This is a genomic window from Candidatus Melainabacteria bacterium (assembly GCA_003963305.1).
Taxonomy (GTDB): Bacteria; Cyanobacteriota; Vampirovibrionia; order Obscuribacterales; family Obscuribacteraceae; genus PALSA-1081.
The window spans coordinates 1-57,671 of record RXJR01000008.1; the positions used below are offsets into that span (position 1 = coordinate 1).

General features: G+C 54.5%; 42 protein-coding genes. 22 read left to right on the plus strand and 20 right to left on the minus strand.

The features are described 5' to 3' along the window. Positions 1-251: 251 nt before the first annotated feature. From EKK48_09105 to EKK48_09115, 3 genes are all read right to left on the minus strand, one after another. Complete coding sequence (locus EKK48_09105; protein ID RTL43050.1) at positions 252-830, minus strand: hypothetical protein; 579 nt, start codon at positions 828-830, stop codon at positions 252-254. A gap of 600 nt (positions 831-1,430) precedes the next feature. Further along, positions 1,431-2,195, minus strand: coding sequence for an N-acetylmuramoyl-L-alanine amidase (locus EKK48_09110; GenBank protein RTL43051.1), 765 nt, complete (start codon positions 2,193-2,195; stop codon positions 1,431-1,433). Between the two features lie 347 nt (positions 2,196-2,542). Further along, positions 2,543-3,184, minus strand: a complete 642-nt coding sequence (locus EKK48_09115) for a hypothetical protein (protein RTL43052.1) — start codon at positions 3,182-3,184, stop codon at positions 2,543-2,545. 264 nt (positions 3,185-3,448) lie between these two features. On the opposite strand from EKK48_09115, the gene EKK48_09120 reads away from it, so the two are divergent. Then, positions 3,449-3,685 carry an XRE family transcriptional regulator gene (locus EKK48_09120; protein RTL43053.1) on the plus strand — a complete coding sequence of 79 codons (237 nt, stop codon included), beginning with the start codon at positions 3,449-3,451 and terminating at the stop codon, positions 3,683-3,685. Between the two features lie 59 nt (positions 3,686-3,744). Continuing rightward, positions 3,745-4,200 carry a hypothetical protein gene (locus EKK48_09125; protein ID RTL43054.1) on the plus strand — a complete coding sequence of 152 codons (456 nt, stop codon included), beginning with the start codon at positions 3,745-3,747 and terminating at the stop codon, positions 4,198-4,200. Positions 4,201-4,215: 15 nt separating this feature from the next. Here EKK48_09125 and EKK48_09130 read toward each other — a convergent pair whose 3' ends face one another. Next, positions 4,216-4,740 (minus strand): hypothetical protein, encoded by a 525-nt coding sequence (locus EKK48_09130; GenBank protein RTL43055.1) that lies wholly within the window; start codon positions 4,738-4,740, stop codon positions 4,216-4,218. 359 nt (positions 4,741-5,099) lie between these two features. On the opposite strand from EKK48_09130, the gene EKK48_09135 reads away from it, so the two are divergent. Next, complete coding sequence (locus tag EKK48_09135) at positions 5,100-7,373, plus strand: amylo-alpha-1,6-glucosidase (GenBank protein ID RTL43056.1); 2,274 nt, start codon at positions 5,100-5,102, stop codon at positions 7,371-7,373. A gap of 125 nt (positions 7,374-7,498) precedes the next feature. Here the strand turns inward: EKK48_09135 and EKK48_09140 are convergent, their stop codons facing one another. From EKK48_09140 to EKK48_09180, 9 genes are all read right to left on the minus strand, one after another. Next, entirely contained in the window at positions 7,499-7,723 is a 225-nt protein-coding gene (locus tag EKK48_09140; GenBank protein RTL43057.1) for a hypothetical protein, read from the minus strand. 161 nt (positions 7,724-7,884) lie between these two features. After that, positions 7,885-8,415, minus strand: coding sequence for a hypothetical protein (locus EKK48_09145; protein RTL43058.1), 531 nt, complete (start codon positions 8,413-8,415; stop codon positions 7,885-7,887). Between the two features lie 106 nt (positions 8,416-8,521). Next, positions 8,522-9,544 carry a hypothetical protein gene (locus EKK48_09150; protein RTL43059.1) on the minus strand — a complete coding sequence of 341 codons (1,023 nt, stop codon included), beginning with the start codon at positions 9,542-9,544 and terminating at the stop codon, positions 8,522-8,524. 17 nt (positions 9,545-9,561) lie between these two features. Continuing rightward, positions 9,562-10,326 (minus strand): hypothetical protein, encoded by a 765-nt coding sequence (locus tag EKK48_09155; GenBank protein ID RTL43234.1) that lies wholly within the window; start codon positions 10,324-10,326, stop codon positions 9,562-9,564. Positions 10,327-10,690: 364 nt separating this feature from the next. After that, entirely contained in the window at positions 10,691-12,877 is a 2,187-nt protein-coding gene (locus EKK48_09160; GenBank protein ID RTL43060.1) for an ABC transporter ATP-binding protein/permease, read from the minus strand. 182 nt (positions 12,878-13,059) lie between these two features. After that, entirely contained in the window at positions 13,060-13,719 is a 660-nt protein-coding gene (locus EKK48_09165) for a hypothetical protein (protein ID RTL43061.1), read from the minus strand. A 166-nt stretch (positions 13,720-13,885) separates the two neighbouring features. Continuing rightward, positions 13,886-15,826 (minus strand): hypothetical protein, encoded by a 1,941-nt coding sequence (locus EKK48_09170; GenBank protein ID RTL43062.1) that lies wholly within the window; start codon positions 15,824-15,826, stop codon positions 13,886-13,888. A gap of 993 nt (positions 15,827-16,819) precedes the next feature. Then, entirely contained in the window at positions 16,820-18,322 is a 1,503-nt protein-coding gene (locus tag EKK48_09175) for a PLP-dependent aminotransferase family protein (GenBank protein ID RTL43063.1), read from the minus strand. A gap of 585 nt (positions 18,323-18,907) precedes the next feature. Beyond that, positions 18,908-20,836, minus strand: a complete 1,929-nt coding sequence (locus tag EKK48_09180) for a long-chain fatty acid--CoA ligase (protein ID RTL43064.1) — start codon at positions 20,834-20,836, stop codon at positions 18,908-18,910. Between the two features lie 991 nt (positions 20,837-21,827). Between EKK48_09180 and EKK48_09185 the strand changes: the two genes are divergently transcribed. The 4 genes from EKK48_09185 to EKK48_09200 all read left to right on the plus strand — a co-directional run bounded on the left by EKK48_09185 (position 21,828) and on the right by EKK48_09200 (position 26,964). Further along, the gene (locus tag EKK48_09185; protein ID RTL43065.1) at positions 21,828-22,889 is read left to right on the plus strand and encodes a hypothetical protein; all 1,062 of its coding nucleotides are present in this window, start codon (positions 21,828-21,830) and stop codon (positions 22,887-22,889) included. A 238-nt stretch (positions 22,890-23,127) separates the two neighbouring features. After that, the gene (locus EKK48_09190; GenBank protein RTL43066.1) at positions 23,128-24,348 is read left to right on the plus strand and encodes a thiolase family protein; all 1,221 of its coding nucleotides are present in this window, start codon (positions 23,128-23,130) and stop codon (positions 24,346-24,348) included. A 59-nt stretch (positions 24,349-24,407) separates the two neighbouring features. Then, on the plus strand, positions 24,408-26,582 hold the full coding sequence (locus EKK48_09195) for a hypothetical protein (protein ID RTL43067.1): 2,175 nt from the start codon (positions 24,408-24,410) through the stop codon (positions 26,580-26,582). A 112-nt stretch (positions 26,583-26,694) separates the two neighbouring features. Beyond that, on the plus strand, positions 26,695-26,964 hold the full coding sequence (locus EKK48_09200; GenBank protein ID RTL43068.1) for a hypothetical protein: 270 nt from the start codon (positions 26,695-26,697) through the stop codon (positions 26,962-26,964). 270 nt (positions 26,965-27,234) lie between these two features. Here the strand turns inward: EKK48_09200 and EKK48_09205 are convergent, their stop codons facing one another. Further along, positions 27,235-27,918, minus strand: a complete 684-nt coding sequence (locus tag EKK48_09205; protein RTL43069.1) for a hypothetical protein — start codon at positions 27,916-27,918, stop codon at positions 27,235-27,237. Positions 27,919-28,421: 503 nt separating this feature from the next. Continuing rightward, positions 28,422-29,084, minus strand: coding sequence for a hypothetical protein (locus tag EKK48_09210; GenBank protein RTL43070.1), 663 nt, complete (start codon positions 29,082-29,084; stop codon positions 28,422-28,424). A gap of 462 nt (positions 29,085-29,546) precedes the next feature. Here EKK48_09210 and EKK48_09215 point away from each other — a divergent pair, with 462 nt between their 5' ends. From EKK48_09215 to EKK48_09225, 3 genes are all read left to right on the plus strand, one after another. Next, positions 29,547-30,020: a hypothetical protein gene (locus EKK48_09215; GenBank protein ID RTL43071.1), complete on the plus strand. Its 474-nt coding sequence runs from the start codon at positions 29,547-29,549 to the stop codon at positions 30,018-30,020. Positions 30,021-30,360: 340 nt separating this feature from the next. Beyond that, positions 30,361-32,853 carry a hypothetical protein gene (locus EKK48_09220; protein RTL43072.1) on the plus strand — a complete coding sequence of 831 codons (2,493 nt, stop codon included), beginning with the start codon at positions 30,361-30,363 and terminating at the stop codon, positions 32,851-32,853. Between the two features lie 344 nt (positions 32,854-33,197). After that, entirely contained in the window at positions 33,198-34,790 is a 1,593-nt protein-coding gene (locus EKK48_09225) for a hypothetical protein (protein ID RTL43073.1), read from the plus strand. On the opposite strand, the gene EKK48_09230 is transcribed toward EKK48_09225, so the two are convergent. Next, on the minus strand, positions 34,787-35,359 hold the full coding sequence (locus tag EKK48_09230; GenBank protein ID RTL43074.1) for a hypothetical protein: 573 nt from the start codon (positions 35,357-35,359) through the stop codon (positions 34,787-34,789). The two genes, EKK48_09225 and EKK48_09230, sit on opposite strands and share 4 nt — an antisense overlap. A gap of 488 nt (positions 35,360-35,847) precedes the next feature. Between EKK48_09230 and EKK48_09235 the strand changes: the two genes are divergently transcribed. The 5 genes from EKK48_09235 (at position 35,848) to EKK48_09255 (ending at position 44,783) form a co-directional block, all read left to right on the plus strand. Continuing rightward, entirely contained in the window at positions 35,848-36,714 is an 867-nt protein-coding gene (locus EKK48_09235; GenBank protein ID RTL43075.1) for a WD40 repeat domain-containing protein, read from the plus strand. Positions 36,715-37,246: 532 nt separating this feature from the next. Continuing rightward, a complete protein-coding gene (pepF, locus tag EKK48_09240) occupies positions 37,247-39,061 on the plus strand; it encodes an oligoendopeptidase F (protein RTL43076.1) in 1,815 nt (604 codons plus the stop codon). 94 nt (positions 39,062-39,155) lie between these two features. Beyond that, positions 39,156-40,973: an oligoendopeptidase F gene (gene pepF / locus EKK48_09245; protein RTL43077.1), complete on the plus strand. Its 1,818-nt coding sequence runs from the start codon at positions 39,156-39,158 to the stop codon at positions 40,971-40,973. 646 nt (positions 40,974-41,619) lie between these two features. Beyond that, complete coding sequence (locus tag EKK48_09250) at positions 41,620-43,722, plus strand: S9 family peptidase (protein RTL43078.1); 2,103 nt, start codon at positions 41,620-41,622, stop codon at positions 43,720-43,722. 584 nt (positions 43,723-44,306) lie between these two features. Then, positions 44,307-44,783: a hypothetical protein gene (locus EKK48_09255; protein RTL43079.1), complete on the plus strand. Its 477-nt coding sequence runs from the start codon at positions 44,307-44,309 to the stop codon at positions 44,781-44,783. A gap of 124 nt (positions 44,784-44,907) precedes the next feature. On the opposite strand, the gene EKK48_09260 is transcribed toward EKK48_09255, so the two are convergent. Next, on the minus strand, positions 44,908-45,663 hold the full coding sequence (locus EKK48_09260; GenBank protein ID RTL43080.1) for a hypothetical protein: 756 nt from the start codon (positions 45,661-45,663) through the stop codon (positions 44,908-44,910). A gap of 203 nt (positions 45,664-45,866) precedes the next feature. On the opposite strand from EKK48_09260, the gene EKK48_09265 reads away from it, so the two are divergent. The 3 genes from EKK48_09265 to EKK48_09275 all read left to right on the plus strand — a co-directional run bounded on the left by EKK48_09265 (position 45,867) and on the right by EKK48_09275 (position 47,930). Next, positions 45,867-46,451 carry a hypothetical protein gene (locus EKK48_09265; GenBank protein RTL43081.1) on the plus strand — a complete coding sequence of 195 codons (585 nt, stop codon included), beginning with the start codon at positions 45,867-45,869 and terminating at the stop codon, positions 46,449-46,451. A gap of 513 nt (positions 46,452-46,964) precedes the next feature. Continuing rightward, a complete protein-coding gene (locus EKK48_09270; protein ID RTL43082.1) occupies positions 46,965-47,432 on the plus strand; it encodes a hypothetical protein in 468 nt (155 codons plus the stop codon). Between the two features lie 102 nt (positions 47,433-47,534). Further along, positions 47,535-47,930, plus strand: coding sequence for a hypothetical protein (locus tag EKK48_09275; GenBank protein ID RTL43083.1), 396 nt, complete (start codon positions 47,535-47,537; stop codon positions 47,928-47,930). 125 nt (positions 47,931-48,055) lie between these two features. Here EKK48_09275 and EKK48_09280 read toward each other — a convergent pair whose 3' ends face one another. Next, positions 48,056-50,449 (minus strand): PBP1A family penicillin-binding protein, encoded by a 2,394-nt coding sequence (locus EKK48_09280; GenBank protein RTL43084.1) that lies wholly within the window; start codon positions 50,447-50,449, stop codon positions 48,056-48,058. Between the two features lie 331 nt (positions 50,450-50,780). On the opposite strand from EKK48_09280, the gene EKK48_09285 reads away from it, so the two are divergent. After that, positions 50,781-51,035, plus strand: a complete 255-nt coding sequence (locus tag EKK48_09285; protein ID RTL43085.1) for an XRE family transcriptional regulator — start codon at positions 50,781-50,783, stop codon at positions 51,033-51,035. A 29-nt stretch (positions 51,036-51,064) separates the two neighbouring features. Here the strand turns inward: EKK48_09285 and EKK48_09290 are convergent, their stop codons facing one another. Then, positions 51,065-52,456 carry a DUF2029 domain-containing protein gene (locus EKK48_09290; protein RTL43086.1) on the minus strand — a complete coding sequence of 464 codons (1,392 nt, stop codon included), beginning with the start codon at positions 52,454-52,456 and terminating at the stop codon, positions 51,065-51,067. Next, positions 52,383-53,381, minus strand: a complete 999-nt coding sequence (locus EKK48_09295) for a transaldolase (GenBank protein RTL43235.1) — start codon at positions 53,379-53,381, stop codon at positions 52,383-52,385. The genes EKK48_09290 and EKK48_09295 overlap by 74 nt, the downstream gene beginning before the upstream one ends. A gap of 925 nt (positions 53,382-54,306) precedes the next feature. On the opposite strand from EKK48_09295, the gene EKK48_09300 reads away from it, so the two are divergent. The 3 genes from EKK48_09300 (at position 54,307) to EKK48_09310 (ending at position 57,494) form a co-directional block, all read left to right on the plus strand. Beyond that, a complete protein-coding gene (locus EKK48_09300) occupies positions 54,307-55,566 on the plus strand; it encodes a hypothetical protein (protein ID RTL43087.1) in 1,260 nt (419 codons plus the stop codon). Positions 55,567-55,685: 119 nt separating this feature from the next. Next, entirely contained in the window at positions 55,686-57,002 is a 1,317-nt protein-coding gene (locus EKK48_09305) for a hypothetical protein (protein RTL43088.1), read from the plus strand. A gap of 111 nt (positions 57,003-57,113) precedes the next feature. Continuing rightward, positions 57,114-57,494, plus strand: a complete 381-nt coding sequence (locus EKK48_09310; GenBank protein ID RTL43089.1) for a hypothetical protein — start codon at positions 57,114-57,116, stop codon at positions 57,492-57,494. The last annotated feature ends 177 nt before the right edge of the window (positions 57,495-57,671 follow it).

The following is a 57,671-nucleotide window of genomic DNA, read 5'->3' on the forward strand; positions in this document are numbered from 1 at the left end:
GGACTTATTTTTCTTCGTCATGCTGCGCTCCTTGGTTATTTTACCTAAGAAGCGGATCTCCATCAGACCGGACTGTCTACTTTTTGGGGGGACCCTCAATTGGACTTCCTGTGCCCGTCCAACTATATGAATTAATAGACACCGGGTTAAGATAATGGTTGGAGGATAACTAGATGACGTGGACTTGGGAGAAAGGGGTCAAGCAGACCCTTTCGGGTCTGCTCGAAATTTAGACGTTGTTGCTCCCGGTGTCAGTCGACTTTGGTCGGATGCATGATCTTCCAGGTGATTGCGGTGATCAAAGTGGTGCCCAGGAAGACGACGTGGATGACCACATGCGTCAGCCATTCCTGTGTCGGCACCGGCGTGATGCTGATGCAGTCTTTGAGTAGCACGACGCTTGAAACGCCGGTGAAGGCAAGCCCCAGCTTGACCTTCAACACGATGGTGTCGATTCTGTTCAGCCACGCAGGACCCTGTGCCGCCAGTCTCTGCTGGAATCGGCGTACATAGATCTGATGTCCGCCCATGATCGTCAAGATTAGCAGTGAGCAGATCATGGCATGGTCGAGCAGGTCGACTATGACCACGAGCAGGTCCTGGTCTCCGCCGTGGGCGCCTGTGATGAACGCCGGCGCGTGAGCGACCAGGGTGCCCACATGAAAGAAGAATCGCAGCAGGTAAACGATCAACGCCACCGTCAAACCTGCATTCACCGGATAGAGGAGCCAGCGCACCTCGAACATCAGCCGTTCGGCAATGCTCGACACCTCCGGTGATTGCACTGCATCCGGTGGCGCCGTCTGGGAAACTGCACTAGTGTCTGTCATAAATTGGTCTCCTGGTTGTGGCAATCTTTGGAGAACTCAGGTTGATTAGAACCCACCTGGTGGTTCTCCGGCTGGGCGGCTTGCTGATTTCTGACCCGGACGTTTCGCGACGATTGTGCGTCCGATGTGCGTGAGAATCCGCAGCTCGAAAGAAGCTAAAGCTGTGTTCTTAAAAGTGCAGGGGCTGATGGTGGTTGGGAGGGATGCCTGAAAAAAACGTAGATCAAAGAGGCTTTTACATTAGCCCTCTGGAAGCGTGTAATCCAGTTGATTGCGACAACCTTACAATTGCTAGATTGCTCCGCTGATGGGCGTTGACCTGATTTCAGTGGAAAAGTTAGCGCAGCTGCGATGTCAAAATGGTGTCACTTAGCCCACCTCCGGACAAATCCTGACGACCAGGGTGGCTACAAAATCTTCTTGAACAGTCGCTTTAATAACTATTTAAAATAGTATAAGTGGGCGCAAAAAATTTGCTGCAGGTTGCGCCCTGACCAGGAGAGGAAGAGCGAAGAAGGGCAAGAAATTCCAAGAAAACACGAGGTTTTCAGGGAATTCCTTGCCTTTTGAAATAAGCGAAACGGCAGCTTCTCGGCGAGCTTACTTCTTGTGGCGGCGACGGCGTCTGGCTTTCTGTTGCATTGCATCAGAAATGTTCTTTCGGCGAACCAGACAAGCCAACCGAGCTTTTGTTTCCAGATCGGCGATGCCGACCTTGCCCGGTGTCTTGAAAATATCCGCCTGGAAGTGGCGCTGGAAGGCGGTGATCAGGACACGCTGGTCGATGGTCGGGCGATAACCGACTTTGACAAGTGCCTTCTGCACATCCGCATCGGTCCAGCCCGCAGAGGTCTTGTAGTCAGCCTGCGTCGGTACCGGCCAGACACCGAGCCCGGTAGCCGCAAGCGACTGCCAATCGAAAAGCTCACCGGGGTCCGGCTTGCGGTCAGGAGCGATGTCCGAATGACCGATGACGTGGAACGAGCGAATCTTGTGGCGATTGACGATTGCTTTGCTCAGGGCGATGACCGATTGCATCTGTACTTCGGGATACGGAGCATCGCCAGTGTTAGCAATCTCAATGCCGACCGAGGAGGAGTTGAGGTCGGTGGCGCCGTCCCAGAACGAGACGCCGGCGTGCCAGGCGCGCTTCTCTTCTGCGACGAGGCGATAGACAGTTCCATCTTCGCCGACCACATAGTGTGCGCTCACTCCCGTGGTGGGGTCGCAGAGCCTTCGAATGGCGTCTTCTGCCGTAGCCATTGCCGTGTAGTGCAAGACCAGAAATTGGACCGATTCACCCTTGCGGTCGTTGAAGTTGGGCGAAGGTCGTTCAACAAACGTGAGTCTGGGATGTTTTGTCATAGAGTTCACCTGAGTAGAGTGAACAAAGCTTTCGCGAGCTGACTTCCCCGAGTGGCAAATCATTCGCCGGGAGACATTGGGTTCCGGGCGTTTGAATCTCACAAATGGAACAGCACGCCTATACAGTCGTCTCGTTGACGAATGAAAGCGTGTTATTCGATTGGCGAAAGGGTCGGGGTGTGGCTAACTTCGAAAGACTGTGTTTGGTGGAGGAGATAAATCAATCATCTTCTACAGATGTGACAAATAGCCATAGATTCGCCTGGTCTTGGCTTCTCAAAGTCCAAGTTAGGTTTCTCGCAGTTCAGCGATACGCGCTAACTGTGCGAGTTGCGCATAGATGCTTGTTAGTTCCCGTTGCAATTGATCTGCGACGATCCGCACGTGTGCGGGTTGTTAAGCTGGATAAATGGACTTTGATTGCCATTTATGAGGAAATTTCCGATCACGTGATTTGCCTCGCCACCCGCCGTGCCTACGTGCGCGATCACTACGCTGTTGATTCTGGCTGGAGAAGATGGCTGGATCACGTATCTTGTAAATCCGTTGCTGAGCGGAATCTGTACGAAACTCTGGCAGGCTGTGGAAACTGTTCCAGTAGGTTCGTTCAGAAACATGAATACGCCAAAAGATTCGTCACCAGTGCAGCCGCCTCCGAGAACATCAAAAGAAATTCGATTCAAAGGCATATTTTTCAGACCCTGCCATTGAACCCCTGCGATTCCGCAACTGCCGTCAGTCGGCACAGTAGTGAGAATATTCAGTTGATTGGAGACGTTGCTGAAAAAAGCGAATCCTTTGCCGCAAAAGAAATTGTTCATAGTTCCGACTGTCAGGACGCCTGGGGGAGTAGCATGTGGCGGAGAGGCAGGCGCTTTACTTGTTTTGTCGCGGGCACCGGCATCGGATACTGTAAACGGCGCGATCAGGCAGATCGCTGCAGCGATCCCCAGCAAATTGCCACTCAGAAATTTAAAAGCTCTTGTCATACGAAATTCTCCCCTTGATATAAACATCTTACTCCGCATGCATGAACGACCAGAGTCACGAATCAGGGCTTGTAGCCAACTAGCCACGCGTTCAACGCTGTCGAATTATTTTTGCCTGTAAGCTTCTTTTTCGATTTCGCTCCCGTCTTGAAACGACTGGTTGTTGTTTTGGTTATCTTGATTCTCTTCGCGCAATAAAAAAGAGCGGCTGTAAATACTTGATTGTTGTGGGCTATAATCCGCAAGACTATTCGGAAAAAACCCATGGCATTAAACCTTCAACACCTCGGAAAGCTAATCAAAGAGCGTCGCGAAAATCTTGGTCTGTCCCAGCAGGATGTAGCTGATGCAACACACCTGCATCGAACTTACATCAGTGACATTGAACGTGGGCAACGGAACATAACGATTGGTTCATTGCAACGCGTAGCTATTGCACTCGATATACGTTTGTCTACTCTGGCGCGTTTGGCTGAAGTTGCAGAGGCCGAGGGCGAGTAAAAATTTGCCTTGTTTGTTATTGTTAATGGGTGTTCTGATCGACATCGGAGTTTGTTTTGATGAAGAATTTGAAATTTCGTTCACTGTCTGAAAATGCCGGCGCTACTCTAGCCTTAGCTGTAATTCTGAGCTCTGTCTGTTGCGGCAATGCTGCCCTGGCTGGACCTGTCAAAGAGGGTGTCGATGATGCCGCAGGCGGCGTCAAGAAAGCAGTGAAGACGACTGACGGTGGTGTTAAGAAAGCGGTCAAAACCACTGACAGTGGAGTTAAAAAGGCCATTGAAACCACTGATGGCGGTGTTAAAAAAGCGGTTAAAACCACTGACGGTGGAGTTAAGAAAGCTATAGAAACTACAGACGGCGGCGTCAAAAAGGCTATTACTGTCACCGATGGTGGTGTCAAAAAAGCTGTTAAGACAACCGACGGTGGCGTCAAGAAGGCTCTTAAAACCACAGATGGTGGCGTGAAGAAGGCTGTGCGCTCGACTGAAGATCTTGTCAAAAAGGTTTTCTAACAACAGAAGCTCGGCTTATTGTTTAACGAAAACTTTCAGCTCCGCTGAATCGGCGTTCAGTATTGCCAGTTCAACGTCTGGATCTGTTGCCTGCCATTCTGCTCTTTTGTTTGTTTTGAGCAGATTGGCACCTGCGGCTGTTTTCAGATAATAGAATCCATGCGCAGCCTTATTGATAGCGGTGGTAACGGTGGCATCGTCGTAACGCGCTGTCACCGTCTTTTTCAGCTCAGGCGAAAGTGGCAGGGGATGCCAGATTTCGCTTTTCTTTTCAACAGATCTGCTGTACTCCAGGTATTGCGTCGGAGTGAATTTAAATGCGGCAGTGAGAAACAAATTCTTCCGGTCAGCCCAGTGTGACTCGTCTTCAGGTGTGCTTTGCACAACTAATTCGACTTCCTGCGGCACGTTGAATTCGCGAATCACCCAGTCTCGGTCAGAGTGTCTGGCGCAACCGGTCAAAGCTGAGCTTACGATGGTCAGGCACAATAGTGCTCCGATTCTTCTGGAAACTTTTCTGCAGTTGCGAGCGAGTGACATACTAAGACTTTAGCTGCTTCAACTCCAAAAAGACAGAAAGCGAGAGACTAGCTCCCGCCACTGCTTGCCCTAAATTTGCTCGAAAGGGTCCCTTTTCTCTGTCGTGGGTCCGTAAGCTGTCCGCTTGCTTGATTCTGCGGCTCGCCTGCTCTCGATGTCTTTACTTTATCCATCAGTTGTGACCAAAGAGTGGCTTCTCTGTGACAAAACTATGGCAAGAGAGAATTTCCTGTTTGAAACCAACTGGTGACCTTTTCGAGGATTTTACTCAGCCAAGATGTTAGGCTTTTGGACCCGGTCGGCGCCTACTTGTTGTCAGATGCGGCTCTTGTTTTGAAAATAATGGATGAGGTTGAGGCATGAAAAGACTGATGGGAGTTGTCCTGGCTGCAAGTCTATTGTTCAGCCAGCAAGCGGTTGTCCTGGCTGAACAGCAGAAGCCTGCAGAGAATCTTCTACCGGCGCCGCAAGAAACTCCGACACAACGTCCGTCCGAAATTAAGGCGGCTATTCCAAATCATCCGCGTCAGGTTTTGAAACACCAGGGACATTTTTTGGTCATGGATGAGACTGGCTTGATGCCCGGTGATTCGAATCTTGGTTGTGGGCTTTATCGCGACGATACGCGATATTTGAGCGAGTGGGATTTAAGTCTGAATGGAGAAACGCTGACTTTACTCAGCGCTAATACTGAAGAAGGATTTGCCGGTCGCTTTGTTTACGGAAACAAAGGGCCTCGTCAAAAGCCGCTCGATAAGCTGCTTCCGGAGCAATCGATTGGGGTGGAGCGGAACGTTGTCATCTCCAATGCTATGCGAGAGCGTCTGGTGTTGACGAACTACGGGGTTGAAACTCAAAATCTACAATTCGATATCAAATATGATTCCGACTTTGCCGACATGTTTGAAGTGCGCGGGCAGAAGCGCACCAGCAGAGGAGAGTATGCCGAGCCGCTCATAGACAGCGATCGTAATCTCGTTGTTCTCAAATACGTTGGACTCGATCAAGTACCGATGAAAACGCTGATCAGTTTTTCAGGAGCGAAACCCAGTTCGCTGACGCCGCACGGGGCACAGTTCAAGCTGACGATGGCACCCAGGTCGACGGTCGAAATTGAAGCTGTTGTCGCTACTAAAATCGGTAATGAGCCTGATGTGCCGCTTTGGGATGCTAAAGAGTGGAGCTTTGCCGCGCAAAAGTCCACAGTTGAAGCTCAATACAAACAATGGCGCAATGCCGGGGCATCGATCGAAACCGACAATCTTGATTTTAATCGTCTCTGCGAGCGCAACTTCAAAGATCTCTTTATTTTGCGCCAACCGACGCCCCATGGTGAGTGTCTGTCAGCTGGGATTCCGTGGTTTACAGTTGCTTTTGGCCGGGATCAGGCCATAGCGGCTCATGAAACGCTTCCACTTTTGCCTGATATGACGCGCGAAATTTTATCGGTTCTGGCCTCCTATCAAGGCACCAGGTCTGATGATGTTACGGAGGAGCGCCCGGGGCGCATTCTGCATGAGTTGCGCCTGGGCGAGATGGCGCGCTGCAAGGAAATTCCATTCAGACCTTATTATGGAACCGTCGATGCGACGCCGCTCTGGCTCTCGATGCTCGGGCAATATGTGCAATGGTCCGGCGATTATGAATTTGCACGCAAGTTGTGGCCGAATGTAGAAAGAGCGCTTGCCTACCTCGATTCAGAAACCGCGGATTATCCGTATCTAGTCTATGGAAAAAAGAAGGGTGCCCTCAGCAATCAAGGGTGGAAAGACTCGGTCGACTCGGTACTGTATTCGAATGGTGAGTTGGCCAGGCCGCCTATTGCTTTAAGCGAAGTGCAGGGCTACTTGTATGAAGCCTGGCATCGCACCGCCGATCTGGCCAAACATCTGGGCTATGCTCAGGTGAGCGACCGTCTCAATGCAAAGGCTGAGGCTCTGCAAAAGCGCTTCCAGAAAGACTTTTGGATGCCGGAAGCACACTTCATGGCAGAAGCTCTGGATGGAAATGGCAAACAATGCGATGTTGTTTCTTCGAATCCAGGTCATACAATGTCTTCTGGTATCAACACTGAAGCTCAAAATCTTCAATTGTCCGACAAGATTTTTCATGCTGATATGAATTCGGGATGGGGAGTGCGTACCTTATCGTCGGCCGAGCGTGCTTACAATCCGCTCAGCTACCATGATGGCAGCATATGGCCGCACGACAATGCCATTATCATCGAGGGGTTGTGCAAGGTTGGACGCAAGCGTGAAGCCGGTATTATATCTGGTGGCATTTTCAAAGCGGCTCTGTCTCAGCCGGATTATCGTTTGCCTGAACTCTTCTGCGGCTTTTCGCGCCAGTATTCAGATAAACCAATATGGTATCCGGTTTCCTGTTCTCCTCAAGCATGGGCTGCAGGGAGCATGTTCCTCATGCTGGAGAGTCTGCTCGGATTAAGAGCCGACGCGCCCAACAATACTCTTTATGTCTCCAATCCAACCTTGCCTGACTATTTGAATATGGTGACAATCAGGCATTTGCGAGTTGGGACTGATAGTGTCGATCTCAAATTTTATCGCCAGGGTGATGCCACCAGATGTGATGTGCTTGGTAAGGCTGGAAAACTTCAGGTGGTGTTTAAGTAGAGGTCAGTTTGTCAGTTGTTCGAGTTGTCCATAAGGGGCGGGGCGCATGTTAGTTGTTTGAGTTGGCTATGATGGGCGGGACGCATGTTAGTTGTTTGAGTTAGCTATGATGGGCGGGACGCATGTTAGTTGTTCGAGTTAGCCATGATGGGCTGGACGCCTATGCCTGAGCCCGGTCTGAAGAAGTGGTGCGTAACCGCGGGTCTGGCAGTCAGGGACGGTACGTCCGGTGTAAAGCTAAGATCCTTTCTGGAATCGCTTCTCAATGATGCGTTTAATGATGTGCTCATCGTCAGTGCGGCTAATCCGACGATCATTCCAGCGGTCAGAAAGCCCAGATCTCTTGCCATTTCTTTGCCCTCGCTTCGTCGTGTCGGTCGATGGAAAGATAGTAATTTTTTGTTTTGGCAAAATCCGGGCATTTTAAGTCAGCCTCTCTAACTCGTCGGGCGTCGGCAGCAACGCCCGCTGAGTCATAGCATGCTCTAGAAGGGCGGGGGTAAGTCCGGTGCTAGTTCAGGCACGGAGTCAATTCGCATCGTAAGCAATGCAGCCGTCTGGCGGCTTTGTCGTAAAGGGCGGTGTCTCCGGCTCGAATCAAGTTCGAGCAGTGTGTGCACGGGCCGTCGTACCTGACGCTGATGCCGATTAATTCAGCATTCGACTCGCACATTGAAAGCTGGCAGATGAGCTTGCGAGCATCACTATGAGCGGCATGATTGTCTACCAAATTGCCGACCACTTGCGACAATTCCTCAGAATTGGAGAGATTTTTTCCCACGGCCTGAAGCTGTTTGACCCTATCCATCAGCAGTTGTAACTCTGGTGTTTCCGTGACTTTTTCCAGCCCCTGTCGAGCCAGGCTGGCTGTCGATCTGCCACAAGGAACACAGCGCACACGTACGCTGGACAGTTTGTCGTAGAAGATCAGATCACCGGTTGAAATCATCGCGCCGCATCCGCACACGGTTCTGTAACGCGCCTGCATCAGTTTGGGCGCGACCCTGATGGTATCTTTTGCTGGTTTCCGCAATCTGGCCATAAATGCACCTCGTTATAACTAACCAGATTGCACTGTAATCAATTTGACAGAACACCAGGCTGTGCAATTGCGCAGTCCTTCTCTTGTATTTATTCGGTTTTGCCCATCAGTCGTAAAGTTCGACGGTCTCTTTTTTGAGCAAAGCTGGTTTTATTCGCCCATCTTTTAGCGACAGGATGTCTCTAGTTCGCTCGACTGCACGTGGTGCGTTTGGGTTGACGCGAACGGCAGTGCCGATAATGCTCACCGTCAGGTTGTGGTGCTCTCGTTCGTACCCTTGATTTTGCATTTCGCCCATATCGGGTCCTCGCAGGCGTACTTCCTGCAGCTTGCGGTCGATAGTGACGCCGACTATGCCGTTTGCACCAAGTCGCCGTGCCTGATCGTGCATATTGTCGAGAGCGCGATTGCGAGCCCGTCCGAGACCCAGACTGAAGTGGTCGAACTCGGTGTTGCCGAATGATGTATGAATATACTCATCCTGGGCTGTGGTGAACAGAAACCATGTGCAGTAGCCCCAGACGAGACCTGCGGCGTCGAATCCAGCTCTATGCAGTGCCCACCACTCCTGCACTGAGAGATCGCTGAGAAAGGGTCTTGACGGCATGTTACCCGGTCCTTGCACGGCTGTGCCCATGACCTGAACTTCGACCAATTTTTCGCCCCATTCATGGCGAATCATCTTCAAAGTAACGCCTACTACTCCGTGACCGCCGATCAAGTACAATTCCTGTTCCATGCGCGAAACGGCAAGAGTCGTAGCTTTGTCGTAGGCATGCGATAGGACTGTCACCTCACAATCGGTCATTGATGCGAAAGCCTGACCAACGTGCCAGACGGCGCTGCCCATCACGAGACCGCGCGGACGGTAGCCGTGTCGGCGCAGCAGTGCCAGTTCGTCGGGGGCGAGGTTGCTTGTGAATATGCAATTTTCCTGGTCTGCATTTTGTCCGAGTTCTTCCAGTCTTTGTTTTGCCTGAATGGGAATGCCGCCTTGAGCCAGTACCTCAAGGTCGATGCTCTGTCGCTCAAGCTCGGATTGACGCACGTCTTCAATTCGCTGTTTGAGTTCTTTTCTTCGTTTTTCTTCGTCGGGATCTTTCGGTCCGAACCATTTCGTGAAAACCATGATATTACCTGTGGTGCTCAGTCGATCAGAGGCAGCACCAGAACTGGTGGCTCGATGACGTGGTCTTTGCTGATTTCCTCTACGGCTGTGCCGATGGCAAAGAACTCGATTACTTGCGGACCCCAGGCATGCGTTTTTTCATGAATGTTGGCTCCGACGATGCCCTTGGCGCCTAATTCTTCAGCTTCTCTCTGCATGCGTTCCATAGCCAGTTCCCGACTGTCGTAAAGTGCTTGAGTGTACTGCGTCAGTTCGACGTTCTGGCTGAAGGTGCGCATGTACGAGAGGAAACCTTGTTGTGCGACATGATAGACGCAATTTCCCATCACCATTCCGAGCGGTCTGTAGCCTGAGCGCAGGAGAATGTAAAAGTCTTGCCCGGTCAGGTCTGATGTGAATGGGCGTCCGCGCTTGTTCTTAAAGCGATGAGGGTCATTTCGGTGCACTACAGCAGTTCCCATGGCGACAAATTCAGCGACATGAGAGCCCCATTCTTTGTGATTGACGTCAAGCCGTACACCGACGATACCGTCGGCACCAAGTGCGTGAGCCTCTTCTTCCATGCGGCTCATGGCCAGTTCGCGAGCGTGATACATGGCTTGTGTCAGCACTGTCATTTCCTGGTTTTGGGTCCATGCAGCCATTTGATAGCCGACATGGTAGATTGAGCTGCCGACGACGAGCCCGACTGGGTCGAAACCAGCTTCTTTGACCAGCAGAAACTCACTTGTCGAAAGATCGCTTGTGAAAAGCCGCCTGTGCTGCTCATCCTGACCACGCATCTCGACCAGCCGCTCTTGCGCATGTGCCGGTAGAGCGTTGAACTCCGGGTCATCTTCATTCACTGTGGCTCACCTCATTTGGCTGTGCACGCCATGCCGACTGGCTTGCGATGCAATTGTGTGACGGTGCTCGACCTGACTGGTTATCAGTCGATCAGGACTCAACATCATAGAACTTTCAGAGCTGCTTGGCCTCTCCATGTTTGTTATACTGTAGATTATAGTATAACGCGAGAAAAAGTGAAGAAACCAAGGCGGTACCTGGTTTCTTCGTTGATGAAAGCGCAGACGAGGCGCAGGGAGGAGCGATAGATCCGAGCTTGCGCTGCGGGTTTTCTCGCTCCTCCTCGCCTAACACGCTGGCTTACTGACCAGGTGCTTCGACTGCACGCATGCGCCAGCCGCCCTTGCCGTCGCCCAGAAGCTGCACCACATCGTGGTGGAACTTCATCAGACCAGGCTTGTGCGTGACGCTCAGCAGGGTCATGCCGTGGGCAATCATCTGCTGGTACAGGTTCTCTTCGTTCTTCGCGTCGAGACCCGAAGTCGCTTCGTCGGCGATGACCAGACGCACCTTGTTGATCAGGGCACGTGCCACCACCAGACGCTGACGCTCACCACCCGAGAGCTTGTCCCAGTTGTAGAGCGAGTCCAGCCCGCCGACGCGTTCGACGAAGTCTTCCGGCAGGTTGACCTGCTTGAGCACGGCGATGAGCTTTTCGTCGCTGACGTTCTGCGCAGACGGATACTGGATCTGATCTCTCAGAGTCGCATCCATCGGCAGGTAAGCCAGCTGTGTCAGCATCAGGCGTTCGCCGATGCCGGGCACGCGAATGTTGCCTTCACCGCGGTTCCACAGGGGCAGACCGACGATCGAGCGCAAGAGCGAGGTCTTGCCCGAGCCGCTTTCGCCGACGATGGCGACATTGCGACCAGGCACCATGTGCAGGCTGAAGTCCTTGATGATGATCTTCTCGCGATCGGGCGTGAAGAGCGTCAGGTTGTCGATGTCGAGCAACTGACGCGAGTCTTCCTGGATGTTGATGCGCGTGGAGCCGTCCTTCTCGACGTTGTCGAGGCGTTCCAGTTCGTCACGCAGCTCGCCCACACGGTTGACGCTCGCCATCAGGCCGGTCAGTGCACTGAACTGCGACACGAAGATCGACGCAGAAGAGAGAATTTCACCGAAGGCACCGACCGCTTGCGAGATCGTGCCGAAGGCGACCTGGCCGGCGAAGTAGAACGGTGCCAGAGCACCGTAAGGCAGCAGCGACGCCACCTGGTTGTAGCCCGAGGTGAAGAAGCCGAGGTTCCGCTGCCAGCGCACGATGGCGTAGTTGTTCTTCAGCGACAGCATGAAACGCCACCACAGGCGGTCATACTCGCGCTGTTCGCCACGGTAGGCGGCGATCGGCTCGGCGTACTTCTCGAACATCACCATGCCAACACGATAGTCGGCACCGAGTTGCTTCTGCTTCGCCTGCAGTCCGATCAGACGGGCGCCGACACGCACGACTCCGTTGGAGCCCATGAGTGCGTAGCCGATCAGGATCCAGAGCAGCAGGTGTTGAATCTGGTAGACCTGACCGAAGAGCGGAATGTTGTAGGTGAGACCTTCTTCAGCCTTCCAGAGAACGTGGCCGAAGAGGCAGAACGTCACCACCGAGTCGACGATGGAGAACATGAAGGACATCGCCGCCGAGCACATGGCAGGCACGTCCTGCTGGATGCGTTCGTTCGGGTTGTCCGGGTTGCGCGACAGGCTGATCGGGTAGTAATGCCGGGCCTTGGTCATGTACAGACGCATCATGAAACGCGTCGTGAACATCGTCCACTCGAGAGTGAGCAGGTTCTTGACGTAGGAATAGACCGGTCCGAGAATCGTGTAGATGCCCAGCACGGTGGCGAACGACCAGAGAATTTGCGTGAACGCGGCGGCGTTCTTCTCGGTGATCGAGTTCATGAACGCGCCGTTCAGGCTGTTCATCTGCACGGCCAGCATGTTGACCAGGTAGATGCCGAGACCCGAAAGAGCGATCAGCAGCCACGCCTTGACGAATTCCGGAACGCTGAACAGCTGGCGACCGGCGATGAAGCGCGGCAGCGGCAGCAATGATTCTTGCCATTCCGGCTTGGGCAGGCTCTGCCAGAACTTGCGGAAGACGGCAAGCCCGGCGACGATTTCGGCGGCGATGAACCACTGCCCGAGGGCGGCGTGCATGCCATCGCTCACCGGAGAGGTGAGGAAGAAATACAGCGCTGCGCCGCCGGCCAGCCAGGCGAACGGCATTGCCACCGTCTTCGGTGTCAGCGCGTTCTTGAAGCGATGCGCCCAGGGAACCGGAATTCCCTTGGGGATGGTGACCACCCACTTGTCGGTGGAGAGCAGGAAGGGGTAGAAGAAGCCCCAGATTCGACCGGCAGAACCGTGCGTGTCACGCTTCTTGTAGAGGTCGACATAGCCGAACGAAAGCACTGATGCCGCAAAAGCAATCAACTGCCAGGAGAGCCAGACGACTGGCTTAGTCAGACTAGAGATACGATTGAACATCGCATACTCCCTATGTTTTGGAGCCGTCTGCCCGCAGGCTAGAGCGACTCTGGTTACTTCAATGACTGGCCAGACTGAGGGACTTCCGGTTATGGAAGTCCCTCAGAACTTTGGTGTTTGCCCTAGGGATACGAGGCAGAGACACCGTGACGTGGTGCCGTCGACCAGCCGCTCTTGCGGGGTTACTGGGCCAGCTTCTGCTGCAGCACGTTGCCGATCTGGTTGGCGAGCTCTTCGCCGAAGATCTTCTTGCCGAGCTGATTCATGCGGGTCTGGGTGTTCTTCATGGCGGCGTCGTGGATCGGGCCGACCATCTCGTTGGCGTCGTCGAGCGGCTTCATGGCCGCGTCGATGTCGGCGATCAGGGCGGCGATGTCCTTCTCGGCCTTGAGCTTGGCGCCGACCGCTCCGAGCTGCTCGAAGCCGCCCATGAGCTGCGCGCGCACCGGCATGACCTGCTGGTCGAGCGGCACGGCCAGGTCGATGACCTTCTGCACCGAAGCGGTGTAGCTGTCCTGGGCGGTCTTGGCGGCGGCGTCGTTGCCGGCGTTCTTGGCGTCGACGTAGGCCTTCGCGAGGGCGGGCAGTCCGTCCAGCTCGGTCTTGATCTGGGCCAGGGCGCCGGCCACCTCGGGCGAGCTGATGCCGGTCTTGAAGCGCGTCAGCACGGCGACCGCGCCCTTGTGGTTGGCGTCGTAGATCTCGGCCTGCGACTTGCCCTGCACCGCGGTGGCGGCGGCGGGGGTCTTGGCCTTGGGCGGCGCAGCCATGGCGACGCCCGAGAGGGAGGAGAGAGCGAGGGCCGCAGCGGCGGCGGCCAGAACGATGGACTTGCGGATCATGGTAGTTTCCTTGTCAGTTACATGCCACTGCCGGCAGTGGCTGGATGAAATCCGGCGTCCGCACTCGAGTGAGAGCGGATTAAGAGTCGACGGCGCACGCAGTTGCCACCGTGAAGTGGTTGACCGCGTGCGCCTGGTTCGTCGAAGTGTTCAACAGGCGCAGCTGTTACTGCTCCTGCGATTCGTCCAGCTTGGTGAGCGGCAGCCGATCGGCGGCGTCCCGCTTGGCCATCTCGTCTTCGAAGCGAGCGTCGTTGATCTTGGCGCGCTCGGCTTCGATCGCCCGAACGGCCTTGATGTGCGCCGACAGTTCACGCAGAGTGGCGACAGCCACATCGCGCTGAGCGTCGGTCTGGCCGTAGTCCTTGGGCTGTTCGACGATCTTGTCGGGGATGATGCCCTTGTGCTTGGTATCCATGCCACCGGGATAGAACTGCCCGTTGGTGATCTCCATGCCGCCACCTTCCGGAAGCGGGAGCTCCGGCATGATGGCACCCTTGCCGGCGCTGCCCTGACCGACGATGACGGCCCGGTGCGTCGCCTGCAGTGCGCCCGCGAAGATTTCCGAGGCGCTGTAGGAGTCGACGTTGATCTCGACGGTGATCGGCATGTCGGGCGAAATCGCCGGCAGAAGCGGGTTCTGTTCGACAAAGCCGGGGTTGCGAGCAGCGGCGACGCCGTAAGACGGGTCGTACGCAACGCGCTTGGCGGCCTGGATCTGCTTCTCGGAGTCAGGGTCGGTCGTCTTCTTGGTGGCGATGATGGAGAAACCATCTGCCATCGAGGTCTCGACCTGGGTGAGCGTGTTGGCGCCCACATCGCGCTGCACCTGCTTGAGGATCAGACCGCGCGGCACGAGCATCTCGAGCATCGCCGTGACGTAGTCCAGGCGACCGCCCGGGTTGCCGCGCACGTTGATGTTGATGCCGATCATGCCGGCCTTCTCGGCGCCGGTGATGGCGTCGTAGAAGTCGTCGAGCAGGAAGTCGTTGGTGAAGTTCTCGATCTCGATGTTGCGGATGCCGTCGACATCGTGGATGGTGACAGCACGCTGCTTGACCGCATCGCGGGTGAGCGTGAAGGTGAGCGGAATCAGCTTGCCGGCAGAGTTCTTGCGCAGCACCTTGAGCCCGACGGACGAACCCAGGTCACCGCGAATCAGCTTGATGGCGGCGTCCTGGCCCATGCCCGCGACCGGAGTCCAGACGATGGGGTCGGTGCAGCCGTCGGGCTTGCAGAACGTGCCGACGTCGGTGACGATGTCGCCCGCCTTGAGGATGCCATCAGCCGGACCCTGACGCACGGGGGCGTCGATGATCAGCTCGTGGCCGGGTCCGATGATCGCAAGCGCGCTCATCTTCTCCTCGTATTCCTTGCGGGTCAGGCCGGAGGCGGGGGCGTTGCCGAAGATGGCCTTCTGGATCTCCCACATGTTGTTCATGCGGAGGATGGCGCCGATGCCGCCGTCGAGGACCGGATGCCGCGACTGCTTGTCGATGGCCGCGGCTTCTTCGGCGTTGTGCACGAAGTCGAAGCGCTCGTGCGTGAAGTCGCGGGCGCGGCGAATCAGGGCGAAGGTGTTCTTGATGCGATCGGCTTCGGAGACGCCGTCCATCTTCAGGTAGTCCGAGTTGATCCAGACCTCGGGAGCGAACTGCTTCTCGAACTCGGCGCGCTTGGCGTCATCGGCCAGCGGCATGGAGAAGGCGCGGATGAGCTGGAACGCGCACGTGTACTCGTGCACGCTGTTGAAGATGCCGGGCGCCTTGGAGCGGCAGTCGTTGTCGATGCCCGCCGAGTTGGCCTTGGCAGCGACGGTGGGGGCGGGAGCGGCCTTGGCCGGCTTGGAGGTTGCAGGGGTCGCCGGCGCCTTCTTGGCGACGTAGACGAAATCAGACGAGACCGGCGGCGAGGCGAAAACGCCAGACGCCGGCAAAAGCAGGGCGACGACAGCAGCCGTCACACGCAGGAACTTTTTCATGATGGGACTCCTAACGGTCACGAAGGAGCGGACCGAGTTGTGTCGATTCGACAGTTCGCGCGCCGCGCGGTTGCTGTCATCTGCAAAGTTGTCGCCAGTCTCCGTCGACGTCGAAGGTTGGCGCATGATTCTGTGAGTAAAGCGGTCGTAGTAAAAAGCGAGGGCAAAAGCATGCTCCCGTTGATTGGACAGCGCTCAGTCGCAGCATCTCGAACCTGGGGGCTCGATTTGCAGTCGGAAGTTCAACCCGGGGCGAACTTAGCGGAGCCGTTAAACCTATCTGTGAATCCACGCCGAGCCATGATTTATCTCAGTTCTTCTCGAGCCAGTGCCGTATCTCCACAGCGGTGAGCTGGTGGAAAGTGCGGCTAAAGTGCGAGCTGGCTTGAGGTGTGAGGTTTGCTCGTGGCTTTGGGTCGGACGATGGATATGCCCTATATCTCTATCAAGTCTTAAGATTCTGAGCTACAAAACTTTTGTATACACGCGCGCGTAATATCTGTTTACATAATTACATGGGGACTGCAGTGATCGTCCGAAACGGGCTTCCCATAAGCTTCTCAGGTGCACACCGCGGAACCCGGCCAGTATGTAACGCAGTCATCTGAGCTACGCGAAGACGGGGATATTTTGCTCAAAAGGCAACTGGTGACGATGCACGTTTTTCTTGTCTGTAAATCAGTCACAAATGGTGCCATCTTGCGCTAGCCAAATCTCAAGCATCTGGGTGCTCTGGTTGCCTTCGAAGTGTTAAACGAAGCGCGTGACCTTGCCTTCAGATTCGCACAGCTAGATCAGGTTCATAACAGTTTTTCCGACCTGACAAAGTTCGTGCGAGGAAAGTCTTGAAAAATGAATAAGTAGTACGTTTCTGGTATGTCGAGAATCAAATTTTTTGGTCAAAAAGTGCAGTCCAGTAACGTCACCCGTGGTGGCACATGAACCTTGAAACCTCAGCTATTTGTACGTCTCAATGATTAGCACAAGCAGCGCGAGTCTGGGTTGATGGCTCCAACTTTGATTTTTTTCCGATATCGGAAAAAATTGTGCAGGCGAAACCTCTTCTCAGCTTGTTGATATGGGTCGCATCGTATACGGGGTCCTTCATTCAGGGCTTAACTAACCGATTATGGCCGGCTTGATTGCTCTGGCGAACTGTTGCACTCGCCGTCCGATGCCCTGGTCAGGAATGTTTATGAACGACCATAAGAATTCGCCTGCTGTCACATGCCCGTCGATGTAGGAATAGCGAGTGCTAACCAGATCGAGTTCGTATTCTCGAGCGGCTTCGATAATCTCTTCATCTGACGCCAGCAAGTGAAACCGGACTACAAGGTGGGTGCCCGAATTCTCTCGCGAGATAGTCGCCTTTCGCCCGAAATGGTGGGCAATTGCTTGCACTAGAGTCTGACGACTTTTGTTGAAGACCGTTCTGGTTTTCTGGATGTGTCGCTCCAGTTCGCCTTCGTTGATCAGGTCGGTCAAGACGCATTGTTCGAGCATAGGCAAATCTTTTTCGCCGCTAGCTTTGGCCAGTTTTACTACAGGCACTAGCTCTGGTGGCAAAACAACGAATGCCAGACGAACCAGTGGAAATAGCATTTTGCGAAAGGTCGTCAGATAAATTACCCTGTCATTCTCATCCAGCGATTGCAAGGCCGGAATCGGCCTGCTGCCGTACCGATACTCGCTGTCATAGTCATCTTCGATGATGTAGATATTGCGGGTTCTGGCATATTCGAGCAATTCCAATCGTCTTGGCAGCGACAGGGCCACACCAGTCGGCTCTTGCAGAGAGGGTGTGGTCAAAATTATTTTGGGCGTCTCCGCCATCTCATGCAACTTACTAACCTGCAGTCCTTGTTCGTCGACAGAGACAGGAAAAATATTGGCGCCCTGGTAAGCAAAAATTCTTCCGGCACCTACATAGCCCGGATTCTCGACGACTGCCAGATCACCCGGGTTGAGAAGCACTCGAGCAATACACTCCAGAGCCTGCTGATAACCAGAAAAGACGGCAACCTGGTCGGCACAGGTTTTTACTGCTCTGGCCCGCGATATGTAAGCGGCGATTGCCTCGCGAAGTTGTGGGTAGCCTTGCGGGTCGCTCCAATATTGAAATGCATCGCTGTCCGTTGATTTCGTATAGTGTGCTACTTTTCTCCGCCATTGAGAGAGTGGAAGCAAGTCTAGAGGCAGACCTCCATAATTTAGAGCGGTGGTGAAATACGGGTTCTGTTCGCCAACTGTGGCAATAGAAACTATGCGTTCGCCATATTGAGACAGTTTCGGTGGTGACTGAGTTGTTTGCGATCTTTTTACCGGTTGTGATTTTGCAGGCGCTGCACCAGTTACATCCGGCAGTTCTCGGCTGACGCGTGACCCGGCTCCTCGACCGGCTTCCAGATAGCCTTGTGAGGTGAGTGTGCGATAACTTTCCACTACCGTAAAGCGAGAGACTCCTAATTCATCGGCAAGATTTCTCGTGGCAGGAAGAAAGTCACCCGGCTTTAATTGGCCGTTCAGGATTCCACTGCGAATTTGATCCGACAGTTGTTTGTAGAGCGGATCTTTTAAGTCGGGGTTCAACAGAATCGGGAACGGTAGTGTCGCGGGTGGCATAAATAGGATGGTTCCGGGGTGGGATGGGTGAAAACGAAGAAATCGGATACCTTTAGCAGTCCACAGTCTCGAGATAATCTGCAGTAGTTCAATTTGGAGAAATGGTATGTCCCAATCCAATTTACCCACATCTCGACCAGTCCAGCGCTGGCGGTTTCCTTTAACCCCTTCTTAATCGGAGTGGTGGCACCATGATCATGGTGACTGTATTTGAAAGGATCAAATCGTGCAAAAACGTAGGAAATCTCAAATTCGTCCATGGTTCAAGAAGCTCATTTTTGGCGCGATAGTGTGGTTCGCCAAGAAGGTTCTCGAGCCGATTCCTGTACTGAGTGCTGTAGCCGAAATAGTTGCTTTCGCTGTTTAGTCGATAGCGATTCTCAACTCTGGATTATTGAACCTCTCGCACAGTTGATCTGCTGAGATCGGCTGTTTGAGCCGGTCTTCTGCGAGGGAAAATTTCGAACCGCGCTTATATTATAAGCGTTAGTAGAAATTGGAGAAAAAATTGAGAGAGGCAGAGACAACCAGCGTCCCTCCCTCCCTCAATCTTTAGTTTCTTTCAGTCCTCGTCGACGCGCTTGTTTAGCGCTTCCGTGAGAAGATCAGATCGATGAGATCCTTGAACTTCTCCATTGCCTTCTCAGAGCGAATCTTGAGAGTTGGCGTGAGCAGACCATTTGCGACGGTTGCTTCAACGGGAACGATCTCGTACTGCCCGATTTGCTCCCAGTGCTCCAGGGTGGCGTTGGCCTTGGCGACTGCCTCGGCGACCGCTTCTTGAACAATCGTGTTCCTGGAGAAGGCGAACATTGAATCGGCGTGTACGGTCGCGGTCGAATTGGACTTAGCCAGAAGTGCTGCGGCTGCGATCTGATTGACGAAAATGAGCGCTCCGATGAAGGGGCGGTCGTCTCCGATGGGCACCACGTATTGAACGATGGCGCTGCCGTCGAAGGCGTTCTCGATGTTCTCGGGCGAATAGTACTTGCCCTGTTGCGTTTTGCCTTCACGCTTCTTGCGACCGGTGATGTAGAGGAAACCGTCCTCATCCATCCAGCCCAGGTCGCCTGTGTTGAACCAGCCGTCGTTGTCGAACGATTTCGCGTCGACGTCGGGCAGGTTGTGATAGTTCTTGATGATGGCGTCACCACGCAGGTAGATAATCTGTTTCGTCGGGTCGGGGTTGTCTTCGTTGACAACGAACTTGACCTCAACGCAATCGATCATCCTTCCAACCGAGCCCTTACGATTGCTTTCGTTGGTCTCGGCGGCGATGCCGCCTGTGGTCTCAGTCATGCCGTAACCCTGGCGAAGATTGAGACCCAGCCTGTTGAAGAACGCGATCACCTCGGGGTTGATTGCCGCACCGCCCGACATGAGCAGGCGCAGGCGACCACCGAGCTTGCCGCGGATCGTCTTATAGACGACCATTTGAGCGAGACGACGGCGCGTCGCGGTGAGGGGGTTGAAGGTTGCCGAGTCATCGAAGGCCCAGGCAATCATCTTCGCCTTGATACCGGAGGCGGTGCTCAGCTCATGGCTGATCTTGTCCTTGATCTTGCGCCAGACTGCTGGTACGCCAATGAGAATGGTCGGACGCACAACAGGAAGTGTGTCGGCCAGTTCGTCGGTGCGACAGAAGGCAGTCGGAACAGCATTCCAGAGACACATGCCCATGCCGTTGACGCGCTCATAAACGTGAGCGAGCGGCAAGTAGCTCAGGTAGACGTCAGTCTCACTGAAGTTGAAGCCGTGGCGTACCAGAGCCTGGCAAGCTGCGGCTATATTCCCGTGACATAGGGGCACACCTTTGGGCTTGCCGGTCGACCCAGACGAGTAGATGATTGTTGCCGTCTGGTTGGGGTCGATGGTGGCGAAGCGGTCGTAGCAGATGTGCTCGTATTGCACAGTGTGGAAAACTCGGGTTGCGGCCTCTCCGAACTTCAGCTTCGGGTGAGACCCGAAGGGTGTGTCGGGAGATGCATTGCGACCCGCATAGTCAGGGGCGTTGCTCAGCGCTTGTGAGAACAGGGCTGCATGGAAGCCTACGATCTGGTGCTCGACGGCAGCTGCCTTGTAGAGCTGTCCCAGGTCATCGGAGAGAAGAAACTTTGCTTGCGCATCCAGGAGGATCTCACAGGCTCCCTCCGCGGATGTGTTGGGGTAGATGGGAACTGTTACACCGCCGAGGCTCTGCACGGCGAGGTCGGTCCAGACCCACTCAGGTGAGTTCCAGGCGAGAATCGCGACGCGGTCACCTTTCTGGAAACCGTGCGCGGTCAAGTAAGCCATCAATTCTGCGACGATGTGCCCGCTCTCCTTCCACGTGAGAGTGCGGTAAGCCTTGGGCTTGACGCGCACGATCACAGGAGGAATGAGGGCATGAGCACCACCGACGATGCGGGTCTCGGATGGTGCCTGATTCTTCACAAAAACTGCGGGCTTTTCAGGCTTTTCAAACACGTGCGTCCAGAAACGGCGCACGAGCGATTCGTTTAGATGCTGTGCCATTTTTTATTCTCCAAGCCGGTTTCTCGGCTCGTTTGGGAGTGGCTCAAGCAATCGGCCGGCTGCGCAAATGACCATGCACTTGCGTAGCCCTCCGAAAGTTGGCGTCTTGAGGGAACACTCCGGACTGATTAACTAAGCTCTCGGCAGAAATAACAGCACCGTATCCGCCACCACACTCTTCCAAAAATGGAGTGCGTTGAGGATCAGGTACTGGTAGGGCGCTTTCGAGAAATTAAAGCTAGGGGGAAGGGTGGAAACATTGAGAGACTTCTACAAGCTACATAAGTGGCCTTCAGTACTTCAAATGGAATTAGAAAACTCCGCGCGCTGGCGCGGAGTCTCTTCAAGAGCTCTGTTGGAACGCTTTATTGCTTTGCGCTCGGGTTTTTGACCCGTCCACAAGAGCTGATTGTAACGAAAAGGTTGCAAAGGTGAACAAGCATCGTAAAGTGTGATCCAGTGAGCTTGCTCGCGTCTCTCGTTACAGACCATTACAACAAACGCAAGCTAGAACATCTTTGCAACTTTGTCCGTGATTGGTTAAACCACTTCTCTTGTGGTGTCGCATCTGGTGGCAGGCGGCGGCGCAGTTTTTTGTGCTTACCGCAGCACTGTTTAAGCATTTCGGGTCTAACTCAAATCGATATTGGAGAGAGCTTCAGAAAACGGCGCCCGACTCTTCTTGATAACCATCTCTGAATATCTAGACGAGTTGAGCTAACCGCTTAAGCGATATCTGTGCAGCTTTTTACTTCAAGTGATTTTCAACTACAGCTTCCATCATGAGCTTGTTCATTACTAGATCACGTTCATAGGATGTCTGAGTTATCTGTCTTCATTTTCTTTCAGTCACCAAAGCCCTTTCTTTCAACCCCATTAACTTTCTAACCTCCCCCAACCTCGTTTTCACGCGAGGTCAACCAACAGCACCGATGGAGATTTAACCCCGCGTAGCAAGCGGCCCCATTGGTCTGAGACACAGGAGCGCGCCATGAAGCCGAAGTTTGGCTCTGGTGCTCGCCGTCTCTCTGCCTCGAATCAGATTCACCTGGTTTGCAGCAGCGGAGGCTCGCGAGCGATTCTCGGTAGCGCTGGAGCAATTGCCGCCATAGAGCAGGCGGGTCTCAAAGAGTTCGTGTCAATAGGCGGAATCAGCGGTGGTTCCATTCCGACTGCCATGTTCGCAGCCGGTCTGGGCGGCGTTGAGACTCTCCGTCTTGCCGTAGACATCGACTTCTCCAGCATGCTTACCCGTCACGGCAGCATCGGTCGCATTCTTCTCGCTTACATCATGCAGGGTCGTCTCGCTCAGACTCGTCCGCGCAAGGGCGTTATGAGTTCCGAGAAGCTCGGCGTGTACCTCGATGAGAAGGTGCCGGTCTGGCCCGATCGTTACTGGACAATGGCTGTCCAGGGCGACAACAAGATTTTCTTCACCAAAGATGGTGTCTTCGAGTTGACGCCGCAGGGCAAGCGCAACGTACTCTCCAGCAAGCCTGCGCCTCTGGGCCTGGCTGTGCGGGCGAGCTGTGCTGTACCTGGCATCATCTCGGCTGTGCCCTACAAGGGACGTTTTCTCTTCGACGGCGCCTTGACTCGCGAAGGGCGTTGCCCGATCGCGCTGCCGATTGAGCACATGAGTGCTCTGCCGGAGAACATCATCGGCGTCGATGCCGGCGACGATGACAGCAAGTGGTCTCAGCGCCTGACCAGGCTCTGGGGGCTGCTCTGCGGTGGCAACTGTGTCCCCCACATTGAGGAGAAGGTGCTCACCGAAGATGATGTAGCAGTGCTGATCAAGCCCGATCTGGGCTTCTTCCGCTCGCTGCAGTTTACCCTCACACGCGACCAGAAGTGGCGGGCCGTCATGGCCGGCTACGTGGCCGCGGTGCAACAGCTCGCCAGGGCGGGCGTACTCGACGGCGAACAACTGGAGATGATGATGGTCGTCGTCTCCGCATTCCAGCGCATCGAGTCCATGTGCAAGTTCTCGGAGGAAGGCGTTCTGACGCGCTTGACCGAGCAGCTCATGCGTGAGCACAAACTGTTCTAGCTATGTGGAAACCAGGCCAAGACAGAAGCCCGTTCAGACCTGGAGTGGACGAAAGTCCGCGATACAGTTCTCAGCGGAGGTAGCTTCGGAGTCCTCACCTGGTTTTCAGCAGGACAGGCACGTGCACACAACTGTTTCAAACTGGGATAAAGTAACTTCAGTGTCGGCTCTCTCGTCGGCACAAAACTAAGAACAGTGGTGCTTACGCACCCACGCTGTTCTCCAAAGGAGAATACCAATGAACGACAGGAAAAGAGTCTGGCTCGTCAGTGGCAGCCGGACCCCGATCGGTTCTTTCGGCAAGTCGCTTCGCGGTCTCACCGTCGACAAACTTGGTGCTCATTCGATGAAGCATGCGCTTCGTCGCGCCGGCATCACAGGCAATGCGATCGACGATGTCATCTTCGGGCACGGTTATCAGACCTCCTACACGCTCAACACGGCGCGTGTGGCGGCCATGGAAGCCGGCATTCCCGACTCGGTGCCTGCACTGACCGTGCAGCGCCAGTGCGGCTCCGGTATGGAGTCGACCAACCTCGGCATGGACAAGATTCAGCTCGGACGCGCGGGCATCGTGCTCGTCGGCGGCGCCGAGTCGATGTCGACCGTGCCCTACCTGATCGACGGCAGCAACCGCTGGAAGGGCTTCATGGCCAAGCGCTTCCCCAAGATCGTGCGCCTCGGTCCCTTCCCGGCTCTGTTCAAGATGGCTGACAACGGGCTTGCCCCGACGCGTCTGGTCTGGGACATGAAGTCGGTCTACATGGCAGGCACCGCTCAGCGCGTTGCCGACACCTACGGCATCACGCGCGAGGCGGCTGACGAGTACTCCCTGCGCTCGCAGGAGCTGGCCAACAAGGCCGTTAAGTCTGGCCGTTTCGACCTCGAGATCGACCCGATCGAGATTCCCGGTCGCGGCTTCTTCGCTCGTGACGAGCACCCGCGTTCGACGAGCCTGGAGAAGCTCTCGGCCCTGCCGACGGTGCTCAAGACTCGTTCGATCACGGCCGGCAACAGCTCTGGTATCAATGACGGTGCCTGCGCGCTCGTGTTGGCATCTGACGAGAAGGTGCAGGAGCATGGTCTCACTCCGCTCGCCGAGCTGGTCGACTACGCAGTCGCCGGCATCGACCACGAGCAGATGGGGCTGGGTCCTGTGGTGGCCATCAACAAGCTTCTGGCGCGGAACAATATGACGCTGGCCGACATCGACCTGATCGAGATCAATGAGGCTTTTGCCGCTCAGTACCTGGGCTGCGAGAAGCTTCTCGGTCTCGACCGCTCGAAGGTCAACGTCAACGGCGGCGCCATCGCCATGGGTCACCCGATCGGCATGTCGGGCGCCCGGGTTATCCTCACTCTCGCCCATGAGCTCAAGCTCAGGGGCCTCAAGCGCGGCATCGCTGCGCTGTGCATCGGCGGCGGCATGGGCATCGCAACCCTGATCGAGCTTCCGTAATCTCAGCGCACTACGCGCGACGCTCATCAGGCGTTCAAGAAAAAAGAAAGAGGTCAAATATGGCTACCGCTATTACCAAAACGCTCCTTCCGAGCGGAGTTGCGCTTGTCACCCTCGACCTTCCCGACAGCAAGATGAACTTGCTGGGCGAGACGGTGATGCGAGAACTGAACGACGTTCTCGACCAGGTCGCAGGCGATTCCTCCGTCAAGGGGCTCGTGATTATTTCCGGCAAGAGCGACAACTTCGTCGCCGGCGCCGACATCAAGGACATTCGGGCGCTTCAGAATCAGCCTTCCATCAAGGCTTATGAGGCGGCCAAGATGGGCAAGATGATCCTCGCCAAGATCGAGGCTCTGCCCTTCAACACTGTTTCCGCCATCAACGGCATCTGCCTGGGTGGCGGCACTGAGCTCTCGCTCGCGTGCAAGTTCCGCATCGCGACCAAGAGCAGCAAGACCAAGATCGGTCTGCCCGAGATCCAGCTTGGTTTCCTGCCCGGCTGGGGTGGGTGCATCCGTCTGCCGCGTCTGATCGGCATCCAGGAGGCGCTCAAGATCATCACCACAGGCGGTCAGGTGGACGCTGACAAGGCGTATCGCCTCGGTCTGGTCGATGAGCTGGTCGACGTCGAGAAGCTCGCTTCTCGCGCTGAGGAGATCGCTCTGAGCGGCAATCCGAAGCGTGGCAAGCGTGCCCTGAGCTTCAAGGATGCAGCGCTGGAAGGCACGGGCATCGGTCGCAAGCTGCTCGCCAGCCAGGCCCTGCCCATGGTCAAGTCGAAGAGCAAGGGTTTCCTCGCGCCTTACGAGGCGGCGAAGGTGATCATCAACTCCTACAACCAGTCGCTCGAAGACGCCTACGAGGCTGAATCTCAGGCGTTCGGACGTCTCGCCGTCACTTCGGTTTCGCACAACCTGGTCGGCATCTGGGCCGCCCAGACCGATTCGAAGCGCATGCCGGAAGGCTTTGCGCCCAGCATCAATGTGAAGAAGGTCGGTGTTCTCGGCGCCGGCGTCATGGGCGCAGGCATCGCGCAGTCGGCTCTCTATGCCGGCTACGAGGTGGTGCTCAAGGACATCAAGCCCGAGTTCGTCGAGAAGGGCGTTGCCACCATCAAGGGGCTCTTCGATGGTCTCGTCGAGAAGGGCAAGATGTCTCAGGCCGACGTCGACGCGAAGATGGCGATGCTCAAGGGCACCTGCGACTTCGCTGACCTGGCTGATTGCGACCTCGTCGTCGAGGCGGTGGTCGAGATCATGAAGGTGAAGCAGGATGTGCTCGTCGAGCTCGAGCGCGTCATCAGCAAGCCTTTCATCTTTGCCACCAACACGTCGTCGCTCTCTGTGACGACGATGGGCGAGAAGGCTCGGCACCCCGAGAACGTGCTCGGGCTGCACTTCTTCAACCCGGTGCACAAGATGCCTTTGGTCGAGGTCGTGAAGACCGAGAAGACGTCGGAAGAGGCAGCGGCTCTGGCTCGGGCATTCGCCATGAAGCTGGGCAAGACCGTTGTCGTCACCGCCGACGCTCCCGGTTTCGTCGTCAACCGCATTCTCGCCCCCTACCTGCGCGAGGCCATTCTGCTCATGCAGGAAGGTGTGCCGCTCGAGGACATCGAGAAGGCGATGAAGGACTTCGGCATGCCGATGGGTCCGCTCGAGCTGCTCGATGAGGTCGGGCTCGACATCTCCGAGAAGGTCATTCATGTTCTGCATGATGCCCTCGGCGATCGCATGTCTCCGCCTGCGATCATGGAGGCTATCAACGCCCTCAAGATCGTCGGTCGCAAGGGCGGCAAGGGTATCTACGTCTACGATGCTCCCGGTGGCCGGCGCAAGTCTTATATCGAGAAGATCGGCAAGGGCTGGCGCAAGAAGAAGGTCAAGAAGTACGTTTTCAACCCGGATGTCGTGGCTGCCATCAAGGCGCCGCGCAATCCCAAGACCACCGGCGAGATCCGCGATCGGCTCGTGCTCGCGATGGTCAACGAAGCAGCTCGGGTGATGGAAGAGGGCATCGTCAGCGATCCCTCCCAGCTGGACCTGGCCATGATCTTCGGCACGGGCTTCCCTCCCTTCACGGGCGGGTTGCTGCGTTACGCTGATCAGACCGGTCTTCAGAATGCTTCCCAGAAGCTCACCTTCCTGGCGCAGGTTTCGGGGGCGAACTACTCGCCTGCCAATCTGCTCGTCGAGAAGGCGCGTCAGGGCGGCACCTTCTATCAGAACTAGTCTCCGGGCTCTCGTTCAGAGTTAGAGTCTAAACGAAACTAAACTTGCCACCGCATGCGGCAGTCACGTGACTGTCTTCACATGCGGTGGCATTTTTCGAGAAGGATACATCATGGCACTATGGCAAATCGCCTTGTTCTGGCTTACGGCCGGACTTGCCTGGGGCATTGCAATCGGGTTCATGGACAGTCGCGACATCTGCGGCGTCTCTGCCCCCGGCAAGCCCTTCCGTCAAATCATCGGTGGTCTCATGGGTTATGGCTTCGCCTGCCTGTGTTTCCAGCACGTGGACCCCGAAGGTGGACACACAATTCTCTGGTTGCTCGAAGTCGTGACTGTGTCGCAGCTGGTCGGCAACTATGTTCGAAACTGGCTGAGGTAGCAACCTTCAGGCAGTGGACTCGTCTGTCCAGTAGTTTGTTGCCCTGAGATGTGAAAGGTTGCTTCACCAGATATGGTGCTGCGCCGATCATGCGCTGGGCGGCTCATAAATTCATCTTAGCTGGACCTTAAGCCAGACCCCTTCCCGGGGTTTGGCTTTTGCCTCAAATCTATTAATTTATATAGTTGCTATCTGTTTCAGTCTGCATGACTACTCCCATTTTGAATGCGCTTCGGACGAGGTAGGTTCAAAATGGGAGTAGAGGGGAATTTAGTTTTGCACCAGGGCTCCGCAAGTCAGGCTGGAAGTGCACGGCACTTCATCCATAACCAGGGTGGAAGGATCCAGGAGGTCTTTTCGACCATACACTTGAGTATTGCCGACTAAAATGTACCCGTCGTCTCCGCGAGCATTCAAGACGACGCTGATTCGTTCTATGTTCGCACCTTTGAAATTTCCGTTGAAGCTATCCAGATCCTCGGAAGCAACGTACCATCCATTCCCATCTTTAATCTGGGCTGGATGGAAACTACCCAGTGTGCCGAGAAGATAATCATTGCGTCCATCTAAGCGCCTCAGGCATACATACACGCGAACATTCGAGATGTTGACACCAACGGGTTTGAAATAGATGCTGAAGCGAGGTCCTGGTGATTTCTTCTGGGGAATGAAATTGGCCGCACTGCCGGTGCCTGTGTAGAATGTGCCCCCCGAGTAACCGTCGTTACTGAGGCTGATGGCCGTGTCGCCACCACCAAATCCATATTTTTTTCCTTGATTTGGGCCAATCAGCTTGACGTAAGTCGATTGCAGGTGACCTGCTGGTACGCCAGTGTCAAGGCAAGTGAATCGTTCGATTGTGCCATCTCGTTCATCTGCCATAGCTGCACTGCCCATAGTGGCAGCGCATATCGACAGCATGGAACCCACGGCTAACTTGACAATTTTATTCATAATGCCTCCTTGGCTAACTGATTACTTTGTATGACTTTGAAATCCGCGACGCGAGCTGGCTGCAATATAATAGCCTGTGCTTCGCATATGGTGGCGGCTCGATGCAAATTTCTCTTCGTCCTCCGCGATCGCACCTGCGATTTGCCCGTGCTGCGCATTGATTCTCTTCTTCGGAGTGAATTCCGACTAAGTGAGTGTCTGTTTTATGGTGACTGTGACCATTGCGCTGTGGGCAAGTGGCTGCAGCCTCTCTCTGTAATTACTATGCCCATGTTCTGCTTTGCTATAAAGTCAGTTATTTGAATACTTATGAGAGGTTGCAATCAAACCCGCATGAGCAGCTGATAGAGAAAATGTATCTGGTTGTGAATACACCATTTGTTTAGAATCAAAGGCGTGACTTTTGCCAATGCTCGCAGCTTGACTGCAAGGGCTTTTCAGGCTCTAGAGTGTTCAAAGCCATCTACCGGGAACACAGTAGATGGCTTTGAAGCACTGACAATTCAAAATGGGGAGCAGACCAGAGTATTGGTGCATGACGCGGCGTCCATCACCAGCTTGGATGGGTCGAGCAGCTCCTTTTTGCTTAAGACCTGGGTGTTGCCCATGAGGATGTAGCCATTGTCTCCGGCGCTATCGAGGGTTAAGCTAATGCGGTTGATGGTGGCACCGGTGAATTCCCCATTGTAGTTATTCAGGTCTCCACCGACTGAGTACCAGCCGTTGCTAAGACTCGTCGCTTTATATCCGCTCAGTTGTCCGGCAAGATTACGTATCTCTCCATCTGCCTTGCGAATGCATACCAACACTCTGCAGTGATCTTGATTCACACCAACTGGTTTGAAGTAAATCTTGAATTGGGATTGTTTTTTTGCAAGAACAAATGTGGCGGCGCCTCCTGCATAATTTTGATAAAAGCCACGTGATTGTCCATCGTTTGAGAGTTTTAGAGCCATGTTACCGCCGCCAAAACCAAACTTTTGAGCCACTTCGTTAGCATTCAGGTTGACGTATTCAGCATTTATGTGCCCCGGTTCGACGCCACTTTGAAGGCAGACATACCTCTCAATGGTGCCATCTCGCTCATCAGCTTTCGCTTGTGTAGCGTGTATTGCGGCGCATGTAGAGAGCAACGTCACCATCGCTAGTTTGTGCAGTTTTTTCATATGTTTCCTCCTGATGCTTACCTATAATATCTGCTGTGCCGCATGCGGTGCCATCTTGTGAGACGATCATCATCTTAGAGTGACCTTTCCATCTGCTTACATGGCAAGAGCACTCTTGCATGCGCTTCTCCCGCTCGTTCGGCGCTGTAAGTCGGACGAGTCAGTGTTGGATGATGCGTGGCTGGACTTCTCGTGTTCGATTGGCTACAGTTTTCTCCGTATTTAGTATGCCCATAAACGGGCGAATATAAAGTGGTCTAGCGCGCGACACTTTGTGACCGCACGATAACCCGCACCGTAAGCCGTTAAATAGATTGTGTCTGCTTGTGAATACACAATTTCTTTAGATGTTTGATGCCGTTTCATCGATTTCTAAGTACGGACTCCGATCGGATCTCCAGGGTCTATAGCCTTCATAGGTGGTGGCAGTTTTGTTGGCAACAGTGATATTCTGGATGCTTTATGAGCAATTTGTTTCAACGAAATAGGTATGATGCAGCCGAAGTCTCAGCTGCTCTTGCTGAGATTTTGAAGTCGTTTAGTCAGGACCAGAGTGAGCTTCCATCTCCGGTTGTTCTCTGTTATGAAGTTGAAGGCGAGCCATTAGAACTATATTTCAGCAATGACGCTGACTTTGGCCGAGATCTGCAGATTGAACGAGCCACGGAGGTCTTCTTACGCCTGACTGAGTTCGATAACCAGGTACAGCAATCGTGTGAGAGCGATTTTCAACATAATCAACCCGATCGATCATACAAAGAGATGCTGGAGAAGCAGGGGCTTTCGGATGAAGCGGCATACGCGCTGCATCTGGCTTACATTACAATCGGCGTGAATTCAGCTAAGCTGCATTATTACGGCACATTCGTGAATACTGAGTGGGACGCAGAGTTTGCAAGAGATAACTCTGGGAATTGGCTGAAAGTCAATTTCTAATGACAAGTTGTTCTGCCTGTCTTTTTGCATTGTTCCGGTGCACAGGTAAAGAGATTAGCGTAGCAGCGATATTGTTATTGTCTTGTGAAGATACAAAAGTTTGCTGGCGTTGAACTGTTGAACTGCTCTAGCTTTTAGTTATCTCTATCCTCTCTTCTCTGACTTAAAAGAACTCAAGTCGTTAACTCTTGCCGTTTCAGAATCTTCTTTCTCTCTTTAGTGGGGAGAAGTACTTTTCCGTTCTCGTGCGGTGTAATTGCTTTTAGCACCGCATCTGGTATCAACCCGATCATTGCATCGTGGTTTTCCTCCAAACGAAATCGGCAAAAGGAGTGCCGACATGAGCAAATTGAAACAAATACCCAGCAGCGTTGGTGTGGGCTCAGTCGAGCTCAGTCAGCGTCGCATACTCGTAGACGGTGTGCCGCGCCAGCTGTTTGCAGGTGAGGTGCACTATTTCCGCCTGGCCAGGCACGACTGGGAGAATCGACTGCAGCTGCTGAAGAACAGCGGCTTTGACACAGTCGCGACTTACATCCCGTGGATCTGGCACGAGCTTCCTGACGGCGATATAGATGTTACCGGTCGCACTGATCCGCAGCGCGACCTGCCTGGTTTCATCGACCTGTGCGCCAGCTACGGCTTGAATGTCATCGTTCGACCCGGCCCCTTCGTCATGGCCGAGTTGAAGAACGAAGGCATTCCATACCGCATGTACAAGGCTCCCTTCGTCCAACCCGTGACATGGAAGGGTGCCCCTACCAGTACTCGAGTTCTCGACTATCTCGCACCGGACTTTCTGGGCGGTGTGGCTCAGTGGTATGACGTGGTCATGCCCGTCATCGCTTCACGTCTCAAGACGTGCGGCGGACCGATCATCGCTGTGCAGCTCGACAACGAGATTGGTATGTTGCAGTGGGTGTCGAACTGCCCCGACCTCAGCGACCATGCCTGTGAGGAGATGCGGCAGTGGTGCCTGAAGCGTTATGGCGTTGAAGTCGCGTCTGCCCGCATCGGTGCTGACGTCAACATGCCTCGTGAATGGGCGGACGCCTTGAGAAATCCGGCAGGCGCTTCTCTCGCCCTGCATCACGACATCGGTCTTTTCATGCGCGATCGCTTCAGGCGCTATGTGCAGACTTTGCGTGGTATGGCAGAGGCGCATGGTGTCTCGGGCGTCCCATTCGTGATCAATGTGCACGGCACTGGTGGCAATCGCGGATTGACATTCCCGATTGGTATCAGCCAGTTGTTCGAGTCCTATCGAGATCAGCCGCAGATGACAGCGGGTTCCGATATCTATCTCGGCGACCTGACCGTTTGCAATCTGCCCGATCTCTACCTGGTCAACGCCTTCATGGAGTCTGTGCAGGGACCGGACCAGCCGCTCACGTCGCTGGAGTTCGAAGCCGGCAACGGTAACTACGGTGACGATCTCAGCCAGCTCTACACGCCCGAGGCGGCTGAATTGAAGGCTCGTCTGTGCATCGCGCAGGGCAATCGGCTGCTCAATTTCTACCTGCACTGCGGTGGCGAAAACCCGCCGCTGCCGAGCACCGGAGACGGCATCGATCGCATCGCCTTCACCGGGCAGCGTCATGGATTCGCGGCGCCCGTCAGTCCCGAAGGCGCACTCAACGCCGCTTATGGTGGAATGGTTCGGCTGACCAACTCGCTGCGTGGCATCGAGCATCTGCTTGCCGATTCGCAGCAGCAGTTCGATGACGTGTCGATCGGCTTCGTTCCCGATCACTACCTGACGGAATACCGTTTCCAGGGGTCGCAAGAGCGTGCTGCGCAGGCGGTTGAGCTCGAGCGATATCGTGGCGCCGGACGTCGCGATGTGCTGGTGCGTTCGCTGCTTCTCAACGGCTTCTCGTTCCCGGCAGTCAATCTGCAGTCGGCGACGCCTTCCACGCGCGCACTGATACTTGCCACGGGCAGCACTCTGGGCCGAGATGTCCAGGAGCGGCTCGTTGACTATGTTCGCGCTGGCGGTACGCTCTTGCTGGTTGGACTGCTACCCGACCTTGATCATGATGGTGCACCATGCACGGTGCTGGCGGATGCGATCGGTTTGCGGTCCGCCGGACGCGTTTTCGACGAAGTGACTGCCAGAGGGAACTACTGGCCAAGCATTCGCGCTCACGGCTGGGCGGCGCCACGACCAGAGGTGCGTGCATCCTTCGCCCAATTGCTTGCTGCTCGTGACGGCAGCCAGCTTGAACCGTTCCTGACTGAGATTGAGAGCGGTTTGCCCTGCGCCGCTAGCGTTCGGTTTGGCAATGGTCGAGTGACTGTGCTGGGATGCGATTATCCTGTGCATCTCAGTTTCTATAGAGACCTCATGGACTCAATTGGAGTGACTCCGACTTATCGCCTTGATGCGGATGCCCCGGGAGTCATGCTGGTTCCGACCCGGTCCGGCAATGGACTGGAGCTGTTGCATCTCATCAATGTGGCACCGAATGCGGTTTCGGTTACGGTGCGAAAGGCCGGCAAGAAAAGCTTCGGAGGAAGACGCTTGACCGTTCCGGCTCGCTCGGGCTTTATTTTGCCCTGCGCTGCTGAGGGAGCGTCGCCTTCTGAAAGCTTGACTGCAACAATAGTCTGGTCGACCGCCGAGTTGATGCGTGAAACGAAAAACAGTATCACTGTGCGTGCGACTCAGCCGGGGCAGGACGTAGTTTTGCTCGAGACGGACCGGCGTGTTGAATGTCGTTCGGGCACGGTGCTTCGCAAGGGCAAGAGCGTGCGTGTTGTGATTGACTCCGCCGCCCAGAAAGGAAGACCGGTAACGATCAAGTTCTCAAGCCGGTTGCGCAAGCTCTAAAATTGCGCTGACTCAGGGTCGAGTAGTGTTGGAGTAATCCGGCACCACTCGACCCACCACTTTTTTTGGGCTTCTTTCTGCTATTTGTATTAGTAGAGGGGCTAGTATGTGTTATGAAGACGTTTGGCTTTGATTAGATGCTGCTGTTATCCAGATGACTGGCAACCGAGTTTCTGCCCGACAGGGCGGAATCGTTGTTGGTTATTTGGCTACAAAAGCATAGTAATGTGTTGGTAACTTTCTAAGGCTAAGCTTCAACTAACTGAAGCCCTATTACTACAGTTACTTCACTCACTCGACCGATACGGTTTTGCTCAGCGGCAGCCGCTTCGGAGGAAATTCGCATGTCTGTTGAGACTCAGCCAATCAAGTCTGCGAAGCCAGATGTTCACGAACATCAAGGGAATCGCAATCATGATAGTGCTGCCGGCTCGCTTTCCAGTTCAGTGTGGGACAGTATGAAGACTGCGAACCTGCCAAAGACTTCCCAGTCTGCTGGCGAATTTTTGATGTTTTCCAGTCCATTTTTAGATTCTAAAACGGGTACAGTCAATGCCAGGCTTGAGCCGATAAGCCCTGCGCAGTCATCGTCTGTTAAAGGACAGGAAGCTGTTAAGACCCGAAAGAATCCCGATGGCGGGCACACTGATACAGGCTCCGGAGCCAATGGTTCAACTGAAGTATCAACGTATGATCCTAGCGGCAAGCTTGTCTTTAAGCGCACGGATAATCGCGACGGCACTTACTCTGAATGGAAGGTCGACGCAAATGGCCATGTTTCAATACGCGAGAAAGGCTCTGACGGTTCACTTCGAGTCAGAGACGAATACCCGAATGGAAATTTCAAGGAGCAGACGACTTACAAAGACGGCAAGAAAAGCTCCATCAGCCACTTTGCAGATAATAATGGCGGTTACGTTGACGACAAAATCAATAGAGATGGGTCAGAAACTCTAAGTCACTTCGATCAAGATGGAACGCTCGTATTTAAATACGCGAAGAACAGTGACGGCAGCTTTTCTCAGCGCAAGTTGAATACTGCGGATGGCTCAATCGTTTTTCACGACGAGAAAGCAGATGGCAGTTATACAGAATCGAAGGTCGACAAATCCGGTACGTGGAAGACGACTCATACAGTCAATAAGAGGGACGGTAGTTCCGAAACTAAGAATTACGATCCTTCTGGGAAGCTTGTGAAAGAGCGGCAAGAGAAGAAGAACCACAGCTTCAAGGAGACTACATACGATGCTGACGGCAACAAAACAGTGCACGAGCAAGATGCGAAGGGTGACTATGCGGAACAGTTCTTTAATAGCAAAGGTGAGCGCATTAGTCCAACGATAGCTGTCGTCAAGGCTAGCCCGGAATTTGTTCAACAGGTCAAAGACGAGATTGCCAGGCTGCCGGAGTCAGTCCGCAAGTTGCTTGCTAAAAACGACTCAGTAATTGCGATTGCTGGAAAAATGTCAGACGTGGACCCGGCCCAGGCGAAGGAAAGACCTCGCGGTTATGAGAAAGGAGAAACGGGTGATGATTCCGGCGGATCGGAGCAACAACTGATTGGCAAAAATGGGAAGAAATTGGAACTTGCGATAATTGCTGAGAAGACGCGCTCTGGACTGACTGATGACATTGAAGGCACTGTCAGGCACGAGGTTGGGCACATGATAGATCATATGCTCAATGATTATTCGCATTCGGCAGTGTTCAAAGCCGCTTTCGATCAAGATGTCGCAAAGATGTCTAAGGAAACAAAAGAGTCCGAAAAGTATTTCCTTCAGAAGGGAAATCACGGCAAAGACGGCAGAGAAGAAGCTTTTGCTGAAGTAGTACGCGCGGTTACTGGTGATCCGACAGAGGCAAGAAATGCAGAAGTACTGAAACAGTTTCCTAAATTGGCTGAATTGATCAAAAAGAGACTCGGCGAACTTAACTAAACTGTCCTAAACCGCAGTAAGGCGCCGACTTCCTCAGCACCTACGTCGTGTCCCAGTAACATGTTTATCAATGCCAGCTTTCTCTTTCGAGAAAGTAATAAACTTGGGTCACACCCGGTTATTTTGCTGATGATTCTAATTGCTTGTTGGCATTTTCTTCTTGCCCTATGCAGATCTGAAAGTCGGATGTAGACTTCGGCAAGACCATCGTGAATGCGTGCCTGCAGCCAGATGTCGGCGCTATTCTTGGTTGCGTTTTTCAGTGCTAGTGTGAAAATCTCTTCCGCTTTAGTGAGATGATTTTGGATGGTCAGCAGCTCTGCTAACCTTGTCTGCGCCTTAATCGCAATGGCAAAATCACTTTTTGCGATCTCTTCGTATGCAGCCAGAAGCATACAATCTACCATATTAGATTCACCGCTCAGCCTCGCCGTCTCTGCAATTTGCAGATAGATGTCGATGGTGCGCTCGGCTAAACGGTCGTTTGTTTTCACAATCAGGTAGGTGTGCACGGTGGGAACACAATCACAATAATCTTCGTGCCTTTGCGGATCACTGTTGTATTCCACAGTTCTGCGAGGACTGCCGAGTGAAGGAGGATTTATACCATCGATGCAATTTTCAATTGACGCGCACCGACTCGTTTATCGCAACGTCCGCTAAGAGCAAAAAGCACTGTTCAGTGGGACTGTTACGAGGTGCTCGCTTAGTTTGAACATTGGTTTCACTATTTTGTTCTGCGTAAGCCTACGAGCAGATTCGTTCAAATTCACTTGAATACGGACGGATCCGTTGTTGCCTTGAAGACCAGATGTTGCATAACTTCAGGGCATTGTTTTGCGTCATCGAAACTTGAGGCGATCTTAGCGAATTTAGAGCTGATCTTGGTCTTAACTGCTACGGCTTAGCGCCTACTCTCTGCTCTTCGGGCAGTCTGTATTTGCTCCTGTTGTTCGCTTTCCTGTTGGTGCTATATGCGGTGCCTGCTCGCCATCGTGTTTCTTTGCGCGTCCTCCCGCGTCACTGATGTGGCGCCAGTTTTTATTGGAGAAAACCTATGACAATTCTTGCAGCAAATTCAGTCGATTCCTGGGGGATCAATTTCAAAGATTCTGTGCGCGTGCCAAAAGTTGCTAAACTCAGTGATTGCGCGGACTATGCAATTATTCTGGACGACCTTAATCAAGTGCAGACGCTGCGTTTGAGCACAGGCGAATGTTGGCGCGTGCCTGTTCGAGGCGGGGCCATGTGCATCGCCATTAGCGCGCAAGGGGAGTTTGCGGTAGCTTCGACTGATGGCACCATTCAGAGATTTGATCTGAGTTTGCCGACTATTTGTATCGGCAAAATAGCACTTTCTGCTGTCACCAGCCTCAGTTATGACCGTACCGGCACTATGCTGGTTGCAGCACAAAATTCCGGGCAGGTCCTGATGTTCGATCTGGAGATTCGTCCGTTACCTTTGGTGATTGGCAAGTTCAGGGTCTCTGATGGCATGATCCCGGCGTTGGGCACGCGAGGTGACAGCATTTTCGGTGTGGATCGTCGCGGACGAATGTTTTGTTTGCGAAACCCACTGTCCGAGCCGCAGATTCTTTGGAATGGAGCTGCTCATTTCGATCTTGACTGTTACACAATGGCAGTTCATCCCTATCTCACTCGTCTTGCACTGGGCGGGTCAGGTCGTTACGTGCGCTGGTACAGCGCCGACAATGTGGCTCCTACAATTCTCGCAACAGCGTTTTCGTATGTGCGAGATCTTGTTTTTTTGCCGGTACTGAATTTGCTCGCTGTGGTCGGTACCAACGGACTGGAGGTTTGGAATCTCGACACAAATTCGCTTGTCTTGAATTGGAAAAGTTCGAAGGGAAGAATCATCGGTGTTTGTGAATTCGAAAATCGGTTGAGAGTTTTGTACGGTTAGTGAACAAGTTTTTTACGTTTATTCGAAGAAGTTAGCGCAAGCCTTGCGGAGACTGGCGCACGATCTCTTTGCATCCCTCCGCAAGCTCCGCAAGCACTAACTTCCGCTCATATACGCGCCATGGCCAGGTCGTCCTTGGGCCTGGATTCATGCAGTTTCAATACTGGCCTAATGATCAAGAATAATAAGCTGGTGTTTAGATCTAGTCTCTATGACAAGAGATGTGATCGCGCGACTTAATTATCAAGAAGTAAATCCGGTAGGTTTTAGCGTCACCTTCTTGCAACTTCAGTAACCGACCCTCCAACCAGACCTTCAGCGTAAACATTCAGGCATTTCCCTCAGACACCAGCACGTGGTGCCGGGGGGTTTTGCTTGTCGCTGGGTTGGAAGCTGAGTTGCAAGTTTGGTGAGTCTACCAATCCTGGCGCAGGCTAACCCCTGTGCTCGTTTTGTCACGTGTCGTAACACCGCATGCGGTGCTGCGACTTGAAACCGGAATGAATTTCCGACTAACCGAAAGGATCTGACTATGACGACTGCAAACAAGTCTCTGCCGCTTCGTTCCGAGGTTCCGGAGCACCTCACCTGGGATCTCTCCACCGTCTACGCCAACGAGACCGACTGGGAAGCCGATTTCGCGCGTGCGCAGGGTTATCTCGAGAAGCTCGCCGCCTTCAAGGGGCGCATCCGCCGCTCCGGCAAGACGCTGCTCGCCTACTTCCGTCTCTCGGAGGAGTGCTCGCAGCTGGTCGGCAAGCTCGGGCTCTACGCCCATCTGCGCGCCGACGAAGACACCACCAACAGCAAGTACCAGGCGATGCAGACCCGTGTCGGCAAGCTCGGTACGAAGATCAGCGGCGCCACCTCGTGGTCGACGCCCGAGCTGCTCAGCATCAAGCCCGAGCGCCTCGAGCAGTTCATCGCCAGGACGCCGGGTCTGGAGCTGTACCGCTTCGACTTCGAAGAGCTGGCACGTGAGCGCGCTCACGTGCTCGCTCCCGAGCTCGAGAAGCTGCTCTCGCTCACGGGCGAGATCGGCGGCGGCGCTTCTTCCATCTTCGGCTCGCTCAACAACGCCGACCTGAAGCTGCCCACCATCAAGGACGAGAACGGCGAGGAGGTGCAGCTCACCAAGGGCAACTTCTCCACCTTCCTCGACAGCAAGGACCGCGCCGTGCGCAAGGCCGCCTACGAGGGCATGTTCGGCGCCTTCCGCGACCTCCGTCACACGCTCGCGTCGATCTACTCGGCGCACGTGAACATGGACATCTTCCGCACCCGCTCCCGCAACTACCCGAGCTGCATCGAGCGGGCGCTGTCGGGCATCAACGTGCCGACCTCGGTCTACGACACGCTGATCTCGACGGTGCACGACAACCTGCCGCTCTTCAACCGCTACCTGGAGCTGCGCAAGCGCATCCTGGGCGTGGACACGCTGGAGTGGTACGACCTCTACGTGCCGCTCGTCGACGGCGTGGACGACAACATCACCTTCGAAGACGCGCAGGAGACGGTGCTCGCCGCCCTCGCGCCGCTGGGTGAGGCGTACGTCGCCAAGCTGCGGGAAGGCTTCGCGTCCCGCTGGGTGGACGTCGTCGAGAACAAGGGCAAGCGCGCCGGCGCCTACAGCTCGGGCACCTACGGCACCAACCCGTTCATCCTGATGAACTGGCAGGGCAAGATCGACAGCATGTTCACGCTCGCTCACGAGGCGGGTCACAGCATGCACTCGTTCTACTCGCGCAGCACCCAGCCCTACACGTACAGCGGCTACACGCTGTTCGTCGCCGAGGTGGCCTCCACCACCAACGAGGCGCTCCTGGCCGACTACCTGCTCAAGCGCACCACCGACCCGCGCATGCGCCTGTACATCATCAACCAGCAGCTCGAGGCGATTCGCGGCACCCTCGTGCGGCAGACCATGTTCGCCGAGTTCGAGCGTGACGCTCACGCCCTCGCCGAGTCCGGCACGCCGCTCACCCCGGATGTGCTGGGCGGCATCCACAAGAAGCTGAACGAGAAGTACTACGGTGCGGTCATGCACGTCGACGACCTGCTCGAGGTCGAGTGGTCGCGCATCCCGCACTTCTACCGCAGCTTCTACGTCTACCAGTACGCGACGGGCATCTCGGCTGCCACCGCCCTGTCGCGCGGCATCCTGCACGAGGGCGCGCCGGCCGTGGAGCGTTACCTGACGTTCCTCAAGAGCGGCTCGTCCGACTACAGCATCAACCTCCTGCAGAAGGCGGGTGTGGACCTCTCCACGCCGGCTCCGATCCAGGCGGCGTTCGATTCCTTCGCCGAATACCTCGCCCTCTTCGAGGCGGAATTCGCGCGTCTGTAAGCAACCCAACCCTCGGGATGCGAGCGTGCTTCGTGGCACGTTTCGCATCCCGAGTTTCTCAACAGCACCATACGTGGTGCGGGAGGATTCTGATATGACGGAAACAACCAACACCCCTCCGGCTCGTGCCGACCTTCCGGTCGAGCTGACCTGGGATCTGACGACTATCTTCGCGACCACGGCTGACTGGGAAGCCGCGTTCGCCCTTGCTTCCACCTACCCGGAGAAGCTCGCTTCCTACAAGGGGCGTGTGCGCCGCTCGGCTCGTCTCCTGGCCGAATACCTCGGTCTGAACGACGAAGCGTTCAAGCTGCTGCACAAGCTCTACGTCTACGCCAGCATGAGCAGCGACCAGGACACCACCGTGAGCGCTCCCAAGGCGCTCAAGGAGCGGGTTCTGAAGCTGTGGAGCGATACCTCGGCGGCCACTTCGTTCTACCTGCCCGAGGTGCTCTCCATCAAGCCGGAGCGTCTGGCCAGGTTCATCGCCAGCTCGAAGGCTCTGCAGGCTCGCCAGCACGAGTTCGACGAGATCAACCGCGGGCGTGCCCATGTGCGGTCGCATGAGGTGCAGGAACTGCTGGCCACTTCGCAGATCATCGGCCAGGGCCCTGACACCATCTACAGTGCGCTCGCCTACGCCGACCTGGTTCTGCCCATGATCAAGGGCGACGATGGGCAGGAAGTGCGGCTCACCGAAGACAACTACGGACTCTTCCTGGACAGCAAGAACCGCGATGTGCGGCGCGCTGCCTTCGAGGCCATGTTCGGCACGTACCGCGGGCTGCGCAACACCGTGGCTGCGATGTACGCCGCTCAGGTGAACGTCGACATCTTCAGGGCACGCTCGGCTAAGCATGCAGGCTCGCTGGCGCAGGCGCTGCACGGCACCAACGTGCCGATGAGCGTCTACGACTCGCTGGTCGACACGGTGCACGCCAACCTGCCCCTGTTGCATCGCTACCTGGATGTGCGCAAGCGCATTCTCGGTGTCGACGAGCTGCACATGTACGACCTCTACGTGCCGCTGCTCGGCGAGGTCGACGACAAGATCGCCTACGCCGATGCGCAGGAGACGGTGCTGGCCGCTCTCGCGCCCCTCGGCGAAGAGTACGTCAATGCGTTGCGGGAAGGCTTCGCGGCGCGTTGGGTCGACGTCATGCCGAACAAGGGCAAGGCCGGCGGGGCTTACAGTGGTGGCGCCTACACCACTAACCCGTTCATCTTGCTCAACTGGCAGGGCAACATCGACTCGATGTTCACGCTGGCGCACGAGGCGGGGCACTCGATGCACTCGCTCTACACGCGGCGCACTCAGCCATTCCACTACGGCGATTACACGATGTTCGTCGCCGAAGTCGCTTCCACGACCAACGAGGCTTTGCTGGCGCACTACCTGCTCAGCAAGACCACCGACCCGCAGATGCGGCTATACATCATCAACTCGCAGCTCGAGGGAATTCGTACCACCCTCATCCGCCAGACGCTGTTTGCCGAATTCGAACGCGAAGCGCATGCTCGCGCCGAAGCCGGTGAGCCGCTGACGCCGGATCTGCTCTGCGAGATTCACAAGGCGTTGAACGAGAAGTACTACGGGGCCGCGGTCAAGGTCGACGACCTGATCGAGATCGAGTGGGCGCGGATTCCGCACTTCTACAACTCCTTCTACGTCTATCAGTACGCCACCGGCATCTCCTCCGCCACTGCTCTGGCTCGCCAGATTCTGACGGAGGGGAAACCGGCGGTTGAGCGTTACCTGAACTTCCTCAAGGGCGGCTCTTCGGACTACAGCATCAACCTGCTCAAGGGAGCTGGTGTGGACCTCTCCACGCCGGCGCCCATCCAGGCGGCGTTCGATGCCTTCGCCGAATACCTGACGCTCTTCGAGAAGGAGTATGCACAGCTGGCGTAGGCTTTCGGCGGCGTCGCAAGACAGTCGCTGAATGTTCCTACGTTGAGGAGGGCCGCCCTCTGGCCCTCCTTTCTGGCTGCGCAGTTGCGGCTTGCACAGGGGTCTCACGTGTAAGTCGCGCGACCAGTGAAAACTGGTGCTTTGAGTCGAATTAACGGGATGCCTCTCCCCGTAAGAAGGAGAGGGCGTTTCGACAAAAAGAGGGCCCAAAACTATGAACGCAATCGTCAAATGCACCAACTGTGAGCGGAGCTACGCTCCTCTCGCGCACAACTCCTCCTGCCCGCACTGCGGGCTGGGTGGGGTGAGCTCTTCGCAGCTGCCCAAGGTGCGCGTCACCTGCCGGCACTGCAGCAAGACGACCTTCCGGGTTTCGGCCAACTGGCCGTGCCCGGCTTGCAACATGACCGAAAACGCCAGCTACGGCATCGCCGGGCAGAAAGTGCGTTGCTGCCACTGCGAGCAGGAGTTCGCTCCTCTCTCGGCGGACGCGACTTGCCCCCGCTGCGGTAAGTAAGGGCGTGGTCGGCATGCCGACCCGTTTTTTAGTGACTTTGTTGACCCGGGCGAGGCAATGGCGCGCAAGCGTCTTCCTTGCCCGGGCAACGTATTTTTGAGCTTTCCTGTGTTAGGAGCAGGATAGGATATGACGATGAATCGCAAAGACGAAGCGCCTCTTGCGCCAGTGGCGACGAGGCGTACAACCAGTTTGAATATCCATGGCGTAACTCTGACCGATGACTACGGTTGGCTGCGCATGCGAGATCTCGAGCAACCCGATGCGGAAGTGCTCGCGCATCTCAAGGCTGAGAATGCCTACGCTCAGGCGATGATGGCTCACACCGGCGGTCTGCAGAGCAATCTGCTGGCCGAGTTCGAGTCTCGTCCCGATGAATTCCTCAACAGCGCTCCTGTGCAAGAGGGGCGCTACGACTACTGGGAGCGCATCGCCGAAGGCGCCCAGTACAAGACCCTTTTCCGTCGCCGTCGCGTCGCAGGCGCTGCCGATGAGGTGGTGCTCGACCTCAACGAGTTGGCGAAGGGATACAAGTTCCTGGAGTTGGCTGCGGTCAGCTACAGCGACAGCGGCAACTTCGTGGCCTACACCGTCGACACCAACGGTTACGGACAGAACACGCTTTTCGTCAAGAATCTGCTCACCGGCAAAACCGGGCCGGCACTGGCAGAGCGCGTCACCGGGTTGGTCTGGGCGTCCGACAATCGCACGCTCTTCTACACCACCGAAGACGAGACAACGAAGCGCTCCAACAAGCTGTTTCGCCTGCGGCGCAACGGCAAACGACCTGTCTTCCTGCTTGAAGAGACCGACGAGCTGTTCAATCTGAACGTCAGTCGCTCGCGGGATGGCAAGGTCATCTTCGCTGAATCAACCAGCTACGAAGCGACGGAGTATCGCTACCTGGACGCGGCTTCTCCGACGGGCGTGTTCAAGCTTGTGGCGAAGCGGCAGCAGGGGCATCGCTACTACGTCGAGCACTACGGCAGGCGCTTCTACATTCGCACCAATGATGGTGCCAAGAATTTCCGTCTCATCTCCACTCCGGTTTCGCGGCCGGGGCGGATCAACTGGCGGGAAGAGATCGCTCATCGTTCCGACGTGCTGCTCGAAGAGGTCGTATTCTTCAGCCGGCACATGGTCGTGTTCGAGCGTGAAAACGGTCTGCCGAAGGTGAACGTCGTGGAGCCGGGTACGGGCAATGCTCGCTATCTCGAATTCCCCGAGTCCATCTACAGCGTAGGCAGTCTGGATGACCCGGAGCTGTTCCACAATCTCAATCGCGAGTTCGACAGCAAGGTTCTCCGGCTTCGCTACGACTCGTTCTCAACGCCGCCCACCGTGTTCGACTATGACATGGAGAGCGGTGGACGGCAGGTGGTCGAGGCGCTTTCGGTGCCTGGATACGATGGCTCGCAGTATCACAGCGAGATCGTCTACGCCACCGCTCGCGATGGCGTCAAGGTGCCCATCCTGCTTGCCTGGAAGGGTGAGCTCGTCAAGGACGGCAGCCGCCCTCTCTATCTCTATGGCTACGGCGCCTACGGGATGTGTGCGCTCTGGGCGGGGCAGTTCCGCATGTCGCGGCTGAGCCTGCTCGACCGCGGCGTGGTCTTCGCTTGTGCTTACATTCGTGGCGGCGGCGAGCTGGGCGAACCCTGGCACGAAGCCGGCAAGATGCTGAACAAGATGAACACCTTCACCGACTTCATCGATTGTGCCGATCACCTGATTGCCGAGAAATACGGCACGCGTGAGCGGTTTGTGATCGAGGGTCGCAGTGCCGGTGGATTGCTCATGGGTGTGGTCGTCAACCTGCGACCCGACCTGTGCAAGGCTGCCGTCATGGGCGTGCCCTTCGTCGACGTGATCAACACGATGCTCGACGACAGTCTGCCGCTCACAGCTGGTGAGTTCCTCGAGTGGGGCAATCCGAAGGACCCTGAGTTCTTCCGGTACATGCTCTCGTACTCGCCCTACGACAACGTCCGCGCTCAGGACTATCCGACTCTGCTCATCCACTCGGCTCTGCGCGACAACGCTGTGCCGTACTGGGAGCCGGCCAAGATCGCGGCCAAGCTGCGTGCCATGAAGACTGACAGCAACCCGCTCATCTTCAAGATTCTTCTGGAAGGTGGCGGACATGCAGGTCTTTCCGCACGCACCGATAAGTTGAAGGAAGAGGCTTTCCGCTTCGCCTTCATTCTCGACCAGCTCGGCATCAAGAGTTGATCGCAGTTGCAGGCAGGGAGTCCCGGCTTTTGTCATCGATTTCGATGACGAGGCCGGGCTCCTTTTTTTTGCTTTTGCTACTATTTAATATCGTGTATAGCATCCAGGCTCGACCTTTAAGGTGTGACTTGTCGCCAGGCATAAGCTATCGCGAGGCTACCCCAAATATCTAGCCTCTTTGCAACCCGCGCTGATTGCGCAAACCATCTGGAAAACGTCATTAACCTGTAGCTGTGCGAGCCGCGCTAGCACCTGAAGAACGGCATTTCGAGTTTTCGCTTCGCTAGCCCTGCAAAAGTCGGTGGCGGGATCAAAATAAATGTCGATCCGGTTTGCCATTCGGGCTTTGGATGTTGTAAAGATGAAGTATCTATGCCCAATTCATATTTTCTCGGAGCCAACCCACAGAAAACTTCTGCGAGTTAATGCCCACGCCCAGAGCAGCCATTCGTGACCGTTTCTAAGACGTGAGTGCCGAGCCGACTTGATGCAGAGCATAGATTTTCTATCCGATCCGTTCCTACGTCCATTACCCGAGAGGGGTGATTCGACGCATACGGGGTGACGAAGGAAAGGAGATCGCCATGATCCTTTACGTCACCGCCGCTCTTGGTCACACCAACATCACCAAGAACAACGAAACAGGTGCAATTCACTTCAACACGGCGTCCGGCGTCTCAGAGGCGTACACGGGCGAATTCCAGATCATTGCCGACCATGGTGCTTACGTCGACGTCTTCGGTGACGTCGAGGTCGTCGCGGAGAACGGTTCCCACGTCTGTGGCTACTTCGGTTCGCGTATCGTTGCTCGTGTCGGCGCCATGGTCACTGCAGAAGAAGGGTGCCAGGTCTTTGCGGAGAACGGTTCGTTCGTTACGGCGTACGATGGTTCCCGCGTTGACGCGCTTTACGGTTCCCAGATCAAGGCTCGGTGTGGCAGCTTCGTCGTCGCCCATGAGGGCGCCCTCGTTGACCAGTTCACCGGTTGCAAGGTTGTGGACCCGTCCGGCAGTCTGGTTTCGTTGGGCACGATTGTGACAACGACGCTGATGGGCCGGTGATTTTGTCGCGTGTAAGCAAATGAGTTCGCCAGCTTCTGGTTGACGGACTCATTTGCTTGCGACAAATCATGCCCCTTTCCCCGCAAAAAAAATTTGGATCTGGTCTACTATCGCTAGTAAAAGACTAGTATTTCAGTGAAATGGAACCAACCACTCTGTCCAGGGTCTCCAGGCTTGGTACAAACTTCGCACGGGAGAGGTTTTCAGCGTACTTCTGGCTCTTTGCCAGAGGTAGATCTTTGGGCATTCCTGCAGCTTTGACCGGCCAGAAGAATGAGACGTAATACCGACCGTCTTTTGTCAGCCCCTGGAATGTGTAAAAAAAATCTGATTCGTTCACTGGTGGATCGCCGTTTCCGTAGACGCTGACGTATGAAACACCAGAGCCCTGAGTGAAGTTGACGCGCCTGGTTTGCGCGTGCAACATCTCATGTCCGTCCGAACCTGGCAAGATTGGCATGGTTTGCAGGCTTTTGTCTGAAGCGGCCGCTGTTACTTTCTTCAGATCCGAAATAATTTTCTGAAATTCAGCTTGTTTCTTTCTGGGGAATACAGCCTGATATTCTGCCACTGGATAGATGAGCAGATGCGGCTCATTGAAGCTGTTATCCCCGTACTGCAGTTTCTTTCCGTCGAAAATAATTCTTGTGTGCATGGGTGAGCCGCTCAGTGAAATATCGCCGTCTTCGCCGTAGGGGTCTTTCGGCACGATTTCCACTTTCGTTGTTTTGGCTATTCCGGTCGTATCCAGCTCTATAGTGAGTTTGCTGACCGCTCCAGCCGTGGCGCTCTTTTGGGCCGGTGCTGCATTGCAGGCAGTTGAGGCGAAACCAATACTAATTGCGACCAGCGATGAAAGAGCAAACTTTAGCGATGTCATGCACAAATCCTCAGCAATGAAACTGAAATATACACTGGTCGCCGGAAAAATTTAGAGGCACACCCCTGCCCGTCACGTTATTTTTGGCCATTTCGTACTCGGAAAATTCACAGTTTATTCCGGTAATAGTTCCTGACCATCAAACATACTGCATCGAGTCAGTAGGCATGCGTCTTGGCGCAAATTCGAAAGGGAGCATAGATATGGGCAAACACCATCAGGGGGCCGGCGGTGCTGATACCCACGGCGGAGCCGATAGCCGTAGTGGTGGCGACAGTCATCAGATACACGGTGGCAGTGAGACGCACTCTAGTCTTGACGCTGTGAGACATGAAACATTTGGATGCCCGCCGAAACATAGTGATGTTCAGACACCGTCACGTGTATCTAATGTGGTTGCCGACAATTCTGCGGGTGGATCGACTACACATCCGACTGAAGGAAGCATCGTCTCGCACCCAACCGAAGGAGGCACCACTACGCACCCGACTGAAGGAGGAGTGACTCCACCGCCTACAGACGGTGGTGTGAACAATCCGCCGACTGAGGGCGGAGAAACTCATCCACCTCCAACAGATGGCGGTGAAAATCCGCCACCTCGCCCTGATGTGCCTCCTCCACAACGGAAACATCATCATGGTGGTGTCATATTGCCACCGCTTGAAATTGTCCAGCCTTTCGTGCGCATCGAGGCTGACAACGGCAATGAATCCACCATTACCACATCACCCAACGGAGGAAATCCGTCTATCACTGCACCTGGACGACCAGGCATAACAGTTCAGTAGCGATGTAGATGAAGGTAAATCAAGCGTGCACTATTTTGGTGGCACGCTTGATTCTCTTTCAGACCTCTATTGTGAATAATTAGTACCTGGAGTGGCTCTCAGAGCCTGGCGATAAGTGTGAAATTTCGGTGACCTGTTGATCGCCGCTCGTGCGAACCTGGTACCGAATATAGTGTTTATTCTTTTTGATTGGACTTGTTGTTAGATCTCGAGATCGATGTTTCCGGGCACGCCAGGCTCGACTGTGTCGGCGTTGTCGGTTTTGTGCTCGGAAGTTATCCTGGTCGTAATAAACACTTGAAATGGCTGCTGCAATTCGAGCAAATTGATGTTGTTCTCATTGCATCCTCAGCAGCGGCGGTTCGGTTACTCAGCGCAGTTTTTACACGCAACAGCAGGCTTTTACTTTCGGGCACGAAAGGGGGTGGCAAGTAGCTTCAAAGATCAGCTCGATCTCACGTTGACCGACCGGAACAGTGTTTTAATCTCATTCACTACCAGACGAGAACAATTATGAGTGCTCAGTTGACAGGGTTTCAGCTCGGCGGATTGCTCAAACAGCGACGATATCAGGCGCAGGTTGGCCAGAGCGCCAACGCGATTAGCCTCGACGGAGGAAATTCCTGGTGGGAGTTCTATCTGGAAGACAAGGACTTCGCCATCGGCGGAGCCGTTACTCACAGTCTTCCGGCTCAGGAAGAATGGAACCCGATTCACGCGGGGCTCTCCTATTCAGTTGTCGAGGTCGGTTCGGACACCGATAGCCCGTTCCTCGTCGTTCGTTTTGGCTTTCCCGAAAGCCGGTCGTTCGTCTTCCGGGTGCGCACGCGGCCAATTCAGCTGGTTCGCATTGACTCGGAGGGCAAAATGAGTGATGCCGGGACCGGTGACGAGCATACACTCGATGTTATCGAATACGTCGGGCGGGTCGAGGAAGTCTTGCCTGATTGGCGGGATCGGCCTCAGCGCGTGTTGCGCTGAGCCAATCTCGGCTGTCGATCTGGTGCCGTATGCGGTGCTAATCGACGGGCGTCGTTAGTTGCAGTTCCTGTTTCCAACAATACTCTCTCGGAGGCATTCAGAATGATGCGCCGTATCTCTATGTGGAACATCACCAAAGTGGTGAGTGCGAACATCACCGCTGGCAAGCCCAGTGTCGAGTCGCGGATGTACTCCGACTCGAACGTGCTTGCTGTGATCACCGTCGGCCGCGATCACAATTACCTTAATCCCGGGCATTACGTCGTTGTCGACCATGCTCTCGAGGGACCCGAAACGAGCTTGAGCGTTCGCATCACGCCCGCCGACGTCAATTTTGACCTGGAGTCTAACTGCGATCCTGCTTCGCATTGGAAGTTCGTCGGCATCTTGCTCAGCCCTCGTGAGCCGGTGCCCTGTGCCGTTCATGTGCTGTCCGGCAAGACGGCGGAGGAGTCTTGCATCATATCATGGCGTCAGCAAGATGCCTCGAATTCGTAACGGTGTCATGATGCATTGAATTCATGGTCCGTCGAGGCGTTGGCCAGTGGACGCTCCTGTTCCGGAGCGTCCACCTTTTTTTGGACCTTTGAGGCACCGCAGGTAGTACTATTAGGGGCTCGACACTACTGAACCTGCGATGCCTGGCTCGCTTGCAATGAAAGCATTTTTCGGGCGTATGCGAATTGTTCAGGCGTAGGTTGGTCCGAGCATGACTGCATCGATTCTGTCTGCATCGATTCTGCCTGTGCAATCAGTGGCGTTTGTTGTGATTGCTGCGTAGCCGTGTATTGGCGAGCTGTTTCACTCGAACCTTTCTGGAAACGCTCAGCGGCCTCTGCTGCCAGGACTATAAATGCCTTGCCGACACCTTTCTCTTTTGCCGTTATGGCATTGGCGAGGATGGTTGGGACATTGTTTGCCAACTGATAGGCATTCACATTGGTTGGCTCTACGCGCGGTATTTTATCCAGATGAGTTATGTCCACGGTGGTGGCGTCAGTCGCCAGCAGAGTTTCATCGTTGAATTGAGGAAGCGACCCGGCAAATTTTGTTGCTGGTTTTGCAAATGCCAGAGTTCGGGAGGGTTTGTGAATGGCATAGTAGCCGCTCATATACTCGCGCCAGATTTGAGCCACTACGGTGCCGCCTGTGACATTGTGACCCTTAACGGCTTGATTCTTATCACTGCCGCCCCAGACCGCCGTCACTGTATCGGGTGTGAACCCAGCAAACCAGATATCTCTGGCGCCGTCAGCGGTGCCCGTTTTGCCGGCAACTGGTATTCCTGGCAGGCGTGCCTGTGTGCCGGTACCTCTGTTGACTACATCTTGCATCGCATCGACAAGCGTTGCCACGCTAGCTGCAGGTAGATTGCTGCTCGGGGTAGCGCGGAAGGCAATCTTTTTGCCGTCCGCAGTATCTATTTCTCTCAGTGCTTGCGGCGGCATGTAAACACCATTTCTAGCTAGTGTGGCATAAGCCGTGGCCATCTCCAGTGGAGATACCGCACAAGTTCCTAGTGCCAGTGATGGATAGGGATCCATTTTTGATTGCAGTCCGGCAGCGCGGGCAGCGTCGATCACCGGTTGAATACCGGTCAGCATTGCAATGCGAATGGCGCAAATGTTTCGCGAATTAATCAAGGCATCGCGAACGGTCACCCATCCCTTGAACTGTCCGTCAAAATTTTTGGGTTTCCATGCCGGACCGCACTCTTCCTTGTATTCCAGCGGGGCATCATTGATCATCGAGTCAGGCTCGAGGATGCCGTTCATCAGACCGGCTAGATAAACAAATGGTTTGAAACACGAGCCGGCGGTGTGAGGAAATAGAGCTCGATTCCACTGATTGTCTTTGTAATCGCCTACGCCTCCCACCATTGCTATAACAGCACTATCACTGACATTGAGCGACACCAATGCTCCCTGGTTGACGCCGCGTGGTGCATTCTTGATACCACGAGTCAGTTTTTCACTAGCCAATTTTTGAGCTTCAGGGTCGAGATTTGTGTACACTCTCAGGTCCTGTGTCCACATGCTGGGTCCGAATTCTCTTTTCACTTGCTCAAGAGCAAATGCGATGTAATAGGGATATTTGATCGGAGTGGCTCCCTTATTGAAAGCTAGCTTCTGTGACTTGAGAGTTTTTGCTTCTTCGCGCGAGATGTAGCCGTACTCGGCCATTTTGTCCAGCACATCATGCTGGCGGCTTATAGCGAGCTTGATATTTGCCGGATTTCCATAGACTGACGGCGATTTGATCAGCCCGGCTAGAAATGCCGATTCGGCGACATTTAATTGAGAAGCGTGCTTATTGAAGTAATTGTTGGCCGCCCTTTCGATACCATATACGCCACCGCCAAAGTAAATCTCATTCAAGTAAGTCTCCATAATTTTGGCTTTCGAGAAGCGGTTTTCTGCGTCCCAGGAAAGGAATACTTCCTTGATTTTACGGGCGTAAGAACGATCATTTTTATCCAGGTACAAGTTCTTCACCAACTGTTGAGTTATGGTGGAGCCACCTTCGACAATGTGTCCGGCTTCCCGGTTTCGCTTAAAAGCTCGAATTACGCCTACAAAATCTATGCCGTGATGTTGGTAGAAGTGATGATCTTCTGCGGCAACTAGCGCCTTTTGCATGGCGACGGATACTTTTCCAAGCGCGACCGGTTGACGGTCTCTGTCTGCCCGCACGGTGCAAATATACTTGTCGTTCCGGTCAAAAAATTGGATGCCGCGATTCGCGTCCTTCAGTGTAGGTAACTTCGCCTCTCCAACTCGTAACTGTTCTCTCAAATGTGTCACACCGATGGCTGTGACTGTGAGCGCGAGCGACAGTGAAAATAGTGACCAGAAGGTCGTTTGCAGTAATGAATAGCGGCTTAGTTGGAACTTCGCCAATTGATTAGAAATTGATTCGCAATCTGTATTTGTGTCAGTATTTGATCGCGTATTTGTATTTGTACTGATATTTGTGTGCATTTGCGAGCCTTTCCGAATGCAAGAGAGAAACCGCATTGCGTAAGCAATGCGACCGATCAGTGTTTTTCTTCCAACGTGCTCTTCGACGGTTGTCTCTTGAACCTTGTTCCGGGCTTCCCAGTTGTTGGTTTTGGGTTGTTTTGAGAGAGTGATGACTCAGGTGAGTGATGCGGAATGTTGATAGATAGCCGCAATATTTCGCCGTGTAATAAATGTTCACCGGAAAAATCTAGTGTGAGTTAGGCTACAAGCGAATTTCCACGATTAACCGGGCGATGCCTCAGCTGACTTTCTTACTGTTGATTGTAAATTGCTGCAACTCGCACGCTTTGTCACCGTCTGTTTTGATCCGATTTAGGAGGTTGAAATGAATAGTCATAGAGAAAATTTCTCGCTCGTGCGAGCCCTTGGCCTCGCCATACAGGAGCGGCGTTTAAAGCTAAACCTTTCGCAGAAGGAACTCGCTGAGGAAGCAGGAGTTGATCGCGCATATATCAGTAACATCGAACAAGCCAAGCGAAATCCCAGCTTGAGTGCCATGCGTAATCTCGCCACAGGATTGCGAACCAAGCTCTCCAGATTGATTGGAACCGCTGAGCGCATAGAGAACGAACTCGATTAACGCAGTGAAAGCCAGCGTAAGAGAATTATTCAGGCCTGGGTTGGTTCGAGCGTATTGGTGCAGGCGATTGCCTTGTTGCAATTTCTGCTAAAAATGATCCATGAAATCAGACAGAACGGCAAGAGGAAGGCACAGTGCCAGTTTTGTGCGGCTTTGAATGGAATGTAGATTGCCATTAGTTGACTTCCGAACCAAAAAACCAGGAACGATAGCGACCAAATGCGCTCAAAAATGTCAGTGAGGCGGAACGAACTGTAGACTCCTACTGCAGAGACTGACATCGCGAAAGGCACCGACAAAATAGCCAGGTCATAAAAGTTTGCATGCAGACCAAAGACGAAAGATAGTGCCAGACTAATGAACAGAGCGTGTCCATCGTATTTCCCATCACTAAGCAAAGCCTTTCGCCAGACCGCATAAGACGCAACCGCCGTCATCAAGGTAGTTGCTATGCCAAAGATTTGCAGTGGTTTGGGTGCAAAGATGTAGCCCAGAATGCAGCGCAAGTTTACACAAATGTCTCTGGGAGCGAAAAACTTTCCTTCATACGTGTCCCTCTCGACTGCCGCTAAAAACGCAGGATAGTTCAGCACCGTGTCGAAGCCCATTACACACGCGGCTCCCAGGTAGAGGATGATGCTCGTCACAATTAACGATGCAAAAGCTTTCCATTGCCTTTTGGCGATGAACATTACACCTGGTATCAAGCAGTGATGAGGTTTGGACAACGCAAAAAAGGCCAGAAGCACCCCGGCGAGGATTTGCTTATCCTTCCTCCACGCCAGGTATATGCCCGTCAGCAACGCTGCTAGCAAAAATCCAGTTTGACCGAGACAAATCGACTGGCGCGAACCAGGGCTGGCAAGCACCACAATCCAGAAGTAGAGCCAATCCAAAGGCTTGTCTTTCACCTTGATCACTTTGTTGACCATAACCACTGCAGCGATCACTTGCAAAAATGACCAAATTAGGTAGCCCTTCTCGAAAGGCAAAAACGTAAGTGGGATCACCAAAACGCAGAAGGGCGGCGTGTAGTACGAAGGGTTGCAGTGGGCCACGTCGACGTAGTAGTTGGGAGCTATGTGCGCGCAGATCCACTGTCGCTGAATCTCCAGGTCGTAAACGTGCTTTGGATCCACACGAGTCAACCATGCCAACGATAGCTGCTTCATGTAGTCGATGCCTTGTATTGGATTGACTTTCAAGTTGTCGGTGAAAACGTGGGTCGGCTGCGCGAAGAACGATACGAACTCCCAAACGGTCCAGCCCAGAAGAAACATACTGGCTGCAATGATGACGAGATCTGCCATCACTTGTTCAATCTTGTAGATAACGGACGCTAGCTTCCTAGACGCGTTCATTGCTTGATTTTGCAACTGCGCCAGTGGCAATGGAGAATCCGCAAGCCTTCGCGTCGTCATAGAACATCTTCACGGTTTCGAGTGAGTACTCGTCGTGGTCCTTACCTGACAGCCCGAGCTTCTTTAAAATGTCGTCGGTGACAGTGATGATTTGACAGCCAATTTTACTCGCTTGAGCAACGTTGAGAATTTCCCGTGGGCTTGCCCAGATTAGCTCCACATGCGGATATGGTGCCAGCAGCTGCACGGAGTATTGCATCAGTGGCAGCGGGTCGACACCAGTATCAGCAATCCTACCGGCAAATACCGATATGCATGCAGCTGGGCAATGTCGCGCCGCTGCCAGTGATTCTTTTACTTGCCGTGCGGTCATGATTGCAGTGACATTTACTTTCACACCTTGTTTAGCCAAACGTTCGATCAGTGGAATGCTGCTCTGCGAACGGGTATTGGTGATAGGGATTTTGACGTAAACATTGTCGCCCCACGAAGCAATTTCCCTTGCCTGCAATTCCATTTCGTCAAAATCGTCGGAGAAAACTTCAAATGAAATTGGTTTGTCCTTAATCACCTTGAGTATATCGATTGCAAATTCCTGATAGTTGCTGATTCCAGCCTTGCGCATCAAAGTAGGGTTGGTTGTAAATCCGGCGATAATTGGATTTCTGTAGAGCGCCAACATGGAATCTTTGTTGGCACCGTCAGCAAAGATTTTGGTCTTATAACTTGTCGCCAGGTTGTCGTTTACCTTGCTCGAAGTCGCAGGCGAGGATATTGATTCCCACTTGGCCTTGTTCAAGTTCAGCAGCGGATGTGAGACAAGCAGATGCCAGATCACTGCCTGCAATCCTTCACTGATCGGGGTTACCAGTGTGGGTTCCACATTTGGAATGACGAGCACTGCGTCGCCAACTTTCTTAGCGTAGCCGCCATCTTTGCCGACGGCTCCGATTATTTTCGCACCCACTTCTTTGGCATAAGCCATGGCTTGCACGAGATTTCCGCTGACGTTCTTGGCCGCATCACCACCGCCAACAGAGAATACAAAAATGCAATCCTGTTCATGGAATCGGCTCACCTTCAGCCAGTTGACGATAGTCGAATCCCAGCCATCATCATTGACCCTGGCAGTCAACTCAGAGACATTGTCGTAAACCGAATAAGTTTCGATATTGCAAATTTTCCTGAAGTCACTAGCTGCATGCGATGAATGTCCGGCGCCACCGCCTGAGCCAATCATGAACAGTCGGCCGCCCTTTTCACGGACGTCCGATAGAACCTGAGCCATCGCATCGATGACGACTAAATCCATTGCGGAAATTGATTCAACACATAAGTCGAGAAATGTTTTAGTGAAATTCAAAGCTGCCGCCTAGTAAGGAAATCAGTCCCAGGAAATCAGTCTGGTAGCTGTTCTATTGTAGCTGATTTCTGCAAAATGGCGTTTTACATCAAACCTTTGCGAACTTCGCTAGATTGTGGCGGCATAAGCATTCTCTCAGAAATCTTCTCGAGCATCCGTTTGTCAAACCCTAAGAATATATACAAGTATGAACTTAATAGCCTTTCTTGAGATCTGATCTCTTTAGAACGTAGATTTAGTTATTCCTCTCCAGATCTCCATAACATCCGAACCGCAAACACTTCAGTGCGCTTCACTCGAAAGAACTCTACGGACTGCTTGCCGCAGCGTAGTGGAAGCCCGCTAAATACAGGTGTTGTGCGATTTGGGTTTTCTGGCAGGATACGCTCGCATCATTCCGTCCTCGCCGTGAGCCGGTCTTGATGCGCGGTTGAACGTGTCTTCGCACAAGAGAGTCGGTGAAGCTGCCTCTCCGGAAGACGCAAACCTGGTGTGGGTGCGGCCTGCATGCATCCTCGCTTTAAATTAAGCAGGTGGAGACAAAACTATGAAAGAAATTAGTGAAATCGTAGCCGCAATGGATGCTCTCGAGGCATTGATTGCGGCGTTTGAGCAGCACAACCGTTGCGCCAGTCAGAAGTCCGAATGGGCCAACAGGACCGCTCTTGCGATCGAGCCCACCAAATGGACCCGGAAGATCGAGGCTGCGCTCGACAAGCCTGACGAGCTCAACGCTCTGCGCATCCAGTACGACGAATGCGTTCTCACTTTCGTGAGCTCGATTCTGCAGTACGAACACGAGCGTCGCCAGGTCATGGACACTATCTCGCCTATGTGCGACGGTATCAAAGCGCTCGTCAAGCTGCTTGACTCGCCTGAAGCGCGCGCGCTGTCCAAGCATCTAGTCCCGGCGATCAAATCGTTGGTCTTGCGTGCTTCCGCGGCACATCGGGCTCCACGGGCCGAATGCGAGGTTCGGGCGATGGACGCACTTGCCGACCGGTCTCGCGAGTATGGTGTGCTCGTCTCATCATTCGGTGTGCTCACTACCGAGCTGCGCCGGGTGAATATCCACAGTCCACAGTACCCGACTGGGCTCGTCACCGGGCGTGATGTGCAACCCCAGTTCAGTCGTGATGTCGATATGAGCAAAGTTCAAGTTGTCTATAGCTCTCAGAAGCGGCGAGAGCTTGGTCACAGTCGCGATGTCGATCTGCGCAACGTTTTCGTTGTGCCGTTCGTGGACTGTTTGAACTCGCAGCATCCGCACAGTGCGGCGCTAGTTCAGGCATATGCCACTGTGGATGCAGCGCTCGAGAAGGTGCGCAACTTCGTCAAGAACCTGAGAGGCGACCACAACGGTAGCGTCAACGAGCGTCAACACGCTTCGCGAATGCTCGACCTTTTGCACGGAGCACCGCAAGGCTGCGGCGGCAACATCGACAGCCAGGTGAACGCACAGAATCAGCGTCGCCTCGAATACGAGATGTTGCGCATTCAGATTGTTGCCGCCATGGATGAGTTACAGACCGCCTACAACGGGCTCGTCGTCACACTCGTCAAGGCCGCCGACGAGACGGCTACTCTGCTTGCCGAAACGCAGGCAAACGGTCGCACCACGGTCGATCGCAAAGATGCCGTGCGTGCGGCGATGAACAACTGTCTTGCGGTCGATGTCTACCTTCGTCGGGTCGGGCGCGAAATCGCTGAATTGCAGAACGGCCGCACCCGCGATCTCACTCTCGGGAACGGGGCCGCTGCGCTTGATGCTTCCTTTGAGGAGGTAGCCAAACAGTATCGCTACTGAGAGCGTCTCAGGCGGATAGCGATACCCCGCCGGTCGGCGGCTTTCGAGCTGCCGACCAAGTTAGAAGATTCGGCTCGCGGCGCGACGGCATAGAAAAGTCGCGCTGCCAGTTGCGCACCATGGACGGTGCGCATTCCGGACAATACGGAATCAACGTTATGAAGGATACAACAAGAAAATGGGCCTGCGCATCGCTAGCAGCGGCCCTGTGCACAACAATGTTTCTTTCCACTCCCGCTCAAGCTCGCCCCCGTAAGCCTTCCCATCTGTCGGTGACTGCACAGTCACATCAGTCGGGCAAGGCTCACGTGCGCGGCAAGACCCGCCGCGCTCGCGCTCCGCGATCGCTGGAAGGGCTCATGGTCGTTGAGGAAAGCACCGGCAAGGTGATAATTTCCAGCAACACCACGGCCCTGTTCAACCCGGCTTCCAATGTCAAAATTCCCACTTCATTGTGGGCGTTGCGCAACTGGGGACCGGACTATCGGTTCACCACCGAAGTACGCACCACTGGCACAGTCAATGCCGACGGTGTTCTCGACGGCGACCTCTACGTCAGTGGTCGCTACATGCTCTTTGGCGAGAAGCAGGCTCGTGAGCTGGCTAAACTGCTGGCTGCACGGGGCATCAAATCTGTCAAAGGCAGCCTCTATGTTTCGCCCGATTTTTCCATGGAACTGCGCACAACGGGCGCGGCTGCAGGCGAAAAATTGCTGGCCATTCTTGACCCGCATCACAAGTCGCCCGCCCTCCGCAGTGAGAGCGGTCTCTTGCCTGACGGTTCTCCGGAAGTGGCCATCACCGGGTCGGTCAAAGTCGGTTCTGCACCTGCTGCGGCTACCTTGCTTGCCACCCACAACGCACCGCCTCTGAAAGACATTCTCAAGATCATGCTCTGTCACTCGGACAACAACATGGCAGAACGCTTCGGCGCCATGCTCGGTGGTCCGGCTGCACTGCGCACGTTTTTGATCAACGCTTTAGGCATTGATGCTGCCGAAGTTCAGCTTTCCTCGACCAGTGGACTTTACGTCAATCGTCTCTCCCCTCGAGCGATGATGACAATTCTGCAGGCGTTCCAAGTTGAACTTAAGAAGCACCAACTGTCGCTCACCGACTTGCTGGCTGTAGCCGGAGTCGATGAAGGAACGTTGAAGAGGCGCTTGAATGGTGCCGGACAGGCAGGCTCCGTCACCGGTAAGACCGGTACTCTGCCTGAAACCGATCGTGGTGTGAGTTCCCTCAGTGGTCAGCTCAACACTACAAGCGAAGGCACTTTTCTCTTTGTGATCTTCCACATGCGTGGCGACGTACATCGTTTCCGCGTGCGTCAAGACACAATAGTCTCGGGCTTCCAGCGAGTTCACAGCGGTCCTCGCGCTTTCATTTACACGCCGATTTTGCCGCGTATTGAAAGCGAAGATTACTGGAACTGACACGTCTACATCATGCACTCAGCCGGTTCAGGACCTCAGCGTCTTGAGCACCGGCTGATTCGCATCACATCTAAGCTCACGTCAAATTGCACTTCGAAAGGAATCTAAGCAATGCTCATCCGTCTCATCCTCAAGACCCTGCTGGTCCTCTTCGCCCTTCCTGCCATGGGGCTGCTCGCTTTCCATGGTGGCGCCGGCGGTGCCGTCGTGGCGGTCATCCTGGTCGCCCTGGCCGGCTTCCTGACCAAGGTCGTGCTCTTCCCGGCGCTCGTCTCGGTCGGTCTGCTCTCGGTCGGAGTCGGCGGTCTTCTGGGCGGTCGCCTCGGCGCCTTCCTGGTCTACTTCGCCATCTCCGCAAGCATCTCCGCCATCGCGCTCTGGCTCGCCTCGAGCATCATGTCGAGCGTCGTCTTGCTCGGCTTCTGGCCGACCATCGGCGCCGGCGCCATGCTCTCGCTCGTGAGCACGCTCTTCCCGTCGTCCGACAATTGATCGTCGGACTGAAGCAGCACTCATTGTGAGTGTTTGCTTCTCAGGTTGATTTCCCGGACGGTCAGCAGGAATGCAGACCGTCCGGGCTTCCAACGAACTCCCGCATATATTCAAGCAACTCAAGCAACTTTCTTTTGTTCAGATTTGGTATCGCCGAATTGTTTTACTTTTCAGGCG

Coding starts and splice junctions, on each gene's coding strand:
- EKK48_09105 (RTL43050.1), bottom strand. CDS start 830: ATGACAGACACTAGTGCAGTTTCCCAGACGGCGCCACCGGATGCAGTG.
- EKK48_09110 (RTL43051.1), bottom strand. CDS start 2,195: ATGACAAAACATCCCAGACTCACGTTTGTTGAACGACCTTCGCCCAAC.
- EKK48_09115 (RTL43052.1), bottom strand. CDS start 3,184: ATGACAAGAGCTTTTAAATTTCTGAGTGGCAATTTGCTGGGGATCGCT.
- EKK48_09120 (RTL43053.1), top strand. CDS start 3,449: ATGGCATTAAACCTTCAACACCTCGGAAAGCTAATCAAAGAGCGTCGC.
- EKK48_09125 (RTL43054.1), top strand. CDS start 3,745: ATGAAGAATTTGAAATTTCGTTCACTGTCTGAAAATGCCGGCGCTACT.
- EKK48_09130 (RTL43055.1), bottom strand. CDS start 4,740: ATGTCACTCGCTCGCAACTGCAGAAAAGTTTCCAGAAGAATCGGAGCA.
- EKK48_09135 (RTL43056.1), top strand. CDS start 5,100: ATGAAAAGACTGATGGGAGTTGTCCTGGCTGCAAGTCTATTGTTCAGC.
- EKK48_09140 (RTL43057.1), bottom strand. CDS start 7,723: ATGGCAAGAGATCTGGGCTTTCTGACCGCTGGAATGATCGTCGGATTA.
- EKK48_09145 (RTL43058.1), bottom strand. CDS start 8,415: ATGGCCAGATTGCGGAAACCAGCAAAAGATACCATCAGGGTCGCGCCC.
- EKK48_09150 (RTL43059.1), bottom strand. CDS start 9,544: ATGGTTTTCACGAAATGGTTCGGACCGAAAGATCCCGACGAAGAAAAA.
- EKK48_09155 (RTL43234.1), bottom strand. CDS start 10,326: ATGCGTGGTCAGGATGAGCAGCACAGGCGGCTTTTCACAAGCGATCTT.
- EKK48_09160 (RTL43060.1), bottom strand. CDS start 12,877: ATGTTCAATCGTATCTCTAGTCTGACTAAGCCAGTCGTCTGGCTCTCC.
- EKK48_09165 (RTL43061.1), bottom strand. CDS start 13,719: ATGATCCGCAAGTCCATCGTTCTGGCCGCCGCCGCTGCGGCCCTCGCT.
- EKK48_09170 (RTL43062.1), bottom strand. CDS start 15,826: ATGCGCCAACCTTCGACGTCGACGGAGACTGGCGACAACTTTGCAGAT.
- EKK48_09175 (RTL43063.1), bottom strand. CDS start 18,322: ATGCCACCCGCGACACTACCGTTCCCGATTCTGTTGAACCCCGACTTA.
- EKK48_09180 (RTL43064.1), bottom strand. CDS start 20,836: ATGGCACAGCATCTAAACGAATCGCTCGTGCGCCGTTTCTGGACGCAC.
- EKK48_09185 (RTL43065.1), top strand. CDS start 21,828: ATGAAGCCGAAGTTTGGCTCTGGTGCTCGCCGTCTCTCTGCCTCGAAT.
- EKK48_09190 (RTL43066.1), top strand. CDS start 23,128: ATGAACGACAGGAAAAGAGTCTGGCTCGTCAGTGGCAGCCGGACCCCG.
- EKK48_09195 (RTL43067.1), top strand. CDS start 24,408: ATGGCTACCGCTATTACCAAAACGCTCCTTCCGAGCGGAGTTGCGCTT.
- EKK48_09200 (RTL43068.1), top strand. CDS start 26,695: ATGGCACTATGGCAAATCGCCTTGTTCTGGCTTACGGCCGGACTTGCC.
- EKK48_09205 (RTL43069.1), bottom strand. CDS start 27,918: ATGAATAAAATTGTCAAGTTAGCCGTGGGTTCCATGCTGTCGATATGC.
- EKK48_09210 (RTL43070.1), bottom strand. CDS start 29,084: ATGAAAAAACTGCACAAACTAGCGATGGTGACGTTGCTCTCTACATGC.
- EKK48_09215 (RTL43071.1), top strand. CDS start 29,547: ATGAGCAATTTGTTTCAACGAAATAGGTATGATGCAGCCGAAGTCTCA.
- EKK48_09220 (RTL43072.1), top strand. CDS start 30,361: ATGAGCAAATTGAAACAAATACCCAGCAGCGTTGGTGTGGGCTCAGTC.
- EKK48_09225 (RTL43073.1), top strand. CDS start 33,198: ATGTCTGTTGAGACTCAGCCAATCAAGTCTGCGAAGCCAGATGTTCAC.
- EKK48_09235 (RTL43075.1), top strand. CDS start 35,848: ATGACAATTCTTGCAGCAAATTCAGTCGATTCCTGGGGGATCAATTTC.
- pepF (RTL43076.1), top strand. CDS start 37,247: ATGACGACTGCAAACAAGTCTCTGCCGCTTCGTTCCGAGGTTCCGGAG.
- pepF (RTL43077.1), top strand. CDS start 39,156: ATGACGGAAACAACCAACACCCCTCCGGCTCGTGCCGACCTTCCGGTC.
- EKK48_09250 (RTL43078.1), top strand. CDS start 41,620: ATGACGATGAATCGCAAAGACGAAGCGCCTCTTGCGCCAGTGGCGACG.
- EKK48_09255 (RTL43079.1), top strand. CDS start 44,307: ATGATCCTTTACGTCACCGCCGCTCTTGGTCACACCAACATCACCAAG.
- EKK48_09260 (RTL43080.1), bottom strand. CDS start 45,663: ATGACATCGCTAAAGTTTGCTCTTTCATCGCTGGTCGCAATTAGTATT.
- EKK48_09265 (RTL43081.1), top strand. CDS start 45,867: ATGGGCAAACACCATCAGGGGGCCGGCGGTGCTGATACCCACGGCGGA.
- EKK48_09270 (RTL43082.1), top strand. CDS start 46,965: ATGAGTGCTCAGTTGACAGGGTTTCAGCTCGGCGGATTGCTCAAACAG.
- EKK48_09275 (RTL43083.1), top strand. CDS start 47,535: ATGATGCGCCGTATCTCTATGTGGAACATCACCAAAGTGGTGAGTGCG.
- EKK48_09280 (RTL43084.1), bottom strand. CDS start 50,449: ATGCGGTTTCTCTCTTGCATTCGGAAAGGCTCGCAAATGCACACAAAT.
- EKK48_09285 (RTL43085.1), top strand. CDS start 50,781: ATGAATAGTCATAGAGAAAATTTCTCGCTCGTGCGAGCCCTTGGCCTC.
- EKK48_09290 (RTL43086.1), bottom strand. CDS start 52,456: ATGACGACGCGAAGGCTTGCGGATTCTCCATTGCCACTGGCGCAGTTG.
- EKK48_09295 (RTL43235.1), bottom strand. CDS start 53,381: ATGGCTTATGCCAAAGAAGTGGGTGCGAAAATAATCGGAGCCGTCGGC.
- EKK48_09300 (RTL43087.1), top strand. CDS start 54,307: ATGAAAGAAATTAGTGAAATCGTAGCCGCAATGGATGCTCTCGAGGCA.
- EKK48_09305 (RTL43088.1), top strand. CDS start 55,686: ATGGACGGTGCGCATTCCGGACAATACGGAATCAACGTTATGAAGGAT.
- EKK48_09310 (RTL43089.1), top strand. CDS start 57,114: ATGCTCATCCGTCTCATCCTCAAGACCCTGCTGGTCCTCTTCGCCCTT.